Annotated in this window: 49 protein-coding genes (1 of these 49 running past the window's edge); 17 read left to right on the top strand and 32 right to left on the bottom strand. The window is 70.8% G+C overall.

Features of this window, described 5'->3' with window-relative positions; genetic code table 11:
* The 8 genes from J3486_RS38070 to J3486_RS38035 all read right to left on the bottom strand — a co-directional run.
* On the bottom strand, positions 1–582 hold the 5' portion of the coding sequence (locus J3486_RS38070; RefSeq protein ID WP_207828459.1) for a response regulator transcription factor. 33 nt of this gene lie to the left of the window's left edge; 582 of the gene's 615 nt are visible here — the first part of the coding sequence; it begins with the start codon at positions 580–582; its stop codon lies beyond the left edge, outside the window.
* Complete coding sequence (locus J3486_RS38065) at positions 579–1769, bottom strand: sensor histidine kinase (protein ID WP_307805111.1); 1191 nt, start codon at positions 1767–1769, stop codon at positions 579–581. The genes J3486_RS38070 and J3486_RS38065 overlap by 4 nt, the downstream gene beginning before the upstream one ends.
* On the bottom strand, positions 1766–2509 hold the full coding sequence (locus tag J3486_RS38060) for an ABC transporter permease (protein ID WP_207828458.1): 744 nt from the start codon (positions 2507–2509) through the stop codon (positions 1766–1768). Before J3486_RS38060 ends, J3486_RS38065 begins: the two co-directional genes overlap by 4 nt.
* Positions 2506–3414, bottom strand: coding sequence for an ABC transporter ATP-binding protein (locus tag J3486_RS38055; RefSeq protein ID WP_207828457.1), 909 nt, complete (start codon positions 3412–3414; stop codon positions 2506–2508). Before J3486_RS38055 ends, J3486_RS38060 begins: the two co-directional genes overlap by 4 nt.
* A gap of 95 nt (positions 3415–3509) precedes the next feature.
* A complete protein-coding gene (locus J3486_RS38050; RefSeq protein WP_207828455.1) occupies positions 3510–5573 on the bottom strand; it encodes a hypothetical protein in 2064 nt (687 codons plus the stop codon).
* Positions 5574–5736: 163 nt separating this feature from the next.
* The gene (locus tag J3486_RS38045) at positions 5737–6171 is read right to left on the bottom strand and encodes a DUF6113 family protein (RefSeq protein ID WP_207828453.1); all 435 of its coding nucleotides are present in this window, start codon (positions 6169–6171) and stop codon (positions 5737–5739) included.
* The gene (gene mshB / locus J3486_RS38040; RefSeq protein ID WP_207828452.1) at positions 6168–7091 is read right to left on the bottom strand and encodes an N-acetyl-1-D-myo-inositol-2-amino-2-deoxy-alpha-D-glucopyranoside deacetylase; all 924 of its coding nucleotides are present in this window, start codon (positions 7089–7091) and stop codon (positions 6168–6170) included. The genes J3486_RS38045 and mshB overlap by 4 nt, the downstream gene beginning before the upstream one ends.
* A 26-nt stretch (positions 7092–7117) precedes the next feature.
* A complete protein-coding gene (locus J3486_RS38035) occupies positions 7118–7312 on the bottom strand; it encodes a hypothetical protein (RefSeq protein WP_207828451.1) in 195 nt (64 codons plus the stop codon).
* Between the two features lie 152 nt (positions 7313–7464).
* On the opposite strand from J3486_RS38035, the gene J3486_RS38030 reads away from it, so the two are divergent.
* Positions 7465–9588, top strand: a complete 2124-nt coding sequence (locus J3486_RS38030; protein WP_207828450.1) for a prolyl oligopeptidase family serine peptidase — start codon at positions 7465–7467, stop codon at positions 9586–9588.
* 148 nt (positions 9589–9736) lie between these two features.
* On the opposite strand, the gene J3486_RS38025 is transcribed toward J3486_RS38030, so the two are convergent.
* The 14 genes from J3486_RS38025 to J3486_RS37960 form a co-directional block, all read right to left on the bottom strand.
* Positions 9737–10876 carry an ABC transporter ATP-binding protein gene (locus tag J3486_RS38025; protein ID WP_229379255.1) on the bottom strand — a complete coding sequence of 380 codons (1140 nt, stop codon included), beginning with the start codon at positions 10874–10876 and terminating at the stop codon, positions 9737–9739.
* Positions 10863–11855 carry an ABC transporter ATP-binding protein gene (locus tag J3486_RS38020; protein WP_207828449.1) on the bottom strand — a complete coding sequence of 331 codons (993 nt, stop codon included), beginning with the start codon at positions 11853–11855 and terminating at the stop codon, positions 10863–10865. The genes J3486_RS38025 and J3486_RS38020 overlap by 14 nt, the downstream gene beginning before the upstream one ends.
* Before the next feature lie 5 nt (positions 11856–11860).
* Positions 11861–12877: an ABC transporter permease gene (locus tag J3486_RS38015; protein WP_207828448.1), complete on the bottom strand. Its 1017-nt coding sequence runs from the start codon at positions 12875–12877 to the stop codon at positions 11861–11863.
* Positions 12870–13793: an ABC transporter permease gene (locus tag J3486_RS38010; protein ID WP_207828447.1), complete on the bottom strand. Its 924-nt coding sequence runs from the start codon at positions 13791–13793 to the stop codon at positions 12870–12872. Before J3486_RS38010 ends, J3486_RS38015 begins: the two co-directional genes overlap by 8 nt.
* A 79-nt stretch (positions 13794–13872) precedes the next feature.
* Positions 13873–15510: an ABC transporter substrate-binding protein gene (locus J3486_RS38005; protein WP_207828446.1), complete on the bottom strand. Its 1638-nt coding sequence runs from the start codon at positions 15508–15510 to the stop codon at positions 13873–13875.
* Between the two features lie 144 nt (positions 15511–15654).
* Positions 15655–16383 carry a transporter substrate-binding domain-containing protein gene (locus J3486_RS38000; RefSeq protein WP_207828444.1) on the bottom strand — a complete coding sequence of 243 codons (729 nt, stop codon included), beginning with the start codon at positions 16381–16383 and terminating at the stop codon, positions 15655–15657.
* A gap of 171 nt (positions 16384–16554) precedes the next feature.
* A complete protein-coding gene (locus J3486_RS37995; RefSeq protein WP_207828443.1) occupies positions 16555–16950 on the bottom strand; it encodes a VOC family protein in 396 nt (131 codons plus the stop codon).
* Between the two features lie 94 nt (positions 16951–17044).
* Entirely contained in the window at positions 17045–18193 is a 1149-nt protein-coding gene (locus J3486_RS37990) for an ABC transporter ATP-binding protein (RefSeq protein ID WP_207828441.1), read from the bottom strand.
* Complete coding sequence (locus J3486_RS37985; protein ID WP_207828440.1) at positions 18186–19244, bottom strand: ABC transporter ATP-binding protein; 1059 nt, start codon at positions 19242–19244, stop codon at positions 18186–18188. Before J3486_RS37985 ends, J3486_RS37990 begins: the two co-directional genes overlap by 8 nt.
* An 11-nt stretch (positions 19245–19255) precedes the next feature.
* Complete coding sequence (locus tag J3486_RS37980; RefSeq protein ID WP_207828439.1) at positions 19256–20203, bottom strand: ABC transporter permease; 948 nt, start codon at positions 20201–20203, stop codon at positions 19256–19258.
* A complete protein-coding gene (locus J3486_RS37975; protein ID WP_207828438.1) occupies positions 20196–21122 on the bottom strand; it encodes an ABC transporter permease in 927 nt (308 codons plus the stop codon). The genes J3486_RS37980 and J3486_RS37975 overlap by 8 nt, the downstream gene beginning before the upstream one ends.
* Before the next feature lie 163 nt (positions 21123–21285).
* Positions 21286–22911: an ABC transporter substrate-binding protein gene (locus J3486_RS37970; RefSeq protein ID WP_207828437.1), complete on the bottom strand. Its 1626-nt coding sequence runs from the start codon at positions 22909–22911 to the stop codon at positions 21286–21288.
* 592 nt (positions 22912–23503) lie between these two features.
* Positions 23504–25411, bottom strand: a complete 1908-nt coding sequence (gene typA / locus J3486_RS37965; protein ID WP_207828436.1) for a translational GTPase TypA — start codon at positions 25409–25411, stop codon at positions 23504–23506.
* Positions 25412–25807: 396 nt separating this feature from the next.
* Positions 25808–28177 carry an ABC transporter family substrate-binding protein gene (locus J3486_RS37960; RefSeq protein ID WP_207828435.1) on the bottom strand — a complete coding sequence of 790 codons (2370 nt, stop codon included), beginning with the start codon at positions 28175–28177 and terminating at the stop codon, positions 25808–25810.
* Positions 28178–28600: 423 nt separating this feature from the next.
* Here J3486_RS37960 and J3486_RS37955 point away from each other — a divergent pair, with 423 nt between their 5' ends.
* Genes J3486_RS37955 through J3486_RS37940 form a run of 4 tightly spaced genes read left to right on the top strand, consistent with a single transcriptional unit; the run spans position 28601 to position 32513 of the window.
* A complete protein-coding gene (locus J3486_RS37955; protein ID WP_207828434.1) occupies positions 28601–28885 on the top strand; it encodes a hypothetical protein in 285 nt (94 codons plus the stop codon).
* A gap of 49 nt (positions 28886–28934) precedes the next feature.
* Positions 28935–29774 carry a hypothetical protein gene (locus J3486_RS37950; protein WP_207828433.1) on the top strand — a complete coding sequence of 280 codons (840 nt, stop codon included), beginning with the start codon at positions 28935–28937 and terminating at the stop codon, positions 29772–29774.
* 16 nt (positions 29775–29790) lie between these two features.
* Complete coding sequence (locus J3486_RS37945) at positions 29791–31722, top strand: fumarate reductase/succinate dehydrogenase flavoprotein subunit (RefSeq protein WP_207828432.1); 1932 nt, start codon at positions 29791–29793, stop codon at positions 31720–31722.
* On the top strand, positions 31719–32513 hold the full coding sequence (locus tag J3486_RS37940) for a succinate dehydrogenase/fumarate reductase iron-sulfur subunit (RefSeq protein ID WP_207828431.1): 795 nt from the start codon (positions 31719–31721) through the stop codon (positions 32511–32513). Before J3486_RS37945 ends, J3486_RS37940 begins: the two co-directional genes overlap by 4 nt.
* A 31-nt stretch (positions 32514–32544) precedes the next feature.
* On the opposite strand, the gene J3486_RS37935 is transcribed toward J3486_RS37940, so the two are convergent.
* A complete protein-coding gene (locus tag J3486_RS37935) occupies positions 32545–32988 on the bottom strand; it encodes a hypothetical protein (RefSeq protein WP_207828429.1) in 444 nt (147 codons plus the stop codon).
* Here J3486_RS37935 and J3486_RS37930 point away from each other — a divergent pair.
* The 3 genes from J3486_RS37930 (at position 32987) to J3486_RS37920 (ending at position 36039) form a co-directional block, all read left to right on the top strand.
* On the top strand, positions 32987–33802 hold the full coding sequence (locus tag J3486_RS37930; protein WP_229379253.1) for a phosphotransferase: 816 nt from the start codon (positions 32987–32989) through the stop codon (positions 33800–33802). The genes J3486_RS37935 and J3486_RS37930 overlap by 2 nt on opposite strands.
* Before the next feature lie 49 nt (positions 33803–33851).
* Entirely contained in the window at positions 33852–34946 is a 1095-nt protein-coding gene (locus J3486_RS37925; protein WP_207828428.1) for a LacI family DNA-binding transcriptional regulator, read from the top strand.
* 334 nt (positions 34947–35280) lie between these two features.
* On the top strand, positions 35281–36039 hold the full coding sequence (locus tag J3486_RS37920) for a GNAT family N-acetyltransferase (protein ID WP_207828543.1): 759 nt from the start codon (positions 35281–35283) through the stop codon (positions 36037–36039).
* 12 nt (positions 36040–36051) lie between these two features.
* Here the strand turns inward: J3486_RS37920 and J3486_RS37915 are convergent, their stop codons facing one another.
* Together J3486_RS37915 and J3486_RS37910 are read right to left on the bottom strand one after the other, a co-directional pair.
* Positions 36052–36390 carry a hypothetical protein gene (locus J3486_RS37915; protein ID WP_207828427.1) on the bottom strand — a complete coding sequence of 113 codons (339 nt, stop codon included), beginning with the start codon at positions 36388–36390 and terminating at the stop codon, positions 36052–36054.
* A gap of 94 nt (positions 36391–36484) precedes the next feature.
* A complete protein-coding gene (locus J3486_RS37910) occupies positions 36485–36868 on the bottom strand; it encodes a DoxX family protein (protein ID WP_207828426.1) in 384 nt (127 codons plus the stop codon).
* 156 nt (positions 36869–37024) lie between these two features.
* Here J3486_RS37910 and J3486_RS37905 point away from each other — a divergent pair, with 156 nt between their 5' ends.
* On the top strand, positions 37025–37951 hold the full coding sequence (locus tag J3486_RS37905) for an RNA polymerase sigma-70 factor (protein ID WP_207828425.1): 927 nt from the start codon (positions 37025–37027) through the stop codon (positions 37949–37951).
* Between the two features lie 476 nt (positions 37952–38427).
* Here the strand turns inward: J3486_RS37905 and J3486_RS37900 are convergent, their stop codons facing one another.
* Positions 38428–39444: an acetylxylan esterase gene (locus J3486_RS37900; protein ID WP_207828424.1), complete on the bottom strand. Its 1017-nt coding sequence runs from the start codon at positions 39442–39444 to the stop codon at positions 38428–38430.
* A 228-nt stretch (positions 39445–39672) separates the two neighbouring features.
* Here J3486_RS37900 and J3486_RS37895 point away from each other — a divergent pair, with 228 nt between their 5' ends.
* The 7 genes from J3486_RS37895 (at position 39673) to J3486_RS37865 (ending at position 48710) form a co-directional block, all read left to right on the top strand.
* Positions 39673–40920 carry a sugar ABC transporter substrate-binding protein gene (locus tag J3486_RS37895; RefSeq protein ID WP_207828423.1) on the top strand — a complete coding sequence of 416 codons (1248 nt, stop codon included), beginning with the start codon at positions 39673–39675 and terminating at the stop codon, positions 40918–40920.
* Between the two features lie 86 nt (positions 40921–41006).
* On the top strand, positions 41007–41930 hold the full coding sequence (locus J3486_RS37890; RefSeq protein WP_207828422.1) for a carbohydrate ABC transporter permease: 924 nt from the start codon (positions 41007–41009) through the stop codon (positions 41928–41930).
* Positions 41927–42799 carry a carbohydrate ABC transporter permease gene (locus J3486_RS37885; protein WP_207828421.1) on the top strand — a complete coding sequence of 291 codons (873 nt, stop codon included), beginning with the start codon at positions 41927–41929 and terminating at the stop codon, positions 42797–42799. The genes J3486_RS37890 and J3486_RS37885 overlap by 4 nt, the downstream gene beginning before the upstream one ends.
* Positions 42800–42859: 60 nt before the next feature.
* Positions 42860–44071, top strand: a complete 1212-nt coding sequence (locus tag J3486_RS37880; protein WP_207828420.1) for a glycoside hydrolase family 1 protein — start codon at positions 42860–42862, stop codon at positions 44069–44071.
* Positions 44072–44385: 314 nt separating this feature from the next.
* Positions 44386–45783: a glucoamylase family protein gene (locus tag J3486_RS37875; RefSeq protein ID WP_207828419.1), complete on the top strand. Its 1398-nt coding sequence runs from the start codon at positions 44386–44388 to the stop codon at positions 45781–45783.
* Between the two features lie 94 nt (positions 45784–45877).
* Positions 45878–47950: a TPM domain-containing protein gene (locus J3486_RS37870; protein WP_307805110.1), complete on the top strand. Its 2073-nt coding sequence runs from the start codon at positions 45878–45880 to the stop codon at positions 47948–47950.
* Positions 47951–47996: 46 nt separating this feature from the next.
* Positions 47997–48710 carry a PspA/IM30 family protein gene (locus J3486_RS37865; RefSeq protein ID WP_207828418.1) on the top strand — a complete coding sequence of 238 codons (714 nt, stop codon included), beginning with the start codon at positions 47997–47999 and terminating at the stop codon, positions 48708–48710.
* A gap of 15 nt (positions 48711–48725) precedes the next feature.
* On the opposite strand, the gene J3486_RS37860 is transcribed toward J3486_RS37865, so the two are convergent.
* The 6 genes from J3486_RS37860 to J3486_RS37835 form a co-directional block, all read right to left on the bottom strand.
* Positions 48726–51347 carry a SpoIIE family protein phosphatase gene (locus tag J3486_RS37860; RefSeq protein ID WP_374194822.1) on the bottom strand — a complete coding sequence of 874 codons (2622 nt, stop codon included), beginning with the start codon at positions 51345–51347 and terminating at the stop codon, positions 48726–48728.
* Positions 51348–51606: 259 nt separating this feature from the next.
* A complete protein-coding gene (locus J3486_RS37855) occupies positions 51607–52023 on the bottom strand; it encodes an ATP-binding protein (protein WP_207828416.1) in 417 nt (138 codons plus the stop codon).
* Positions 52024–52269: 246 nt separating this feature from the next.
* Positions 52270–52689 carry a (deoxy)nucleoside triphosphate pyrophosphohydrolase gene (locus J3486_RS37850; protein WP_207828415.1) on the bottom strand — a complete coding sequence of 140 codons (420 nt, stop codon included), beginning with the start codon at positions 52687–52689 and terminating at the stop codon, positions 52270–52272.
* A gap of 21 nt (positions 52690–52710) precedes the next feature.
* A complete protein-coding gene (locus J3486_RS37845) occupies positions 52711–52914 on the bottom strand; it encodes an SPOR domain-containing protein (protein WP_207828541.1) in 204 nt (67 codons plus the stop codon).
* A gap of 220 nt (positions 52915–53134) precedes the next feature.
* Positions 53135–54853 (bottom strand): cytosine permease, encoded by a 1719-nt coding sequence (locus J3486_RS37840; RefSeq protein ID WP_207828414.1) that lies wholly within the window; start codon positions 54851–54853, stop codon positions 53135–53137.
* A gap of 202 nt (positions 54854–55055) precedes the next feature.
* Entirely contained in the window at positions 55056–55808 is a 753-nt protein-coding gene (locus tag J3486_RS37835; RefSeq protein WP_207828413.1) for a GntR family transcriptional regulator, read from the bottom strand.
* A 246-nt stretch (positions 55809–56054) separates the two neighbouring features.
* Between J3486_RS37835 and J3486_RS37830 the strand changes: the two genes are divergently transcribed.
* Positions 56055–57176 (top strand): threonine synthase, encoded by a 1122-nt coding sequence (locus tag J3486_RS37830; RefSeq protein ID WP_207828412.1) that lies wholly within the window; start codon positions 56055–56057, stop codon positions 57174–57176.
* Positions 57177–57671 lie beyond the last annotated feature (495 nt).

The following is a 57671-nucleotide window of genomic DNA, read 5'->3' as shown; positions in this document are numbered from 1 at the left end:
CGCTTCCGCCCGGTTGCGGACCGCCAGTTTCTGGATGGCCACCGAGAGGTAGTTGCGGACCGTCCCCTGCGACAGGTTCAGGGCGGCAGCCAGCTCCGCGTTGGTACGGCCGTCCGCCGCGGCGCGCAGGACCTCGCGTTCGCGGTCCGTCAGGGGGTTGGCGCCCTCGGCCAGGGCCGCCGCGGCGAGCGTGGGGTCGATGACGCGTTCGCCGGCGAGGACCTTGCGGACCGCTTCGGCGAGCTGGGCGGCCGGGGCGTCCTTCACCAGGAACGCGTGCGCGCCCGCCTCCATCGCGCTGCGCAGATAGCCGGGGCGACCGAACGTGGTGAGTACGACCACCTTCACCCCGGGGAACTCCGTGTGCAGTCGGGCCGCCGCTTCGATGCCCGTACAGCCCGGCATCTCGATGTCAAGGAGCGCCACGTCGACCGCGTGGGCGCGGGCCGCCGCCAGGACCTCGTCGCCGCGCGCCACCTGGGCGACGACCTCGATGTCCGGCTCCAGCCCGAGCAGCGCCGCGAGCGCCTCGCGCACCATCGACTGGTCCTCGGCCAACAACACCCTGATCGCGCTCGTCATGCGGCGGATCCTACGGAGGGCGCGGGGACCCGGGCCACCAGCCGGAATCCGGGTCCACGGCCGGCCGCGCCCGCGTCCAGCGTGCCGCCGACCGCGGTGAGGCGTTCGGCGAGCCCGGCCAGGCCGTTGCCCGGGGCGAGCCCTGACGGGCCCGCGCCGTCGTCCTCCACCGTCAGCTCGACGATCGGTCCTTCCAGGGTCTCGCGACGGGCGACGCCGATGACGCAGCGGCGCGCGCCGCTGTGCCGTACGACGTTGGTGACGGCCTCCCGCAGCGACCAGGCGAGCGCCGCCTCCTGGCTCTCGGGCAGTTCGGGCGCCTGATCGGGCACCGTCGCCGTGATGCCCGCGGCCGCCAACGCGACCTGGGCGCCGGCCAGTTCGGCCGTCAGACGGGGTCGCCGGTAGCCGGTGACGGCCTCGCGCACGTCGACCAGGGCCTGCCGGCTGACCTTCTCGATGTCGGCGATCTGGTCGGCTGCCTTCTCGGGCCGGCCGGGCAGCATCCGGCCCGCCAGTTCGCTCTTCAGGGTGATCAGGGAGAGCGAGTGACCGAGGAGGTCGTGCAGGTCGCGCGCCAGGCGCAGCCGCTCCTCGTTCGCCGCCAGCTGGGCCACCTGTGCCCGCGCCTCGCGCAACTCCCGCGTGGTGCGCACCAGTTCGCGTACGCCGATCATCGAGAAGCCGCCGAGCAGCGCCGGGATGACGAGCCAGTACTCGGGCTCGGTGTCCAGCAGCAGCCCGGTGCCGGTCATGGCGGCCGTGGTGGCGAGGATCGCGAGGCGGGTCCAGCGCAGCGGCAGGACCGCGCCGAAGGCCACGGAGACGTAGACGAACAGCACGAGCCACTCGGGCCCGAGGGTGAGGGAGAGGACGACGGCGAAGACCGGCAGCAGGGTCAGGCAGACGCGGACCAGCAGTCGGCCCAGCGGCCGGCCCGTCTGGCGGATCACGAGACCGATGTACGCGACCACGAAGACGGCGAGGCCCAGGCCGCCGAGGGCCGTGGCCACCGGGGTGTGGTGGCCCTGTGCGAGGTCCGCGACCGGGCTGCCGAGGAAGGCCAGCCACATGCCGATCCACAGGAGTTTGACGAAGAACTCCCTGCGGGTGTCCGGCGGCAGGCCGATCCTCGGGACCCGGCCCGTCCCGTCCGGCTCGGTGCTCGCGCCCACGTTCGCCCTCACGCCTTCAGAGTGTCCTTGCGGTACAGATACGCCGCGCCGCCCGCGAAGACCAGGAAGTAGACGACGATCAGCGCGACGTCCTTGGCGTGCGGGGCGTTGCCCAGCTCGATGGCCTGGCCGAGGGCGGCGTACGCGTGCGTGGGCAGCCACTTGGCGATGTTCTGCAGCCAGTCGGGGAAGGACGTGGTGGGCATCCACAGGCCACCGAGGATCGACAGGCCGAAGTAGGTGATCATCGTGATCGGGCGGACGGCGTCACCGCTCGCGATGTAGCCGATGGCGACGCCGAGCGCGGCGAAGCAGAGGCTGCCCGCCCAGATCGCGCCGGTCAGCGCGCCCCACTGCCAGGCGTCGAAGCGTACGTCCTTGAAGACCGCGGCGACGACGAAGACCACCACGATGGAGGGCAGGGACACCACGGCCGCGCTCGCGGTCTTCGCGAGGACGTAGCCGCGGCCCGGCAGCGTCGTCAGCCGCAGCTGCCGCACCCAGCCGCTCTCCCGCTCCTTGGCGATGCGCTCGCTGTTGCCCATGAGGACGGCGGTGAGCGCGCCGAAGGAGGCCATGGAGACCATCATGAACGCGGCCAGGTTCAGGCCGCCGGTGCCCTTGACGATGTCCGAGGTCTTGGACTGGCCCGCGATCAGCAGGAACAGCACCGACGGATAGATCACGGAGAAGAAGAGGAACTTCTTGTTGCGCAGGGCGCGCACGAGTTCCAGCTTGATCAGGCTGTTCATCGCGACTTGGCCTCCTCGGCCTCGGTGATGGCCACGAACGCCTGCTCAAGGCCGAGCCCGGCGACTTCGAGGTTGCGGGGGTAGACGCCGAGCCCGTACAGGGCGTGCACGGTCGCGTCGGCGTCGGTGGACTGGATGCGGACCGTCTGGCCCGAAATGTCCACGCTGGTGAGGAACGGCAGCGCTTTGACGGCCTGCTCATCGATCTCGCCGTCCAGGTCGAAGGAGACCTTCCGGGCGCCCGCCTTGGCCTTGATCTCGGCCGCGGTGCCGTCGGCGAGGAGCCGGCCGCGGTGCAGGACGAGGACGCGGTCGGCGATCGCGTCCGCCTCCTCCAGGTAGTGCGTGGCGAACAGGACGGTGCGGCCCTGGTCGGCCTGCTCGCGCATCGTCGCCCAGAACGCCTGGCGGGCGGTCACGTCCATACCGGTCGTCGGCTCGTCGAGGACGATGAGGTCGCTGTCGCCCGCGGTGGCCAGGGCGAAGCGGACGCGCTGCTCCTGGCCGCCGGAGAGCTTGTTGACCTTGCGGTCGCCGATCTGGGTGATGCCGGCCCGGCTCATGACGTCGTCGGCCTTGTACGGCTTGGGGTGCAGGGACACGGCGAGCTGCACCAGCTCGCGCACCGTCACCTCGTCCATCAGGCCGCCGCTCTGCAGCATGGCGCCGACCCGGCCGCGCACGATGGCGTCGCGCGGGCTGGTGCCGAAGACCTGGACGTCGCCGGTGTCGGCGGGGCGCAGGCCGAGGAGCAGGTCGAGGGTGGTGGACTTGCCGGCCCCGTTCGGGCCGAGCAGGGCGACGGTCTCGCCGGGGTGCAGCGCGAGGCTGAGCCCGTCGACCGCCTTCACCGTGCCGTACGTCTTCGTCACCCCGGTGAAGGTGACCGCTGCTTCTGTCGTCATGCCGCCATCGTCGCCGGTCAGCGGGGGCGCGCGGCAGTGCTTGATGTCGCGAGTCCCGCATGACGGATGTCATGCGGGACTCGTCGGGTGCGCGCTCAGCTCGTGGGGATGTCCACGGTCCGCTCGGCCGTCGTCCTGCCCATCAGCGCCTTGCCCATGGCGGAGGCGACGTCCGTCGGCTGGACCGGCGTCTTCTTGCCGTTGCCCCGGGTGATCAGGACACCGTCGAAGGTGTTGCCGTACAGCTTCTTGAGCGCCTTCAGGTCGTACGTCTCGACGAGCTTGCCGTCGACCGCCTTCATGCCGAGCACCTTCGGCAGGGAGATGGCCGGGCCGAACTCGATCGCCTTGCCGCCCGCCGTGATCTTGACGTTGGCGGACATCGCGGGCTCGGCGAACTGCTTCATCTTCCGGTCGACCTCGGCGTTCGAGATCGTCGGCTGCTGCTGCACCGTCGCCACCTGGACGGCCGCGTCCTTGCCGGTCTCCACGTGGGCGCGGTACGCCTCGGCGACCGAGTCGGCCGACCGGTCGACGTCGATGCCCTTGCCCGCCTTGCCGTAGACCGCGACGGCCTTGCCGGGGACGAACTTGATCGTGCCGTCGCCGGAGGCGGCCGCGCCGCCCGCCGCGTCCTCGAGGGCCGCGTGCAGCTTCTCCTCGTCGACGGGCATGACCGGGTCGACGACCCGCTCGTTGCCGAACAGCGAGCCGATCACCGAGACCGGGTTGTAGTCGCTGCCCGCGGCGGCGGAGACGGTGGCCGCGCTGTCCAGGGAGAGACCCGACTGCTCCGGCTTGAGCTCGACCGTCTTGCCGTCGACCTCCAGCTTCAGGGGGTCCTCGGTGCGCTTGCCGAGGGTGCTCTCCAGCTTGGCGGCCGCCTCGTCGCGGGTGCCGCCGCCGATGTCGACACCGAGGACGGTGGTGCCCTTGGGGACGTCGGAGTGGTTCATCAGCAGGCCCGCGCCGTAGGCGACACCGGCCACGCCGACGACGCCCGCACCGAGCAGGACCAGCTTGCTGCGGCCCTTCTTCTTCTTTTTGGCGGGGGCCGGGGCGCTGGGCACCGGGTCCGGCAGCTTCGGCGGGGTGTGCGGGGCCGGCGCCTGGACCTGCGGGGCGAACGGCGAACCGGGGCCCGCGCCCTGGCCCGCCGCCCCCGGCACGACCGGGATGCCGCTGGTGAGCGTGTCACCGGAGACGTTGCCCGCGGCCGGGGCGGGCTCCGGGGCCGGCTTCTGCGGCGTCAGGATCGCGGTGTCGTCGCTCATCCGGGGCGGCGTCGGGGCACCGGCGCCGGGCACCGGCGGGTTCGGCGCGCTCGGCGTGATCATCGGGCCGTCGCCGGTGGTGGGCCCCGTCGTGGGGCCCGCGGGTCCGGTGGGACCAGTGGGACCGGTGCCTGCGGGGCCGCGGCGCGGGGCGCCCGGCTCCTGGCCCGCGCCCTCGGGACCGCCGGCGGGGTTCGCCGGGTTGCCCGAGAAGAACGGGAGGTCGCCGCGGTCCTGGGCACCGCCGCGCGGGGCGCCGCCGCCGAGCGGGCCGGAGGCGACCGCGCCGGACACGTCGAAGCCACCCGACGTACCGCCGGACGCACCGCCTGCCGGCGCACCACCGACCGGCGCACCACCGGCGGGGGCACCGCCGGCGGGGGCACCACCGGCGGGACCGCCGGGGGTACCGGAGCGCTGGGGCGCGGCCGCCTTGCGCGGCGCGAACCAGTCGCTGGTCTTCTCCTCGCGCTGCGCCTTGGGCTCGGCGGGCGCGGGCGGCTGCGGGGTCTGGCCCGTCGTCTGCGCGTCGCCCGTGTAACCGGCGAGCGCCGAGGGGCGGCCCTCGGCGGCCTGCGCGGCGGGCGGCTGCGGGGCGGGGGTCTCGGCGGTCTGCTCGGGACCGCCGTCACCGCCGTCGATGTCACTCATCGGCGTACGCATCACGACCGGCGGGATCGGCCGGGAGCCCGGGATGTTGATCCGGATCCGTGTCGTCAGCGTCGTCTCGGTCTTGGGACCGTCCTGGTCGCCCGGCGGGGTCGGCCCGGCATCGCCGGACGCCGCGCCCTGCGCGGACGTTCCGTACGGAGGCGTCCCCGACGGGTACGCGGCCGCACCGCGCCCCTGGGGCCCGGAGGACGAACTGTCAGTTTCACGACTCAAAGCAGGTTCTCCCGGTTGGCTCCGCCGCCCGTCTCGACCTCACGCGGGCTGCTCGGCGGCGCGCACCACCATACTGGCCGCCGCGGGAAGTCACCGTGTGACGGATGGTGAATCCCCTGTGGGCGCCTTGTCGGTGTCCGTCAGCGCCCGCCAAAGTGTCACGTCACTTCCCAAGTCGGGCGGCGGACGCGGGCGGTTGCCGCGGCAGCCCAAGGGTGGCGCAGATCACAGCCACGGCCATCCCTCCGAGGAGGAAGAGGTAGGAGCCGAGTCCCGCGCCGAAGAGGAAATCGCCCTCGGGACGGCTCGCGGTGAGCAGCAGGACGGCGACGAGCCAGCCCGCCGCCGGGGCCACGGCGCCCGCTCTGCCGCGGGTCAGCCACGCCCCGCCGCGGAAGGCGCCGGCCGCGGCGACCAGCGCGAGCAGCAACCCGCCCGGGAACCAGCCGCCTTGCACGAGGGCGCCCGCGGCGCCGACGAGCACGCCGAGCACGAACAGGGCGAGGAGGACGGCGGCGCGGCCCGCGCTGAAGGTGAAGGGCTGGGCGAGGGCGCTGCCTTCGCCGCGGTTCTGGCCGGGAATCCTGGCGTTGCTCATCCACTCACTCCTTCGATGCCCTCGGCGCCCTCGATGCCCTCGATGCCTTCGATGCCCTCGAACAGGTCCTTCTCGTACGCCGATCCGGGCTCGCCGCGCACCAACTCGTAGTACTCGACGTCGAACAGCGGCTGCGCGAGCCCGTTGGAGAGCGCGAAGACCGTGTCCCCGGGCGCCACGTCGACCTGGGTGGCGTGCGCGCGCATCGCGGCCGCCTTCCGCTCGGCGTACGGCCCGCCCTCGATCTCGGTGGTGATCCGCTCGTCGTCGACGACACCCGGCACGTCACCGATGACCGCGACGGCGCCGAAGGGACCGGGGTCAAGGGCCCGGAACTTCTCTTCGACGACGGTGCGCGGCACCCGGTTCCAGTAGATCTTGGCGATGGTGTGCGGCTCGCCGAGGTCGCGCCGGAAGGCGGGCTCGGCGGCCAGGTCGGCGGCGCGCATCGCGACGCGGTGGGCCTGGATGTGGTCGGGGTGGCCGTAGCCGCCGTCCGGGTCGTACGTGACCAGGACCTGCGGGCGGACCTCGCGGATCACGGCGACGAGCGAGGCGGCGGCCTCGTCGAGGTCGGCGGACCAGAAGGCGCCCGCCCGCTCGTTCTGTTCGACCCCCATCATCCCGGAGTCGCGGAAGCGGCCGGGGCCGCCGAGGAAGCGGTGGTCGGTGACGCCGAGCTCCTTCATGGCGGCGGCCAACTCACCGATCCGGTGCGGTCCGAGAAGATTCTCACGATCCGGCGCGAGATGAGCCAGTTCGTCCGGAATGACCTCGCCCTCTTCGCCGAGGGTGCAGGTCACGAGCGTGACGTGTGCGCCGTCGGCGGCGTACTTGGCCATCGTGGCGCCGTTGTTGATCGACTCGTCGTCGGGGTGCGCGTGCACGAGGAGCAGGCGCCGGCCGGGCAGTTCGGTCATGCACCCCAGCCTAAGCGGCGCCCCGCTCAGAACTTGATGCCGCCGACCATGTCCGCCACGTTCGTCGTCAGCTGCTTGATCGTCGGGGCGATGGAGGAGCTCGCCAGATAGAAGCCGAGCAGCACACACACCACCGCGTGCCCGGCCTTCAGCCCCGACTTCTTGATCAGGATGAAGACGATGATCGCGAACAGCACCACGGCCGAGATCGAGAGTGCCACAGCGGTCCTCCTTCAAAGTGATCGGTCGCCGAAGGATTCATACCCACGGAGCGCTACGAATCATAACTATCCGTCGTCACGCATGAGTCGCCGCCAGGGGGCGCCGGAAGCACAAGGGGGCGCATGGTCGACTTCCGCCCTACGCTTCGGGGATGACCACCGAGAGCGAGACGCCCACCTTCCCTCGTCAGCACGCGCGCACCCAGCGCTTCACGCTCGGTGCGCCCCGCGCGTTCACCGTGTCGCCGGACGGGGAGCGCGTCGTCTTCCTGCGCTCCCCGTCCGGCACGGACCGGGCGAACGCGCTGTGGGTGCTCGACGTGACGAGCGGTCAGGAGCGCCCCGCGGCCGAGCCCGCGACGCTGCTCGGCGGCGCGTCGGAGCACCTGTCCGCACAGGAGCGCGCACGGCGCGAGCGGGCCCGCGAGGGCGGCGCCGGCATCGTCGGCTACGCGACGGACGCGGCGGTGGAACTGGCCTCCTTCGCCCTCTCGGGCCGCCTCTTCACCGCCGAGCTGCGCGCGGGCACGGCCCGTGAACTGCCCGTCCCCGGACCGGTGTTGGACCCCCGCCCGGCCCCCGACGGCCGGCACGTCGCGTACGTCGCCGAGGGCGCCCTGCGGGTCGTCGACGCCGCGGGCGAGAACGACCGGGCGCTCGCCGTGCCCGAGGCGGCCGGCGTCACCTACGGGCTCGCGGAGTTCATCGCGGCCGAGGAGATGTCCCGGCAGCGCGGCTACTGGTGGTCCCCCGACTCCGACCGGCTCCTGGTGGCCCGCGCCGACGACGCGGACGTGCACCGCTGGTGGATCGCCGACCCGGCGCACCCCGACCGCGAGCCGGCCAAGGTCGCCTACCCGGCGGCCGGCACGCCCAACGCCGAGGTGCGCCTGTTCGCGTACGCCCTCGACGGCTCCCGCACCGAGATCGCCTGGAACCGCGCCGCGTACCCGTACCTGGCACGCGTGCACTGGTCGGCGAACGGTGCCCCGCTGATCCTGGTCCAGGCCCGCGACCAGCGCAGCCAGCTCTATCTGGCCGTCGACGTGGCGGACGGCTCGACCCGGATGGTGCACGCCGACGAGGACGAGCAGTGGCTGGAGCTGCTGCCCGGCGTGCCGTGCTGGTCGCCGAGCGGACAGCTGGTGCGGATCGCGGACGAGGGCGGCGCCCGGGTCCTCGCGGTCGGCGAACGCCCGCTCACCGGACCGCAGTTGCACGTCCGCGCGGTCCTGGACGTCGGCGAGAGCGAGGTGCTGATCTCGGCGTCGGCGGGCGCCGACGCCGAGGACCCGGAGACCGGCGAGGTGCACGTGTACCGCGTCAACGAGCTCGGCGTGCAGCGCATGACCGGCGAGCCCGGCATGCACTCGGCGGTCCGCTCCGGCGACGTCACCGTCCTCGTCTCGGCGACCCTGGAAGCGCCCGGCGCGCGGGTGCGCGTGGAGCGGGACGGCCAGCACGTCGCCGAGATCGCCTCGTACGCGCAGCGGCCCGTGCTCACGCCCCGGGTGACGCTGGCCGAGGCGGACGGCATCCCCTGCGCGGTGCTGCTGCCGACCTCGTACCAGGAGGGCGACGGGCCGCTCCCCGTCCTGATGGACCCCTACGGCGGCCCGCACGGGCAGCGCGTGATGGCGGCGCACAACCCGTATCTGACCTCGCAGTGGTTCGCCGACCAGGGCTTCGCGGTGATCGTCGCCGACGGGCGCGGCACGCCGGGCGTCTCGCCGGGCCGCGAGAAGTCGATCAGCGGCGACTTCACCGTCACCCTCGACGACCAGGTGAGCGCGCTGCACGCGCTGGCGAAGCGGTTCCCGCTCGACCTGTCCAAGGTGGCGATGCGCGGCTGGAGTTACGGCGGCTATCTGTCGGCGCTCGCGGTGCTGCGCCGCCCGGACGTCTTCCACGCGGGTGTCGCGGGCGCGCCGGTGACGGACTGGCGGCTCTACGACACGCACTACACGGAGCGGTACCTGGGCGATCCGGCGGCGACCCCGGACACGTACGCGAAGAGCTCGCTGGTGACGGACGACGGGCTCGGCGAGGCGGCCGACACGCACCGTCCGATGCTGATCGTGCACGGTCTCGCGGACGACAACGTGGTGGTGGCGCACGCGCTGCGGCTGTCGTCGGCCCTGCTCGCCGCGGGCCGCCCGCACGAGGTGCTGCCGCTGTCCGGGGTGACCCACATGACGCCGCAGGAGCAGGTCGCCGAGAACCTGCTGCTGCTCCAGGTGGACTTCCTGAAGCGTTCGCTGGGCCTGGCCGGATAAGGCGACCGGGCCGGAGCGACATGGCGCGCTCCGGCCCGGTCTACGGCACCCGCACGGCCGTACGCGGAACACTCTCGCCCGTCCGTATATCGGCGCCGGGTCCGTCAAGTTGCCTGCGTGTAAAGGAGTTACCGGGAGCAAACGCCCGTCATTCCGTCGGTACGACGTGCTTCTCCTCGGCGAAGTGGCACGCCGACGGATGCGCCACGGCGCCCTCGGTGAACACCTCCGGAACGGCGAGCAGCGGCTCCTCCTCCTCGCACCGCTTCTGCGCCTTCCAGCAGCGGGTGCGGAACCGGCAGCCGGAGGGCGGGTTGGCGGGTGAGGGCACGTCACCGGCGAGGATGATGCGCTCGCGATGGTCGCGTGCCTCCGGGTCGGGGACCGGGACGGCGGACAGCAGCGCCTGTGTGTAGGGATGCGTGGGGTGGTCGTAGATCTCGGTGTCGGAACCGATCTCCACGATGCGGCCCAGGTACATGACGCCGACCCGGTCGGAGATGTGCCGCACGATGGACAGGTCGTGCGCGATGAACACATAGGACAGGTCGAACTCGTTCTGGAGCCGTTCCAGCAGGTTCACCACCTGCGCCTGCACCGACACGTCCAGCGCGGAGACCGGCTCGTCGGCCACGATGATCTCGGGGCGCAGCGCGAGACCGCGCGCGATGCCGATGCGCTGGCGCTGGCCGCCCGAGAACTGGTGCGGATAGCGGTTGATGTACTCGGGGTTGAGGCCGACGACGTCGAGGAGGTCCTGGACCTTCTTCCTGCGGTCGCCCTTCGGGGCCACCTCGGGATGGATCTCGTACGGCTCCCCGATGATGTCGCCGACCGTCATCCGCGGGTTGAGCGAGGTGTACGGGTCCTGGAACACCATCTGGATGTTGCGGCGTACGGCCTTCAGGGCGCGCCCGGACAGCTTGGTGATGTCCTCGCCCTTGTACCTGATGGCGCCCTCGGTGGGGCGCTCCAGATTGACCAGCATCTTGGCGACGGTGGACTTGCCGCAGCCGGACTCCCCCACGATGCCGAGGGTCTCGCCGTGCCCGAGGTCGAAGTCGACGCCGTCGACGGCCTTGACCGCGCCGACCTGCTTCTTGATCAGGACGCCCCGGGTGAGCGGGTAGTGCTTGGTCAGCCCCCGTACCTCGAGCAGGGGTTCGTGCCCCGACGCCGAGCCGTTCCTCGCGTACGAGGACTCCGCCTGTGACTGGTGCAGGAGGTGCTCGGCGAGCTCGCCCTCGCGCTTCAGGTCCTGCTTGCTGACATGCTCACCGTGAGGCATCGAGCGTCTCCTTCCAGAAGTGGCACGCGCTGCGGCGGGCCCCGGAGGAACCGGAGACCTCGGCGAGCGGCGGGACGTCGGTGCGGCACACGTCCTGGGCCATCGGACAGCGCGGGTTGAAGGCGCAGCCGGGCGGGATGTTCATCAGGTTCGGCGGCAGTCCCTTGATCGCGTAGAGCTCCTGGCCCTTCTGGTCGAGCCGCGGAATCGATTCGAGCAGCCCCTTGGTGTAGGGGTGCGCGGGCGCCTTGTAGATCTCGTGGACGGGGGCCTGTTCGACGATGCGGCCCGCGTACATCACGGCGATCTTGTCGGCGACGTCCGCGACCACGCCGAGGTCGTGGGTGATGAGGATGAGCCCCATGTTGAGCTCACGCTGGAGCTCGGCGAGCAGGTCCATGACCTGGGCCTGGACGGTGACGTCGAGGGCGGTGGTCGGCTCGTCGGCGATGATCAGGGCGGGCTCCAGGGCGAGCGCCATCGCGATCATGATGCGCTGGCGCATACCGCCGGAGAACTGGTGCGGGAACTGGCCGACCCGCTCCTTCGCGGCGGGGATGCGGACGCGGTCCATCAGCTCGACGGCCCGGGCCTTGGCGTCCTTGCGGGACAGACCCTTGTGGACGACGAACAGTTCACCGATCTGCTCGCCGACCGAGAGCACGGGGTTGAGGGAGGACAGCGCGTCCTGGAAGATCATCGCCATCTCGGCGCCGCGCACCTTGCGGCGCTCCTCCTCCTTGAGCTTGAGGAGGTCGCGGCCGCGGAAGAGGATCTCACCGCCGGTGATCCGCCCGGGCGGCATGTCGAGGATGCCCATGACGGCCTGCGCGGTGACGGACTTGCCCGAGCCCGACTCGCCGAGCACGGCCAGGGTCTCGCCCTCGTCGACCGTGTAGTTGACGCCGTTCACCGCCTTGGCGATGCCGTCCCGGGTGCGGAACTCGACGTTCAGGTCGCGTACTTCGAGCAACGGCATGGGCGCTACCTCAGCTTCGGGTCGAGGGCGTCGCGCACCGCGTCGCCGAGCATGATGAACGCGAGGACCGTGAGGGCGAGGGCGCCGGCCGGCCACAGCAGCGCGTGCGGGGCGTTGCGGATGTTCGCGGACGCCGCCGAGATGTCGATGCCCCAGCTCACGGCCGGCGGCTTCAGCCCGACGCCCAGGTACGACAGGGTCGCCTCCAGGGCGATGTACGTACCGAGGGCGATGGTCGCCACGACGATGACCGGCGCCACGGCGTTCGGGGTGATGTGCCGCAGCAGCATCCGCGAGTTGGAGGCACCCAGCGCCCGCGCCGCCTGGACGTAGTCGTTCTGTTTCGCGGTGATCACCGAGCCGCGCGCGATGCGGGAGATCTGCGGCCAGCCGAGCAGCACCATGAAGCCGATGACCGGCCAGACGGTGTTGCTGCTGACGACGGACAGCAGCACCAGGCCGCCGAGGACCACGGGGATCGCGAAGAAGATGTCGGTGACCCGGGACAGGAGCGAGTCCCAGAAGCCGCCGAAGAACCCGGCGAGCCCGCCGAGCACGGAGCCGAGGATCGCGACGCCGACCGTGGCGCAGACGCCGACGGTGATGGAGTTGCGGGCCCCGTACACGGTGCGGGTGTAGACGTCGCAGCCCTGCCCGTCGAAGCCGAAGGGGTGGCCCGGCTCGGAGCCCTGCTGGCGCTTGGCCAGATCGCAGGAGAGCGGGTTGCCCGAGGCGATCAGCTGCGGCCAGATCGAGATGATCACCAGGAAGAGGATCACCAGGCCCGAGATGATGAAGATCGGGTTGCGGCGCAGGTCGCGCCAGGCGTCGGACCACAGGCTGCGGGGCTTGCCGGCCGGGCCGCCGCCGACGGGGCCGCCCGGCTGGTTCTCCAGGGCCGCGCCCTCGCTGGTGGCGAGGTCCATCGCGCCGCCCATGCCGGTCGCCGCGATGGCGCCGTCCTCGGGCGCGCGCCCGCCGGCGGACCAGGAGGAAGGCTCTGGTGCGTGCGGTTCAGGCATAGCGGATCCTCGGGTCGAGTACGGCGTACAGGAGGTCGACGATCAGGTTCACCGCGAGGAAGACCAGCACGAGGATCGTCACGAAGCCGACCACGGTCTGGGTGTTCTGCCGCAGAATGCCCTGGTAGAGCTGGTAGCCGACGCCGTGGATGTTGAAGATGCGCTCGGTGACGATGGCCCCGCCCATCAGGGCTCCGACGTCGGCGCCGATGAAGGTGACGACGGGGATCAGGGAGTTGCGCAGCAGGTGCCGGGTGATGACGCGGCGCCGGGGCAGGCCCTTGGCGATGGCGGTGCGCACGTAGTCGGCCTGCTTGTTCTCGGCGATGGACGTCCGCGTCAGCCGGGTCACGTAGGCGAGGGAGACCGAGGCGAGGACCAGACCGGGCACGATCAGTTCGCTGAAGGTCGCCTCCGTGGACACGGCCGGTTCGATCCAGCCCCACTTCACGCCCAGCAGCAGTTGCAGCAGCAGACCGGTGACGAACGTGGGCACGGAGATGACGACGAGCGTCAGCAGCAGCACCACGGTGTCGACGGGCCGGCCGCGCTTGAGGCCGGTGAGGACACCGAGCGTGATGCCGACGACGACCTCGAAGAGGATCGCGACGATGGTCAGCCGGATCGTGACGGGGAACGCGGTCGCCATCAGCTCGGTGACCTTCTGGCCGTTGAACGCCGTCCCGAAGTCGCCGGTGAAGACGTTCCCCATGTACGTCAGGTATTGCTGCCACACCGGTTTGTCGAGGCCGAACTCCTTCGACAGCTGTGCCTTGGTGGCGGGGTCACAGGCCTTGTCGCCGCACAGTCCGGCGATGGGGTCGCCCATGACGTTGACCATGAGGAAGATCAGCAGCGTCGAGCCGATGAACACCGGGATCATCTGCAACAGGCGCCGGATCACATAACGTCCCATGAAGGACTCCGGTTCCGATTCCGCGGGCTGCGGGAGCGGCGGCCGGCCGGGGAGGGGCCGTGCCACCGCTCCCCTGGCGTCAGTTGACCTTGATCTCGTTGTAGACCGGGACGCTGAACGGGTTCAGCGCGACGTTGGAGACCTTGTCGGAGTAGCCGGCGCTGCCGTTCTGGTACCAGAGCGGAATGGCCGCCATGTTGTCCCGCACGACCTCCTGGGCCTGCTGGAACGTCTTGACCGCCGTGGCCTGGTCGGACTCGGCGTTGGCCTTGTCCACCAGGGAGTCGAACTCCTTGTTGGACCAGTGGCCGTCGTTGGACGAGGCGTTGGTGTAGTACAGCGGTTGCAGGAAGTTCTGGATGAGGGGGTAGTCCATCTGCCAGCCGGCGCGGAACGGGCCCGTCATCTTCTTGTTGGTGATCTTGTTGCGGAAGTCGGCGAAGGTGCCGGTGGGGCTGCCGACGCAGGCCTTGTCGTTGCCGAGGGCGTTGTTGATGGAGTTGCAGACGGCGTCCACCCACTCCTTGTGGCTGCCGGTGTCGGCGTTGTAGCCGATCTGCACCTGGCCGCCGGGGATGCCGCCGCCCTCCTGGACGAGCTTCTTGGCCTCGGTGGGGTTGTAGTCGCAGTACTGCCCGCACAGCCCTTCCTTGTAGCCGCCGTCCTTGCCGAGGACGGGCGAGGTCCAGTCGGTGGCCGGGGTGCGGGTCTTCTGGAAGATCGACTCGGTGATCTGCTTGCGGTTGATCGCCATCGACAGGCCCTTGCGCACCTTGTCGCTGTCGGCCTTGTTCCACGCCGGGTCGTAGAACGGGAAGGCGAGCGTCTGGATGATGCCGGCGGGCGTGTTGATGTAGCGGCCGTCGAGGTCGGAATCGACGTTCTGCAGCTGCGAGGCCGGGATGTCGTCGACGAGGTCGAGGTTGCCCGCCGTCAGGTCGGTGTAGGCCGTGTTGTTGTCGGTGTAGACCTTGAGGTCCACGCCCGCGTTCTGGGCCTTGTCGTCACCGGGGTACTCGTCCCACTTGCGCAGGGACATCTGGGAGCCCTTTTGGTACGACTTCACGGTGTACGGACCGTTGCCGACCGGCTTGCTGACGTAGGAGTCGTGGTCGTCGAAGAACACCTTCGGCAGCGGCGCGAAGGCCGCGTAGCCGAGCGTGTCCGGCCAGGTCGAGAACTTCTGGTTGAGCTTGACCGTGAAGGTGTTGTCGCCCGTGACCTTGAGGCCGGAGAGGGTGTCGGCGGTCTGCGCGCCCGAGTCCGGGTGGACCTTGTCGTAGCCCTCGATCTGGCCGAAGAAGTACGCGTTCTTCTGGTTGTTCTTCAGGCTCGCGCCGTAGTTCCAGGCGTCGACGAAGGACTTGGCGGTGATCTTCTCGCCGTTGGAGAAGGTCCAGCCCTTCTTCACCGTGATGGTGAAGTTCTGCGAATCGGACGTGTCGATCTTCTCGGCGAGCATGTCCTCGGCCTTGCCCGTCTTCGGGTTGTACCGCTTCAGGCCGCGGAAGATCATGTCCAGGACCTTGCCGCCCTGCACCTCGTTGGTGTTCGCCGGTTCGAGCGGATTCTGCGGGTCGCCCCAGGAGGAGCGCACGACCCCGGAGCCGTCACCACCGCCGCCGCCCCCGGAGTCGCCGCCGCCCCCGCAGGCCGTCGCCGCGAGGGCTACGGCCACCGCACCAGCGGCCCACTTGGCATGTGTGGCTCCACGCATGGAGTGCCTCCTCTGTACCGGTCACGTGACACGTACGCCCAAATATCTGCATATCGGGCGAATTCCGCACCTTGGGATCGGCCGTTCGGAGGCGGTACGGCTACGTCGGCGGGGCGGCCGGCGCCGGGTTCGGAGGCGGTAGGGCTACGCCGCTGGGGCGGCCAGCGCCGGGTCCTGTCCCGAGCGGCTCAGGGCCTGCGCGACGAACCCCGAGGCGACGAGTTCGGCGACCGTGTCGGTGAGGAAGCGCACCGTCTCCTCCCCGCGGCTGCGGGTCGTACCGACCGCCTGCCGGATGGTCATGAACGCGGGCTCGATCAGGCGCAGTCCCGGCCGGGCCGCGACGTGCTCGGTGAGGGGCTGGCGGATGCCCGCGCCGACCTCCAGCCGCTCGGCGTGGAAGACGTCCACGCCCTCGTCGCCCCGCACCACGGTGGCGTGCCGGAGCGTGCGCGTGAGGTAGAGGTCGTAGGCGGACCCCTGCTTCACCCCGATGCGCACTGCGTCGCGGTCCACGTCGGCGGGTGTGCGCAGCGCGGAGTCGACGGGTACCGCGTACACCCCTTCGATGTGCACGTACGGTGCCGTGAACGCCACCTCCGCCTCCCGCGCGGGCTCCACGGCCAGGAAGCAGAGATCGGCCCGGCCCGTCGCCATCGCCTCGTAGGACTTCCGGGCGGCGTCGAAGCACAGGAACTCCACGCCGAGCCCGAGCCGGCGCGCGATCTCCCGGGCGATCTCGACGGTCACTCCGGCCGGGGCGTCGGGGCTGCCCTGCGCGAGCACGGGGTTGCCGAGATTGATCGAGACACGCAGCGCTCCGGCGGGCGCGAGGTCGCGGGCTATGACGGCGAGGGATGCGGGGATGGTCATGCGCCGAGTCTAGAAAGACGCCGGACGCCTGCCGGGCCGGTGGGCCCGCGCCGAGGGACTCGGGGTGCCAGTGCGCGGGCCGTCAGAACGCCTGCCCGGCGCCGGGGTGCCGCCTTGCCCACCCTGCCGCCCCCGGCGGCAGACTGCCCAAGGCGGGGACGACCGGGGCGCTCACGGCTGCTTCTCGGTGTGCCGGACCAGGCAGAACGGGTGGCCTGCCGGGTCCGCGTACACGTGCCACGTGCGGCCGCCCGTCTCGGCGTCCAGGAGCGTTGCTCCCGCGGCGCGTGCGGAACGGCCGGCTTCCGCCAAGTCGCCCACCTGCACGTCGAGATGGAACTGTGCGGGGCGATGCGGGTCCGGCCAGGACGGGGGTGTGTACGGGGTGACGCGCTGGAAGCAGAGGATCTGGCCGGGGGCGACGTGCAGGGTCGACCAGTCGGCGCCGCAGGCCCAGCGGGGGTCGGGGCGGTTCACCTCGCCGCCGAGCAGGGTCGCGTAGAAGCGGGCCAGGGTGTGCGGGTCCGGGCAGTCCAGGACCGTGCACTGAAGGGTTCCGACGGGCACGGGCAACTCCCTTTCGGGGCGGGCGTGTTCAGTACGGACAAGAGCCGGTCACCGGGGCTGACCCCGGTGACCGGCTCTCATGATGCGGTGCGGATCAGGCCGCGTGCACGACGTCCTTCTCCTCCGCGAAGTGGCACGCCGACTCGTGCGCGGCCTGCGAGTCCGAGTCGCGGAAGCGCTCGGGGATCGCCAGGAGGGGGACCTCCGTCGCGCACTTGTCCTGCGCCTTCCAGCAGCGGGTGCGGAAGCGGCAGCCCGACGGCGGGTCGGCGGGCGAGGGCACGTCACCGGTGAGGATGATGCGCTCACGGCCCTCACGGGCGTCCGGGTCCGGAACCGGGACCGCGGAGAGCAGCGCCTGCGTGTAGGGGTGCGTCGGGTGGTCGTAGATCTGCGTGTCCGTGCCGATCTCGGCCATCTTGCCGAGGTACATGACACCGACCCGGTCCGAGATGTGCCGGACGATCGACAGGTCGTGCGCGATGAAGATGTAGGAGAGGTTGAACTCGTCCTGCAGCTTCTCCATCAGGTTGACGACCTGCGCCTGCACCGACACGTCGAGCGCGGAGACCGGCTCGTCGCAGATGATGATCTCGGGGTTCAGGGCCAGACCACGGGCGATGCCGATGCGCTGACGCTGACCGCCCGAGAACTGGTGCGGGTAGCGGTTGATGTACTCCGGGTTGAGACCGACGACCTCGAGGAGGTCCTGCACCTTGCGGCGCCGCTCGCCCTTCGGGGCCACCTCGGGGTGGATGTCGAAGGTCTCGCCGATGATGTCGGCGACCGTCATACGCGGGTTGAGCGAGGTGTACGGGTCCTGGAACACCATCTGGATGTTGCGGCGGACCGCCTTCAGCGCGCGCCCGGACAGCTTGGTGATGTCCTGGCCCTTGTAGAAGACCTCGCCCGCGGTGGCCGTCTCCAGGTTCATCAGGAGCTTGGCGACCGTGGACTTGCCACAGCCGGACTCGCCCACGATGCCCAGCGTCTCGCCCTGGTAGAGGTCGAAGGAGACCCCGTCCACGGCCTTGACCGCGCCGATCTGCTTCTTGAAGAGGATTCCCTGGGTGAGCGGGAAGTGCTTCTTCAGGTTGCGGACCTGGAGGATCGGCTCGCCGCGCTCGACCTGCTTGTCGAGCGCCGCGACCGCCGCGTCCTCGGTGGCCGCGGAGACGACCTCGACGTCGGTGACGTTCGGGGTGGCGTCCACAGCCTCGTCGTTCTTGTTCGTGTCAGCCATGGAGCGTCTCCTTCCAGAAGTGGCAGGCGCTGCGCCGGCCCTCCAGGCCGGTGCCGTCCTGCTCCGTCACACCGACGAGCGCGGGCACGTCCGTGCGGCAGATGTCCTGCGCCTTGGGGCAGCGCGGGTTGAACGCACAACCCGACGGCACCCGCAGCAGGTTGGGCGGCAGACCCTGGATCGCGTAGAGCTCCTGGCCCTTCTGGTCCAGGCGCGGGATCGAGTCCAGCAGGCCGCGGGTGTAGGGGTGCGCGGGGCGCTTGTAGAGCTCGTGGACGGGAGCCTGCTCCACGATCCGGCCCGCGTACATCACCGCGATCTTGTCGGCGACGTCCGCGACGACACCGAGGTCATGGGTGATCAGGATCAGGCCCATGTTGTACTCGCGCTGCAGCTCGGCGAGCAGGTCCATGACCTGCGCCTGGACCGTCACGTCGAGGGCCGTGGTCGGCTCGTCGGCGATGATCAGGTCCGGCTCCAGGGCGAGCGCCATCGCGATCATGATGCGCTGGCGCATACCGCCGGAGAACTGGTGCGGGTAGTCGTCGACGCGGGCCGCCGCGGCCGGGATCTTCACCCGGTCCATCAGCTCGATCGACTTGGCCCGCGCCTCCTTCTTGCTCAGGCCCTGGTGGACCCGGAACATCTCGCCGAGCTGGTAGCCGACGGTGAGGACCGGGTTGAGGGAGGAGAGCGCGTCCTGGAAGATCATCGCGATCTTCGCGCCGCGCAGCGCCCGCCGCTCGTCGGCCGACATCTTCAGCATGTCCTGCCCGCGGAAGCGGATCTCGCCCTGCGGGATCTTGGCCGGCGGCATGTCGAGGATGCCCATGATGGCCTGCGCCGTCACGGACTTGCCGGAGCCGGACTCGCCGAGCACGGCGAGGGTCTCGCCGGCGCTGACGCTGTAGTTGACGCCGTTGACGGCACGGACGATGCCGTCGCGGGTGTGGAACTCGACGTGCAGGTCGCGCACTTCGAGGAGCGGGCCGCCGTCGGCCCCGTCCTCACGCGGCGACGGCACGAATGCGGTCTGTTCGGTGGTGGTCACGTACGCCTCCCTCAGCGCTGCTTCGGGTCGAGGGCGTTGCGGACCGCCTCACCGAGCATGATGAACGCCAGCACGGTGATGCTGAGCATGATCGACGGGTACAGCATGATGTACTGCGCGACCCGGATCTGGTTCTGGCCGTCGGAGATGTCGTTGCCCCACGAGGCGCCGTCCAGGCCGAGGCCGAGGAAGGACAGCGTCGCCTCGGCGCCGATGTAGACACCGAGCGAGATGGTGGCGATGACGATCACCGGGGCGATCGCGTTCGGCAGCACGTGCCGGAAGAGGATCCGCGAGGTGCTGGCGCCCAGCGCCTTGGCGGCCTGCACGTAGTCCTGCGACTTGATGGTGATCACCGAACCGCGCATGACGCGCGCCGTCTGGGTCCAGCCGAGGAAGGTCAGGGCCAGGATGACGGTCGGGATCGACCGCTCGGTGAACGAGTTCAGCATGACCATCGTGCCGAGCAGGAACGGGATGCCGAAGAACATGTCCGTGATGCGGGAGAGCACCGCGTCGACCCAGCCGCCGAAGTAACCGGCGATCATGCCGATCAGACCACCGAAGATCGTCACGGCGAGCGTGGTGCCGCCGCCGACGAGCAGCGAGGCGCGGGTGCCGTAGATGGCACGGGCGTACACGCTGCGACCCTGGGCGTCGTAACCGAGCCAGTCGGCCGAGAAGATGTGGCCGTACTTCGGGTGCTGGAGGAAGTGCGCCGCCAGGTCCTTGTTCTCCGGGTCGGCGCTGGTGAACAGGCCGGGGAAGAACGCGATGATCAGCAGCAGCACGATCAGCAGCGACGAGACGATGAAGATCCAGTTGGTGCGCAGGTCGCGCCAGGCGTCCCCCCACAGGCTGCGGGGCTTCTCCTGCTTGGTGGGGGTCGGCAGCGACTGGCCGTCGGGGGCGACGGCCGTGGCCGCCTTCTCCGCGGAGGTCTTGGTCAGCTCAGGCATAACGGATCCTCGGGTCCAGAACCGCGTACAGCAGGTCGACGATCAGGCTGGTGAGGAGGTAGACGAGGACCAGGATGGTGACCAGGCCGACCAGCGTGGTGCCTTCACGACGGGAGATCGCGTCGGCGATGGTGCCGCCGACACCGTGGATGTTGAAGATGGACTCGGTGACGATCGCGCCGCCCATCAGCGCGCCCAGGTCGGTGCCGAGGAAGGTGACGACCGGGATCAGCGAGTTGCGCATCAGGTGGACACCGACGACGCGACGGCGCGGCAGGCCCTTGGCGACGGCCGTGCGCATGTAGTCGGCGCGCAGGTTCTCCGCGACCGAGGTTCGCGTCAGTCTCGCCACGTACGCGAGTGAGGCGCTGGCCAGCACGATGGCCGGTGTCAGCATCTGCCCGAGGTTGGTGTCGTCGTTCACCGACGGGGTGCCGCCCATGTTGCTGACGACCGTCTGCAGGATCAGGCCGAGCACGAAGACCGGCACCGAGATCAGCAGCAGCGTGAGCACCAGGATGATCGTGTCGGCGGCCTTGCCGGCACGCATGCCGGAGACCAGGCCGAGCACGATGCCGAGCGCGGCCTCGATGACGAACGCCAGGCCGGCCAGGCGCAGGGTCACCGGGAACGCGTCACCGAGGATGTCGGTGACCGGCCGGCCGCTGGCGATCTGGGAGCCGAAGTCGAAGTGAAGGACGATGCCCTTCATGTAGTCGAAGTACTGGACAAAGATCGGCTTGTCCAGGCCGTACTCGTGCCTCAGCGATCTCAGCACTGCCGGGTCCGCGCCCTTGTCCCCGAAGAGCCCGCGCACGGGGTCGCCGGGCAGCGCGTAGACCATCAGGAAGATCAGCAGAGTCGTCCCGATGAACACCGGGATCATCTGGAGCAGTCGTCGTGCGACATAGCGCCCCATCATGCCTCCATGTCAATCACAGCAGGGGCCCTTTTCGCCGTACGTGCACGGAACCAAGCCGTACATACAGTGAAAAGGGCCCCCCGGCCGAATATGGCCGCCGTCCTGTGCCGCCCGCACCGAGCGGGGTGCGGGCGGCAGGACGAGCGCTGTTCGTCAGCGGTTACTTCTTGACCTGAACGCCGGTCAGGATCGGGTCGCCGTCCTGGGCGTACTTGACGCCGGAGACCTTCTCCGAGTAGCCCGCGTTGACCTTGTAGTACCAGAGCGGGATGCTCGGCATGTAGTTCGGGAGCTGCTTCTCGATCTCCTGGTACAGCTTCTCCGACTCCTCGAGCGTCTTGGCGCTGTCCGCCTTGGTGATCAGCTCGTCGATCTTCTTGTTGGAGAAGCCACCCTGGTTACCGTCCGACTTGGTGCCGTACAGGTCCCGGATGAAGTTGGAGATGAAGGGGTAGTCGAGCACCCAGCCGGAGCGGTACAGGGACTTGACCTGCTTCGCGTCACGGGCGTTGGTGTCGGCCTGGAAGTCGGCCTTCGCGTCGCCCACGCACTTCACGCCGGTCGCCTTGGTGATGGAGCCACAGACGGCCTCCACCCACTCCTTGTGACCACCATCGGTGTTGTACTGGATGGAGATCTTGTTGCCCGGGACGCCGCCACCCTCCTTGATGAGGGCCTTGGCCTTCGCCGGGTCGAACTTGGTGACGTCGCCCGCGGCGTTGTCCGTGTAACCGAGCACGCCCTTGGCGACCCAGCCGGTGGCCGGCTCACGGGTGCCGTTGAGGACGGTCTTGGTGATGGTGTCGCGGTCGATCGCCATCGACAGGCCCTGGAGGACCTTCGGGTCGATGTCCTTCCACTGCTTGGTGTAGAAGGCCACGGCGATCGTCTGGATCGCGGAGTAGGACTGGTCGACCGCGCGGTCACCCAGGTCCTGCTTGTAGACCGGGAGGTCACGGGCGGCGATCTGACGCATGACGTCGAGGTTGCCGGACTTCAGGTCCTGGTACGCCGTCTCGAGCTTGGCGTAGTTCTTGAAGGTGACGCCACCGTTCTTGGCCTTGTTCGGACCCTGGTAGCCGGCGAACTTCTTGACCACGATCTGCTTCTTGTGGTCCCACTTGACGAACTTGTAGGGGCCGTTGCCGACCGGGTTCTCACCGGCCGCCTTCGGGTCCTTGTAGAAGGACTCCGGCAGCGGGTCGAAGACCTCGTAGCCGAGCTTGTAGGTGAAGTACGGGATCGCCTTCGAGAGCTTGATCGTGAAGGTGTTGTCGTCGACGACCTTCAGACCGGACATCGTGGTGGCCTTGGCCTTGCCCTTGGCCGGCGCGACGTCGTTGTAGCCCTCGATGTCCGAGAACCAGAAGCTGTTCGTCTGCTTGTTGGCGGGCTGCGCGGCCCAGTTCCAAGCCTTGACGTAGGACTCGGCGGTGACGGGGGTGCCGTCGTGGAACTTCCAGCCCGGCTTCAGCTTGACCGTGAAGGTCTGGTTGTCCGTGGTGTCGACCGACTGGGCGTTCACCATCTTGATGTTGCCCTCGGCGTCGTAGTCGACGAGACCCGAGAACAGCGACTTGATGACGATGCTGCCGTTGGACTCCATGGTGTTGGCGGGCTGCAGGGGGTTCTGCGGCTCACCCACCTCGACGGAGAACGTGCCGTTCGGGTCGACGGCGGCGTTGCTGTCCTTGCCGCTGTCGCTGTCGCTGCCACCGCACGCGGTCGCGGCGAGAGCGATGATCGCCGCGCCTGCGACCCACTTGGCGCTCTTGGCACCACGCATGGGTTCCTCCTCATGAGTCCACTTGTTCATCAGAAGGGGCACAGAGACATGACGCCGCCACCCCTGACGACGCGCATGAAGTGCCCCAGTGTGCTCGTGAGTCGGCGCTCCCCACAGCGCGTGACCCATTGACCCGAGCTCTACGCGGTCAACTATTAGCCACCGAAGCGGTCGCGACCACCGTCTAGAGGTCTCGGTTCGATCACACCTGGCGTGTACATCTCCTAAAATCCGGACAAACTGATCCGAGATAGATGACCGCGAAACGGACGTGTTACATATCTATCGACCGAAGGTCTCCGCATAGCGGACGCAAGGGTGAGATTAATGACTTGCGCTTGAACGGGACTTGATGCGTGATCGGTGACGCATCGCATCCGATGCCTGCACTCCGCGTGATCCCGCGCCCTCATCGCGCGTAGACCGCTCCTCAACCGCGTGCGGTCAGGGGGCAGATTAGCGGCAAGGTGGCCCCTGTGGCAGGCGTTCCGCTTCAGCGGTGCCAACTGGCACACGCCCGGCCGGAGTTGGCCGCACCGAACGCGCGAAGGCCGGCCCCCGCGTACGGGGGCCGGCCTCAGGAGCGCTGGGATCAGCTGTGCTTGGCGCGCGACGCGGAGCGGCCGCGCTCCTTCTGGTCCAGGACGACCTTGCGGATGCGGACGGCCTCCGGGGTCACCTCGACGCACTCGTCGTCGCGGCAGAACTCCAGGGACTGCTCCAGGGAGAGCTTGCGCGGCGGGACGATCGCCTCGAACGAGTCGGCCGACGAGGACCGCATGTTCGTGAGCTTCTTCTCCTTGGTGATGTTCACGTCCATGTCGTCGGCGCGCGAGTTCTCGCCGACGATCATGCCCTCGTACACCTCGGTGCCGGGTTCGGTGAACAGCACGCCGCGCTCCTGGAGGTTCGTCATCGCGAAGGCGGTGACGGCACCGGCGCGGTCGGCGACCAGCGAACCGTTGTTACGGGTCGTCAGCGTGCCGAACCACGGCTCGTGGCCCTCGTGGATGGAGTGCGCGATACCCGTACCGCGGGTGTTCGTCAGGAACTCCGTACGGAAGCCGATGAGGCCGCGCGACGGGACGACGAACTCCATGCGGACCCAGCCGGAGCCGTGGTTCGACATGTTGTCCATGCGGCCCTTGCGGACGCCCATGAGCTGCGTGACGGCGCCCATGTGCTCCTCGGGGACGTCGACGGTCAGGCGCTCGACGGGCTCGTGGACCTTGCCGTCGACCTCCTTGGTGACGACCTGCGGCTTGCCGATGGTCAGCTCGAAGCCCTCGCGGCGCATCTGCTCGACCAGGATGGCGAGCGCGAGCTCACCGCGGCCCTGGACCTCCCAGGCGTCGGGACGCTCGGTGTCGAGGACGCGGAGCGAGACGTTACCGATCAGCTCACGGTCCAGGCGGTCCTTGACCTGGCGGGCGGTGACCTTGCGGTCCTTGACGGCCGACTTGGCCTGGGCGCCCTTGCCGGTGCCGCCCCGGCCGACGAGCGGCGAGGTGTTGGTACCGATGGTCATGGAGATGGCCGGCTGGTCGACCGTGATCAGCGGCAGCGCGATCGGGTTCTCCGGGTCGGCCAGGGTCTCGCCGATCATGATGTCGGGGATACCGGCGACGGCGCAGATGTCACCGGGGCCGGCGACCTCGGCGGGCTTGCGGGTGAGCGCCTCGGTCATCAGCAGCTCGGTGATGCGGACGTTCGAGATCGTCCCGTCCCGCTTGATCCACGCGACGGTCTGGCCCTTGCGCAGCTCGCCCTGCTCGATGCGCAGGAGCGCGATACGGCCGAGGAAGTTGTCGGCGTCCAGGTTGGTGACGTGCGCCTGGAGGGGGGCCTCCTCGTCGTACGTCGGGGCCGGGACGTGCTCCAGGATCGTGGAGAAGAACGGCTCCAGGTTGTCGGAGTCCGCCGGAACCGTGCCGTTCTCCGGCTTGGTCAGCGACGCGATGCCGTCACGACCGCACGCGTAGACGATCGGGAACTCGATCTGCTCCTCGTCCGCGTCGAGGTCGAGGAAGAGGTCGTACGTCTCGTTGACGACCTCGTCGATGCGCGAGTCGGGGCGGTCCGTCTTGTTGATGCACAGGATGACGGGCAGGCGCTGCTGGAGCGCCTTGCGCAGCACGAAGCGGGTCTGCGGGAGCGGACCCTCGGAGGCGTCCACGAGCAGGACCACCGCGTCGACCATCGACAGACCACGCTCGACCTCGCCACCGAAGTCGGCGTGGCCCGGGGTGTCGATGATGTTGATCGTGATGACGTCGCCGCCATCCTTCGGGTGGTACTTGACCGCCGTGTTCTTGGCCAGGATCGTGATGCCCTTCTCACGCTCCAGGTCGTTCGAGTCCATCATGCGGTCGTCGAGCGACTCGGCGGCGTGCGCGGCGAACGAGCCGGCCTGCTTGAGCATGGCGTCGACGATGGTCGTCTTGCCGTGGTCGACGTGAGCGACGATGGCGACGTTACGGATGTCGTGGCGCGTGGCCATATTGCGGCGTACTCCCGGAATAGGTGACGGCTGCGCGTACACATATGTTCGCGCGCCCTGCCGGGCTGGACACGCCACGGCCTCACCCCATGGTACGTGGCTTGACGGGTGGGGGGCGCGTCAGGCCTTCAGGGGAGCGTGGGGGATGGGAAAAACCGCAGGTCAACGGGTAGAACGAACCTTGCCTGGCGGGCACCCCGGCGGGCAAGGGAGTTGAGCGGGATCTGAGCTTGGGATCTTCGTCGGGGGCCGCCGGCGCGGGCCGTCGGGGCCGCAGGCAGGGCCGGTGCGGGGCAGCGGCACGGGTACGCCCGGTGTGCTCGGTCCGATCATGAGGATCGGCACGAGCACACCGGGCGGGGTGGCCGACGTGAGCGGCCTCAGAGGTGCAGCGGTTCAGTCGTCCTTCGCCGAGGGGTTCTGGGACGGCTTCGCACCCGGCTTCAGGTAGCCGATGTCCTCGTAGTCCGGCTCCTGGAAACCGAAGGCTCCGGCGTTGGCCAGGTCCGGGCGGGCCGCGACGAGCTCCGGGCGCTGGTAGAGCGGGACGGAGCCGGCCGCCGCCCAGATGCGGGCGTCGGCCTCCTTCACCAGGGAGTGCTCCTCGTCCGCGTCGAGCTCGCCGATCGCCTGGTCGAAGAGCTGGTCGATGCGGTCGGTACCGACCCGGGTGTAGTTCTGCTCGACGGTGAGCGAACCGTCGGCGGCCGGGATCGGCTTGGCGTAGATGGGGCGGGCGTCGGTGGCGGGGTAGGCGGACGCGGGCCACGAGTAGAGCGCCAGGTCGTAGTCGCCGGAGGCGATGTGGTCCTTGAAGTAGCTCTCGTCGTCGACCTTCATGATGTCCGTGCGCACGCCGATCTTCTCCAGCATCCGCGAGATCCGGTCGGCGACCGAGCGCAGTTGCTCAGAGCCCGCGCCGGAGGGCAGCACGAAGCGGAGGGTGAGCGCCTTGCCGTCCTTGGCGAGCGGGCCCGCGGCGGCGCCGGCGGGGGCGGCGGCCGGGGCGGCCGTGCCCTTGGGGGCGTACGCGCCGGGCGCGCCGCCCTTCTTCTTCACGTACCGCTTGGCGTCGTTGCTGAGCCCCTCGGCCGCATGATCGTTTCCGTGCTTTTCGGCGTGGCCGTGCCGGGAGTGCTTGCGCTTCTCCTTGTCGGCCGTGCGCGTCTTCATGGCGTCGGCCTGGTGCAGCAGCGCGGTGTACTGGGCGGCGGCGAGGGGCCCGGGGCCGAACAGCGGGGGCGCGTCGGCGCCCGGCTTCTGGTCGTCGGCGGCGTTTGTGCCGTTCTTGTCGTCCTCGCCGACGATGTACGTACCGTCGCCGGAGTCCTCGGACTCGTTCTCGGAGTCGGCCTCGCTGCCGGCCGTCTTCGCCTTCTCCTTGGCCTTGTCCCTGGAGTTCTTCTCCAGCGGGCCGCCGGGCACCCAGCCCGCCTCGGCGAGCAGCGCCTGCGCCTGCTCGGTGTCCTGGTGGCCGAGCGCGCCGCTGCTGTCGGCGTACGCCTCCTGCCCGGCCAGCGCCAGGTGGCTGTCGACGGTGGTGACGGGCAGGCCGAGCGGCTTGAGCGCGAGCTCGGCCAGCTCGGTGCGGTCGATGGCGCGGGCCACGGCGCGGCGTACGCGCTCGTCGGCGAGGGGACCCTCGGCGCCGTTCAGCGCGAGCTGCGTGTAGGCCGGTTCGAGCGACTTGCGGACGACGAAGCCGCGCAGGCTCTGCTGTTCCTTCGCGTACTTCTTCACGGCCTTGCGGGTCTTCGCGCGGGCGTGGATCTCCGCCTCCGCTGCCTCCTCGTCGTCGCCGTGCACGATCGCCCAGGAGCGCAGCGCCCTGCCGGGGGTGAGGGCGGCGCCCGGACCGTGCGTGAGCGGGCCCGACGTGCCCGTGTCGCGGGCGGCGTACGCGATGCGGTCGGCGCCGCCGGTGTCCAGGCCGGCGAGGTCGAGCTTGCCCGCGGCCAGGGCGGCGGCCCGCTCGCCGCGCGGCACGGCGGTGAGCACCAGCTCGTCGAGCTTGGCGGGGCGGCCCCACCAGCGCGGGTTGCGCTTGAGGGAGACCGTCTTGGCGTCCCGGTCGATCGCGTCGATCGCGAACGGGCCCGCGGTGTTCTTCAGCTTGCGGCGGGCCCCGTCGTTGAAGTGGTCCGGGGTCCCCATGACGTCCTTGGGGTACAGCGGTGAGAAGAGAGCGCGCCAGTCCGCGTACGGCTTGGCGAACGTGACGCGGACCTCCAGGTCGTTCGCGCCGCGCTCGATCTTCTCGATGCGGTCGTAGCCGGCGTTGTGCGCGGTCCAGTACGCGTTGTCCTTGCCGGACAGGGCGCGCCACTGGGCGGCGAAGTCGGGGGCGCCGATCTCGCGGCCGTCACTCCAGACGGCCTGCTGGTTCAGCTTGTACAGCACGACCTGCTTGGGCTCGGTCTCGATGACCTGCGCCTTCTCCAGGTAGTCGGGGTCGGCCTGCGGGCGGCCCTGCGCGTCGAGTCGGAACATCGACGGGAGCACGGCGCCGGTGACCCGGCTCGTGGTCGCGTCGGCGTCGGCCTGGAAGACGTTGAGGGTCTGGGGCAGGGAGTCGACGGCCCAGCGCAGGGTGCCGCCGTCCTTGACCTGGTCGCGGGCGGCGGGTGCGATGTCCTGCCCGGCGGAGGGGCTGCTCGCGTCGTCGTCCGCGCCGCACCCGGCGAGCGCGGTCACGGCGAGCGCGCCGCTCACGAGAAACGCGGCTGAGCGCAGGGCTGCGCCTCGGCGCCTGGGGGTCTGGTGCATCTCGGAGCTACCTCCGGTACGGGCCGGTTGATCACTTTTGGCGGTATATGCGGTTGATCACATCTATCCGGCCTCGCGCGACGAGGTGCCCCGCGACACGTTTTCACCCCCCAGGAACCCCTCGTGCGGCCCAACCGTGGGGCCTGTCGGGGGGCGGGGCGCCCCTGAGACGCGCACCAGCGCATGCCTTCACAGGCGCGGGGCCGTGTCCGTCAGCGGCTGCGGCGCGGGGCGCGAGAAGCCCCACCGGACCCGCCCCCGCCGGACGCACCGCTCAAGGCACCCCCAGAGGGCGCAAACAGGGGGCGCACTCCCCCGCGCGCCCCCGGAATCCGCGCCGTTCCCTTCACAAACGGCAATGTGACGCGCGACACTCGCAGGCGCATGAGCATCTCCGCCGCACCAGCGGAAGCGAGGCAAGTCATGTCCCTGCACGACGACTTGGCGGCGGCCACCCGCTGCCTCGAAGACCTCACGCGCGCCGTCGGCCGACTGGAACCGCAGCTCGGAACCGGCCCCGACCTCAGGCGCGTACGGGCCGACACCGACCACCTGCGCGAGAGCCTGGCCCTGCTGCGCGAGTCCGCCGCGCAGGCCCCGCCACGCCGCCCCGACCTCGTGTCGATCCCCGACACCCCGTACGACCGCTCCCTGTGGACGGACTCGGACGACGAGGGGCTCGGCGCGCGGGACCGGCACGCCCCGTGAACCGCCGCATCCCCCGAGCACGCCCCTGACCCTTCGAGCGGAGGCTTCGTTGGCCACCGGCACGGAACCGACCAGTACCGAACCCCATACCGAGAGCGGCACCGGCGTCCGCGGCCGGACCCGTGCCGCGATCAGCGCGTCCCATCTGCGCACGGACCGCTGGTGGCTGGCCCCGGCGGCGACCGCCGCGGGCCTGTTCGCCTTCGTCGTCTACTCGACGTGGCGGGCCTTCGCGAACGCGGACTACTACGCGGCCCCGTACGTGTCCCCGTTCTACTCGCCGTGCCTCGCCGACAACTGCGCCCCGATGCGGCACGGCCCCAACTGGGAGCTCTTCGGCAGCTGGTGGGGCCTGTCCCCCGCGCTGCTCATCCTGATCTTCCCGCTGGGCTTCCGGCTGACCTGCTACTACTACCGCAAGGCCTACTACCGCGGCTTCTGGGCGTCGCCGCCGGCCTGCGCGGTGGCCGAGCCGCACAAGAAGTACAGCGGTGAGACGCGGTTCCCGCTGATCCTGCAGAACATCCACCGGTACTTCTTCTACGCGGCCGTGCTCGTCGCCTGCATCCTGACCTACGACACCGTGCTCTCGTTCCGCGACGAGAACTACGAGTGGGGTCACATGGGCCTGGGCACCCTGGTCTTCCTGCTCAACATCGTGCTGATCTGGACGTACACGATCTCCTGCCACTCCTGCCGGCACATCGTGGGCGGCCGTCTCAAGCACTTCTCGAAACGCCCCGTGCGCTACCGCCTCTGGGGCTGGGTGGGCAAACTGAATGCCCGTCACATGCTGCTCGCCTGGGCGTCGTTGGTGAGCGTGGCGCTCGCCGACTTCTATGTGTACCTGGTCGCGTCCGGCGCCTTCGACGATCCGCGCTTCTTCTAATGGTTGGGGCCTTCTGATGTCTGTAGTGGAGCGACAGCAGTGGGATGTTGTCGTGGTGGGCGCCGGTGGCGCCGGGCTCCGGGCCGCGATCGAGGCGCGCGAGCAGGGTGCTCGTACGGCCGTGATCTGCAAGTCCCTGTTCGGCAAGGCCCACACGGTGATGGCGGAGGGCGGCATCGCGGCCGCCATGGGCAACGTGAACTCCGGCGACAACTGGCAGGTCCACTTCCGCGACACGATGCGCGGCGGCAAGTTCCTCAACCAGTGGCGGATGGCGGAGCTGCACGCGAAGGAGGCCCCGGACCGGGTCTGGGAGCTGGAGACCTGGGGCGCGCTCTTCGACCGCACGCGGGACGGGCGGATCTCGCAGCGCAACTTCGGCGGGCACGAGTACCCGCGACTCGCGCACGTCGGCGACCGTACGGGCCTGGAGCTGATCCGCACGCTCCAGCAGAAGATCGTCCAGCTCCAGCAGCAGGACTACGAGGAGACCGGCGACTACGAGGCGAACCTGAAGGTCTTTCAGGAGTGCACGGTCACCCGGGTGTTGAAGGACGACGACGGGAAGGTGTCGGGGACCTTCTGCTACGAGCGGGAGAGCGGGCGCTTCTTCGTCATCGAGGCGCCCGGCGTCGTCCTCGCGACCGGCGGCATCGGCAAGTCCTTCAAGGTGACGTCGAACTCGTGGGAGTACACCGGTGACGGGCACGCGCTGGCGCTGCTGGCCGGGGCTCCGCTGCTGAACATGGAGTTCGTGCAGTTCCACCCGACGGGGATGGTCTGGCCGCCGTCGGTGAAGGGCATCCTCGTCACGGAGTCGGTGCGCGGCGACGGCGGGGTGCTCAAGAACTCCGAGGGCAAGCGGTTCATGTTCGACTACATCCCGGACGTGTTCAAGGAGAAGTACGCCGAGTCGGAGGCCGAGGGCGACCGCTGGTACGAGGACCCCGACCACAACCGGCGCCCTCCTGAACTGCTGCCGCGCGACGAGGTGGCGCGGGCCATCAACGCCGAGGTGAAGGCGGGTCGCGGCTCCCCGCACGGCGGCGTCTTCCTCGACGTGTCGTCCCGGATGCCGGCCGAGGTCATCCGGCGCCGGCTGCCGTCCATGTACCACCAGTTCAAGGAGCTGGCGGACGTCGACATCACGGCCGAGGCGATGGAGGTCGGGCCGACCTGCCACTACGTGATGGGCGGCATCGCCGTCGACTCGGACTCGGCGGCGGCGCGCGGGGTGCCGGGGCTGTTCGCGGCCGGGGAGGTCGCGGGCGGCATGCACGGCTCGAACCGACTCGGCGGCAACTCGCTCTCCGACCTGCTGGTGTTCGGGCGGCGCGCCGGGCTGCACGCGGCCGCGTACGCGCAGGGCCTCACGGCCCGCCCCGAGGTACCCGGGCCGCAGATCGACACGGCGGCCGCGGAGGCGCTGCGCCCGTTCTCGGCCGAGGGCCAGGAGGACGGGGCGGTCCCCGAGAACCCGTACACGCTCCACCAGGAGCTCCAGCAGACGATGAACGACCTGGTCGGCATCATCCGCCGCGAGCACGAGATGGAGGAGGCGCTGCGCAAACTCGCCGATCTGCGGGTGCGGGCGCGGCGGGCCGGGGTCGAGGGGCACCGGCAGTTCAACCCCGGCTGGCACCTCTCCCTCGACCTGCGCAACATGCTGCTGGTCAGCGAGTGCATCGCGCGGGCCGCCCTGGAGCGCACCGAGTCGCGCGGCGGCCACACCCGGGAGGACTTCGCGGCGATGGACCGCACCTGGCGCCGGATGAACCTGCTGTGCCAACTCCGGGACCCCACCGGGGGGTTGGCGGCCACCGATCCGGTGCGCGGCCAGATCAGCCTCGTACGCGAGGAGACCGAACCCATCCGCCCGGACCTGCTCGCCCTCTTCGAGAAGGAGGAGCTGGTCAAGTACCTTGCCGAAGAGGAGCTGTTCGAGTGAGCGCGACGTCGAGCGCGAATGCGAGCGCGTATGACGCGCACTTCAGGGTGTGGCGGGGGGATGTCGACGGCGGCGGCCTGGAGGACTTCGAGGTCGAGGTGAACGAGGGCGAGGTCGTCCTCGACATCATCCACCGGCTGCAGGCGACCCAGGCCCCGGACCTGGCGGTCCGGTGGAACTGCAAGGCGGGCAAGTGCGGTTCGTGCTCCGCCGAGGTCAACGGTCGGCCGCGGCTGATGTGCATGACGCGGATGTCGGTCTTCGACCGCGCCGACACGATCACGGTGACGCCGCTGCGCGCGTTCCCTGTCGTGCGGGATCTCGTCACGGACGTCGGCTTCAACTACACGAAGGCGCGCGAGGTCCCGGCGTTCGTGCCGCCCGAGGGGGTCGGGCCCGGCGAGTACCGGATGATGCAGGAGGACGTGGACCGCTCGCAGGAGTTCCGCAAGTGCATCGAGTGCTTCCTGTGCCAGGACACCTGCCATGTGGTGCGCGACCACGAGGAGAACAAGACGGCGTTCGCGGGCCCGCGCTTCCTGATGCGCGTCGCCGAACTGGACATGCATCCGCTCGACGCCGCCGCGGACTCGGGCCTCGACCGCAAGGCCACCGCCCAGGAGGAGCACGGACTCGGCTACTGCAACATCACCAAGTGCTGCACGGAGGTCTGCCCCGAGGGCATCAAGATCACGGACAATGCGCTGATTCCCTTGAAGGAAAGGGCCGTCGACCGCAAGTACGACCCGCTGGTGTGGCTGGGGAACAGGATCAGGCGGCGGCCCTCCTGACCGGCAGGGCCGCCGCCGGGTCCCGGCCGCCTCAGGTCCGGGGGTGCGGGGCGCCCTCGGCGAAGAGGCTCTCCGCGTCGGTCGCGCTCACCGCCAGATCCAGCCACTGGTGCAGCACGTCGAGGTCGGTGCAGGACAGGATGCGCTCGCGCCGGGCGTCGGCGAGCGGAATCCCTCGCCGCTCCAGCACCCGGACGACGGCCTCGGCCAGCCCCACGGCTTCACCTTCGACCTGCCCCTCGGCTTTCCCCTCGGCTTTCCCCTCGGCCTTCCCCTCGGCCTTCCCCTCAAGGTAAGCCTCCTCGCGGAAGCTGCCCCGGCCCGGGAAGTACGTGATGACGCTCATCGTCTCTCTCCATGTCGATCCGGCAGGGGTGTCCCCGAGGCCGATGTCCAGCAGTTCGATGTAGTACTGGGCGGTCTTGTCGTCGGTCGCCCTCAGCGCGGGCCAGTGCTCGTGGGACGCTGTGACCATGACGGGAAGCTATGCGCGCGGCGAGCGGCCGGGCAGCGCCATGGGCCACGTTCACTCGATCGATGAACTCGCCGACGCCCGAGACCAGTTGGCGACTGCCGACCACCTCCCGCTCCTGGGCTCAGGCCGCACCGCCGACGTCTACGCCCTCGACGATGCCTGGGTGCTGCGCCGCTGCCGCGAGGGGTGGGACACCCGCGGTGAGGCCACGTTCATGACGTACGTGCGTGAGCACGGTTTCCCAGCGCCGCGCGTGCGCCCCGACGCCGGGCTCGCCCCCGGCGACCTGGTCATGGAGCGGCTGCACGGCCCGACGCAGGCCGAGGCGGCGGCGCGCGGCGATCTCTCCCCGGCGGACGCGGGGCACGAACTGGCCGCGCTGCTGCGGCAGTTGCACGCGATACCGCCGCGCCCCCACGGTCACGTACTCCATCTCGACCTGCACCCCGAGAACGTCATCCGCACCGCGCACGGCCCGGTCGTCATCGACTGGTCCAACGCCGAGGAAGGGGCGCCCGCCCTGGACTGGGCGATGTCGGCGCTGATCCTGGCGGAGGTCGCCGTGGACCCGGGGCGGGCGGAGGCGCCGGCGGTACGGGTCGCGCTCACCGCACTGCTGACCGACCCGCCGCCCGGACTGGCCCCCGCCCTCGACGAGGCCCTCGCCCGGCGCACCGCCAATCCGACGCTCGGCGCCGGGGAGAAGCGGCGGCTCGGCGGGGCCGTGGAGCTGGTGCGGGCCTCGCACCAGGGCGTGTGCGACCGGGGCACGGGGGCAGCCCTTGCCCCCTCCGCCCCTCCCGACCTAGGGTGAATGCGCTTTCATTCCTGCCGTCCACTTCACGCACTCGGGGGTCCACCCAGTGAGCACAGCCCCCACGGTGTACGACGTCGCCGAGCGTTCGGGCGTCTCCATCGCCACCGTCTCGCGGGTCTACCGCAACCCCGACTCGGTCCGCGCGCAGACCCGTGAGCGGGTACTGGCCAGCGCCCGCGAGCTCGGGTACGTACCCAGTGGGAACGCGCGAGGGCTCGCCAGCCGCTCCACCGGCGTGCTCGGGCTGTGCTTCCCGGACTACTCCGACCCGGACGCCGAGTCCGAGGCGGAGACCGGCGCGGGGGACGAGGCCGACGACGACGCGGCGATGCTCTACTCCGACCAGATCATCCGCGGCATGGAGCGCGCCGCGCGCCGCCACGGGTACGCGCTGCTGATCGCCGCGTCCCTGAAGGGCGGGCCGGAGAGCCTGGTGGCGAAGGTCGCGGGACGGGTCGACGGGTTCGCCGTGCTCGCCCGCACCGTGCCGACCGAGGACCTGGACGTGATCTCGCGGCGTCAGCCGGTCGTGATGCTGGCGGGGCCGCGCGAATCGGACGACCTCGACCACCTGGACCACATCGAGGCGGCCAACACCGACGGCCAGCGCGAACTGACCCGGCACCTGATCGAGGACCACGGCCTGCGCCGCCTCGCCTACATCGGCGCCCAGGAGTCCCCCGACGTGGACGCCCGTTTCCGCGGCTACGCCGAGGCGTGCCGCGCGGCCGGTGTCCCGGTCTCCGGCGAGCCGGATCTGCGGGTCGCGATCATGACGCAGGCCGAGGGCGCCCGCGCCGCCGACACCCTCCTGGACCGGCCGGGCGAACGCCCCGAGGCGCTGCTGTTCGCCAACGACCAGATGGCGGTCGGCGCCCTGCACACCCTGGAGCGCCGGGGTGTGCGCGTCCCCGAGGACATCGCCGTCACCGGCTTCGACGGCATCGCGCTGAGCCGTCTGGTGCGCCCCGCGCTCACCACCGTCCGCCAGCCGATGCGGCGGATGGGCGAGGAGGCGGTGGAACTGCTGGTGCGCCGGCTCACCGGGCAGCAGGACAAGCAGCCCGTGTCGATGATGCTGCCGGTGACGGTGGCACGCCGGGAGAGCTGCGGCTGCGCGCGGGGCGCCTCCCGCGCTTAGAGCCTGTGTCTGAGAACCCCCCTCAGGGCCTGTGTCTGAGCCCCCCCTCAGAGCCTGTGTCTGAAAACCCCCTTGGAGCCTGTGCCTGAAAACCCCCGCCGTCCGCCCGGAGGGCGGGCGCAGCGGCGTCCGGTGCGTGCGATCGGCGTGCGGGCCGGGCGTCGGGGCGCGGACGAGGGGTGCGGACGGGGGCAGACGAGCGGCGCAGACGGAGGCAGCCGAGGGGGGCCGACGAGGGGCGCAGACAAAGGCTGTCGACCGGATGCGCCCGCCCGCTGCTCTCCCGCACGATGGCGCCATGCGCCAGCGCCCCTCCCCCAGCCTCCTGACCGCCATGGAGCGCAACCTCGCCGAGCACGCCTGCCATCTGCACCGGGGCCTGCCCGGGGCGCGGGTCGTGGACTCCGGTGATCTGCTCGTCGCCGACAGCGGTCTGCCCGACGACACGTTCAACATCGTGGCCGCGGCCCGTTTCGGAGCCGACGACGCCGATCGGCGCATCGCCGAGACGGTGCGGGAGGTGCGCGGCACGGAGCGCCCGTTCTCCTGGTGGGCGGGGCCGGCCTCCGCCCCGGCGGACCTTGCCGAGCGACTCACCGCGGCCGGGCTCACCGCCTCCGAGCGGGAGAGCGCCATGTGGGCCCGGCTCGACGACGAGCTGCCCGCGCCGGACGCGCCGGGCCTCGACATCCGCCCGGTGACGACCGTGTCCGAACTCGCCGACTACGCGGCCGTCCTGGCCGCCAACTGGGACCCGCCCGCCGCCACGGTCGTCCGCTTCTACGCCGATGCCGCCCCGCAGGCGTTGGCCCCGGGCTGCCCGGCCCGCTTCCTGGTCGGACACGTGGCGGGCCGCCCGGTCTGCTCGGCCGAGGTCTTCGACCACGCGGGCGTCGCCGGCATCTACAACATCAGCACCCTCGCCGGTGAGCGCCGCCGCGGCTACGGCGGTGCGATGACCCTGGCGGCCCTGCGCACGGCCCGCTCCCTGGGCCGCACCGTCGCGGTCCTCCAGGCGTCGCAGGAGGGCGAACCGGTGTACCGGCGGCTGGGGTTCGAGGCGTGCGGCCACTTCACGGAGTACGCGATCTGAGCGCCTCCCGGGCTACGTCCACGCGACGGCGACGACGACCGCGGCCGCCGTGAGGGTTCCCACGGTGAAGAAGGGCCACGCCTGCTTGTTGCGCATGCCGAGCAGCGCGGCCACCGCGATGAGGACGTCGAGGCCCAGCTTCACGCCCATCTTCGCGTGGTCCACCGGCAGATCGAGGGAGAGCCTGGTCCAAATGAGCCCGGCACCGGTGACCAGCTGCACCACGGTGCTGGTCGCCATGTAGCCACTGGTCACCAGGTCCTTTCCGCGCAGCTGGTAGAAGAGCCCGCCCATGATCGCGGCGAAGCCGAAGAGGTGGAAGACGAGGAAGGTGTGTCTGAGGATCTCCATGGCGATGATCTTCCTTTGAGGCGGGGCGAGTTGGAGGGCGGACGGGGGATCCGGGGGATCCGGGGGATCCGGGGGATCTGGGGGATCCGGGCGATCAGCCGGTGAAGGACTCCGGGCCGAAGCGTCCCCAGGCGAGCAGGGCGGCCAGGACGAGGTACGTCACGTCGCCGGCGATCGTGAACCGCTCGCCGCGGCGCAGCCGCATGGTGATCGCGCAGCCGAACAGCGCGACGAGTCCGGCGGCGGCCCATGCGGCCAGCGCCGGCGCGACGCCCACGGCCGCGGGCAGGATCAGGCCGACGGCGGCCAGCAGTTCGACGGCGCCGATGGCCTTGAGGGTGCCGGGCCGGAACTCCAGGACCCACTGCGCGGAGGCCCCCACCTCGGCCAGCTTCTCCTGCGGCACGACCATCTTGGCGCTGCCCACCAGACAGACGGCGGCCAGCACAACGGCGGTGATCCACAACGCGACGTTCATGGTCAACTCCCTGGTCGAGGCTTCCGCCCCCGAGACGAGACGGCGCCGCGGCCTGTGACATCCCCGGGGCCGACTGCGCGGAGACGTGGGTCACACGGTGCGGGAGATGCCATGATCAAGAGCGCCGGACGGCGAGGGGGACAAGGGGGAGTCGGCATGGGCAAGAGCGAGGACTTCGAGGAGCTGCGACCGCTGCTGTTCTCGATCGCGTACCGGATCCTGGGCAGCGTGAGCGAGGCGGAGGACGCGGTGCAGGAGAGCTGGCTCCGCTACGACGCCTCGCCGACCCGGCCGGACTCGGTCAAGTCGTTCCTGTCGACGACCGTCACCCGTATCTCCATCGACGTCCTGCGCTCCGCCCGGGTGCGGCGCGAGCAGTACGCCGGGACGTGGCTGCCCGAGCCGCTGCTCGACGACCCGTACGGGGACCCGGCCCGAGCGGCGGAGCTGTCCGACTCGGTGTCGATGGCGGCGCTGCTGCTCCTGGAGCGCCTCAGCCCGCTGGAGCGGTCGGTGTTCGTGCTGCGGGACGTCTTCGCCTTCGGCTTCGACGAGATCGCGGAGGCGGTCGGACGCTCGCAGGCGGCGTGCCGGCAGCTGCTGGTGCGGGCGCGCCGGCACATGCACGACGGGCGTCCTCGCTTCGAGGCGGACCGTGCGGAGCGCGACGAGCTGGCCCGCCGGTTCTTCGACGCGCTGTCGCAGGGCGACGTGGGCGGGCTGCAGAATCTGCTCGCCGCCGATGTGCAGCTCGTCGGGGACGGCGGCGGGAAGGCTCCGCAGCTCGCCCGGATCGTGGCCGGGGCCGCGAACGTGGCCCGGCTGCTCGCCGCCGTCCACCCGCTGAAGGCACGGGTCGGCGTCACGTGCGAGCCCCGTGAGGTCAACGGGCAGCCGGGCGCGCTGTTCCGGGACCGCGACGGGAGGGTTCTTCAGGTCCTGGCCCTCGGCGTCGACGCCGACGGCCGGATCGCCGCCATCCACTCCGTGCTCAACCCGGACAAGCTCGGCCACCTCGGCCCGGTGGCCGACGCCTGGTCCCTCGACACCCAACTCCGCGCACTGCGCGCCCACTCCCGGTAACAGTGCCCCGCCCGGGGCACGGACTGCACCAATGTGCGCCGCGACCCACCAGCGACCGCGCCCCGCCGCCACGCCCCAGGCTGCGCCCGCACCCCGCTCGGGGCACGGGGCTGTACCGATGTGCGGCGAGACCCACCTGCGACCGCGCCCCGCCGCCACGCCCCAGGCTGCGCTAGCGCCCCGCCAGGGCGCGGGGAACTGCGCGACCAGCCCCCACCGGGCCCGCACCCGGCAACAGAGCACCGGGACCGAGCTGGAGGCCGCCGAGGAGCGCTCACCCCGCGCCGGGGGCCGCCTTGCCCACCCTGCCGCCCATGGCGGCAGATTGCCCAAGGCGGCGGTAGCCGGCCGGGGCGGGAAAGCCCCTGACGGCAGACTGCCCAAGCCCCGGGCAGCCGCCCAAGGCAGCCGGGGCGAGCAGCGACGACCCAAGGCGAGGGCGCAGAACACCCCGGCACACTCAACCTCCCGCTACCTCACTTGAGCACCCGCCCGAAGAACTCCCCCTTGGCCGAAGCGAGTTCACCCCGCATCGCCTCCAACCCGGCAAACTCGAAGTGCCCGGCCTCCAGCACCATCAACTCCGCATCCCCACCGAGCGAGTTGAACACGGCGAACTGCCCCGGCGGCGGCACCGAAGGATCGAAGAGGGCGGCAGCGACCAGCACCGGCACCCCGATCCGCTCGGCCGCCGTAGCCGCGTCGAAGTACCGCAGCACATCGACCACTTCGGGATGCGTCTCCCGGTACCGCCGGACGGACGCCCCGCTCCCGATGCAGTCCAGGGTGAGCCGCAACGGATGGTTCCCGAACGTCGGCACCGTCAGCTCACCCGCCGCGAACCGGTCGTCCCACGGCAGCGCCAGCGCCCCAAGACCGCCCCCGAAGCTCTCCCCGAGGTACCCGAGCCCCTGCCCGCCGGCGACCGACTCCCCCAGCTCGGGGACCAGTTCGAGCAGCGCGCTCGCCGCGCACCACAGATCGGCGACGCACTCCCCGATCACATACGTCTCGCGCGCGGCGATCCCGTGCAGCACATGCTCGGCGGAGACCGACGGCACCCCGTCGACCAGCCCCCGCTCCACCATCCCCCGCACGCACGGCAGGATCGCCGCCGACCGGGGCAACGGCAGCGGCACGTCCGGGCCCGCCGCGTCGCGGCCGCCGTAACCGTGCCCGATGACGAAACCGTGCTCGACCGCCCCGGCCCCCGCCTCTGCCCCTGCCCCCTCCGCGGGCAGCACCAGCCACCCTCCGAGGCGTACGCCGCCCACGGACGCGTACGTCACCTCGAAGATCCGCACCCCGTCCCGTTCCTCGACGAGCCGCCCGATCTCGGGCCGGGTCTCGACCGCCCGCGCCCGCTCGTACCTCCCGCGCCAGAACGCGTCGAAGTCGTCCGGGGCGTCCCCCGGACCGGGGACGGCGAGCAGGTCGTCGAGGGTGTAGCCGTACGTCGGATCGAACGGGAAATCGTGTGCGAAGGCTGTCATGGCCGCGACCCTAGGTCAGAGATCACAGCCGGTACAGGCCAATTCTTCCGAGGTGGCCGGGCTGGAAACGGAATGTCTCTTTTACTCTCGCCATACGTGCGTCGCCTCTCCCGTTACGGGAGTGTGACCAAGACCCCTCTTGCCACATCCGAGGCACCTGCCACAGAGTGATGTATGCGCTTACAGACAGCGCATACATTCCACGGTCCGCTCAAGGAGGAGCCGTCCATGAACCGCCGCGCCACCACCGCCGCGATCGCCGTAAGCCTGGCGTCCGCACTGACCCTGACCGCCTGCGGCGGCTCCGGCGGCGACTCGGTCGCGGCCGACGCGAAGCAGACGCTGACCGTCTGGGCCATGGGCACCGAGGGCGAGAAGCTCGCCGACGTCGCCAAGGTCTACGAGAAGGCCAACCCGAACATCACCGTGAAGGTGACCCCGATCGGCTGGGACGTCGCCCACCAGAAGCTCGTCGCCGCCGCGGCCGCCAACAAGCTGCCCGACGTGATGCAGATGGGCGGCAGCTACATCACCGAGTTCGCCGACATGGGCGCCCTGGAGCCGGTCGACACCAAGACCTTCCAGGAGAAGGACTACTTCCCGGCGGGCTGGAAGCAGGGCCAGTACGACGGCAAGACGTACGGCGTGCCGTGGTACGTCGACACCCGCGTGCTCTTCTACCGCACCGACCTCGCCAAGAAGGCCGGTATCGACAAGGCCCCGGCCACCATGGCCGAGATGCAGCAGGCCGCGGAGAAGTACCAGAAGAACGCCGGCACCAAGTGGGGCTTCTACTCCCAGCCCGGCGGCCTCGACACCGTGCAGAGCTTCTACCAGTTCCTGTACTCGGCCGGCGGCCAGATCGTCACCGAGGACGGCAAGACCGTCGCGAACAGCCCGGCCGCGGTCAGGGCGCTGGAGAACTACGCCGGCTACTTCAAGAAGGGCCTGAGCGTGAAGTCCTCGCGCCCCGGCTACGACGTGACCAAGGACTTCAACAACGGCTCCGTGCCGATGTTCTTCGGCGGCCCCTGGCTGATGGGCCTCATCGACGACAACTACCCGGACCTGAAGGGCAAGTGGGCCGTCACGAACGTGCCCACCGACAAGACCTCCGGCTCCATGGCGGGCGGCTCCGCCCTGACGATCTCCGCGGACAGCGAGCACAAGGAAGCCGCCAAGAAGTTCGTCACGTCGCTCACCGACGCCAAGGGCCAGGCCGACTGGTACCAGCGCACCAAGGACCTCCCGGCGAACGTGAACGCCTGGAAGTCGGGCGAGCTGGCCACCGACCCGAACATGAAGGTCTGGAAGACCCAGATGGAGTCGGCGCAGGTGTCCCCGGCCCAGCCCAAGTGGACCGAGATCACCTCGAAGATCGACACCGCGATCGAGAAGGTCGTGCAGGGCAAGGCCTCCGCGAAGAGCGCCCTCGACGAGGCCGCGCAGCAGATCGAGGGCCTGGTGCAGAAGTAACCGCCCCTCAGTAGCAATCCCCCACACCACCGGCGTGCGGAGCACCGCGCACGTACCCCGCACGCCGGCAGTCCGAAGGGCGGACCATGTCCACCACGACATCCACCCCCGCGCCGCGCAAGAAGCGCTCGATGGGGAAGCAGAACCTGGCCGGCTGGCTGTTCTCCACCCCGTTCCTGGCGTTGTTCGGCGTCTTCATGCTCTTCCCGATCGTCGCGACGCTCGTCATGAGCTTCACCGACTTCGGACAGCGCAACGTCCGCAAGCCGCTGGAGGCGAACTTCGTCGGCCTGGAGAACTACACCAAGCTCTTCAGCGACGACCAGTTCCTCAAGGCGCTGTTCAACACCGCGTACTTCGTCGTCGTCGGCGTGCCGCTGACGATCGTCCTCGGGCTGCTCACCGCCGTCCTGCTCAACAACGGCATCGACCGCGCCCGTACGTTCTTCCGCGTCGGCTTCTACGCCCCCGTGGTCACGACGATCGTGGCCGTGGCGATCGTGTGGCGGTTCGTGCTCGACCCCTCGGACGGTCTGATCGCCGGGCTCGGAGACGAACTCGGCTTCACCGCACCGGACTTCCTCGGCTCCGAGACCTGGGCCATGCCGTCCCTCATCCTGATGGCGGTGTGGCGCAACATGGGCACCGTGATGGTCCTGATGATCGCCGGTCTGCAGGCCATCCCGACCGAGGTCCGCGAGGCGGCCCGGCTCGACGGGGCGAACGCCTGGCAGGAGCTGCGCCGGATCACGGTCCCGCTGCTGCGCCCGACGCTCCTGTACGCCACGGTGATCACCACCATCGGCTACCTCAACGTCTTCGAGGAGCCCTTCGTGATGACCCAGGGCGGTCCCTCCGACGCCACGCTGACCGTGTCGCTGGACATGTACAAGCAGGGCTTCAGCTTCTTCAACATGGGCTACGCGAGCGCCATGGCGTACGTCCTGTTCGTCGTGATCATGGGCATCACGGTGCTGCAGCTGCGACTGATGAAGGACAACACGAAATGAGCGCCGCACCCACCACCGTCCCGGCCCCGCCCCGGCGCCGCGAGGGCCGCTTCAGCAAGCCCGTCCTGTACGTGGTCGCCTCCCTCGGTCTGCTGGTCATGGCCGCGCCCTTCCTGTGGATGGCGCTGAGCGCCTTCAAGACGAAGAAGGACCTGACCGCCAGCCCGCCGGTCTGGATCCCGTCGGAGTGGACGCTGAAGAACTTCAGCGATCTGCTCGACCAGCTCGACATGCCGCGCTACTTCATGAACTCGGTGATCGTCGCGGTCCTCGTGACCGTCAGCAATCTCCTGTTCTGCTCGATGCTCGGCTACGCCCTGGCCAAGCTGAACTTCTCCGGCCGCTCGAAGGTCTTCGGGATCGTCCTGGCCGCCCTGATGGTCCCGGCGAACCTGATGGTGCTGCCGCTGTTCGTCCTCATCAACCAGCTGAACCTGCTCGACACCTACGCGGGTCTGGTGCTGCCCTTCGCGGCCGGCGCGTTCGGCGTCTTCCTGATGCGGCAGTTCATGCAGTCGATCCCGGACGAGCTGCTCGAAGCGGCCCGGATGGACGGCGCCGGCGAGTGGTACATCTTCTGGCGGATCGTCCTTCCGCTGGTCAAGCCCGCTCTCGCGACGCTGACGATCTTCACGTTCCTCGGGTCGTGGAACAACTTCATCTGGCCGCTGATCGCGACCAACGACCCCGACAAGTACACGCTCCCGGTGGCCCTCGCGACCTTCGCCAACGACCCCAACCGCACGGTCGGCGGCGCCAACGGAATGCTGATGGCGGGCTCGCTGCTCGTCGTCCTGCCCGTCCTGGTCGTCTTCGCGGTCCTGCAGCGCCACTTCACCCAGGGCATCGCCACCGCCGGAATGAAGTAGCCCGCACCGCGCCCCTCACGGCCCCTCCCCCACGCACGTAGAAAGACAGGCATCACCACCATGACGCTCACCCCTGCCCGCACGGCCGCCACGCCCTTCCCCGACGGCTTCCTGTGGGGCGCCTCGACCGCCGCCCACCAGATCGAGGGCAACAACGTCAACAGCGACTGGTGGCGCAAGGAGCACGACCCGGCCGCGAAGATCCAGGAGCCCAGCCTGGACGCCTGCGACAGCTACCACCGCTGGGAGCAGGACATGGACCTGCTCGCCGAACTCGGCTTCACCGACTACCGGTTCAGCGTCGAGTGGGCCCGCATCGAGCCCGCCCGCGGCTACTTCTCGCGCGCCGAGATCGCCCACTACCGCCGCATGGTGGAGGGCGCCATCGCCCGCGGCCTGCGGCCGAACGTCACACTGCACCACTTCACGATCCCGCAGTGGTTCGAGGACCTGGGCGGCTTCACCGCCGAGGGTGCCGTCGAGCTGTTCGCGCGGTACGTCGAGGAGTGCGCGCCGATCATCGCCGAGGGCGTGCGGCACGTCTGCACCATCAACGAGCCGAACATGATCGCCGTGATGGCCGGTCTCGCCAAGCGCGGCGACCAGGGCTTCCCGCCCGCCGGGCTGCCCTTCCCCGACGAGGAGACGACGCACGCGGTCATCGCCGCGCACCACGCCGCGGTGCGGGCCGTGCGCTCGATCAACCCGGACATCCAGGTCGGCTGGACGATCGCCAACCAGGTCTACCAGGCCGAGCCGGGCGCCGAGGACGTCACGGCCGCCTACCGCCACCCGCGCGAGGACATCTTCATCGAGGCGGCGCGCGGCGACGACTGGATCGGCGTGCAGTCCTACACGCGCACCAAGATCGGCGCGGACGGGCCGATCCCGGCCCCGGCGGACGCCGAGCGCACCCTGACGCAGTGGGAGTACTACCCCGCCGCCGTCGGCCACGCGATCCGGCACACCGCCGAGCTGGTCGGCCCCGGCCTGCCGATCGTCGTCACCGAGAACGGCATCGCCACCGGTGACGAGCAGCGCCGCCTCGACTACTACGCGGGCGCCCTCGACGCCGTCGCCGCCTGCATCGAGGACGGCATCGACGTCCGCGGCTACCTCGCCTGGAGCGCCCTCGACAACTACGAGTGGGGCACCTACAAGGCGACGTTCGGGCTGATCGGCTGGGACCGCGAGACCTTCGCGCGCACCCCCAAGCCGGCCGCGCACTGGCTCGGCGGCCTGGGCCACGAGCGCGTGCTGCCGCGCGTCTGACGCCCCTCTGACCGGTGGGCGGCGGCTCGACCCGTACGTCGCCGCCGCCCACCCCCCGACCCGTCGCACAGCGGCACACCCCCTGGGCCACTCGTGTGACGTGCGGGACCGCGGACCTGACCCCGCCGTCCCGGTCCCGGGGATCTGCGCACCCTGACCCCGCAGATCCGCCACAGGGGCGGGCCGGCGCCTCCGACAGGCGCCGACCCGCTCCTTCCCACCCCCACGAGCACCACGAACTTCCTTTCCACACCCGCCCGTTCGGACGTTCCGCTGCTGCCGGACGCTCCGGACCCTCCGCGAGAAGGACCTTCATGGATCGCCGTACGTTCCTCATGGCCGCCGGCGCCGGCGGCGCCGCCCTCACGCTGGGCGCCGCGCCGTCCGCGACCGCCGCCGACACCGCCCTGCTGCGCACCTGGTTCCGTGCGACGTACCGCTCGATCGAGGCGATGACCACCGGCTTCGGCCTGACCGCCGACAAGATCGACGTCAGCGGTTCCGGCACGCCGGTGCCGTCGGTGCAGACCTCGCCGACCAACATCGGCTGCGGTCTGTGGGCGACGGCCGCCGCGGGCGGGCTCGGGGTGATCACCCGGGGCGAGATGGAGCGGCGGCTGACGCGGACGGTCGCGGCCGTGGAGCGGCTTGAGCGGGCGCACGGATTCTGGTTCAACTGGTACGACGCGCACGACGGTGCGGTCCTGACGACGTGGCCCGCGACCGGGGACCCGGTCCGGCCGTTCCTGTCGTCGGTCGACAACGCCTGGCTGGTGACCGGTCTGCGGATCGCCGCCGACGCGGCCCCCGCACTGCGGCCGCGCGTCGCGGAGCTGCTGGCCGACGCCGACTGGTCGTACTACTACACGCCGTACGACCCGGCCGACCCGGTGGCGGGCCCCGGCCAGCTGCGCGGCGGCTTCTGGCCCGACAAGCCGGGCAAGGGCGAGCCGACGGGGCACCACTACGGCGCCCTCAACACCGAACCCCGGATGGCGAGTTACCTGGGTATCGCCGACGGAAGCCTCCCGGCGGACCACTACTGGCACCTGCTGCGCACGCTGCTGCCCGGCAGCGGCCAGGAGCAGGAGCCGGCGGGCTCGTACGTGGCCATGGACGGCATCCGCGTCTGGCAGGGCCACTACACCTACCGCGGGCGGGATTACGTGCCCACGTGGGGCGGCTCGATGTTCGAGGCGCTGATGGTGCCGCTGTTCGTGCCGGAGCCGGAGTGGTCGCCGCGTTCGTGGGGCCTGACGCACAGCCGTTATGTGCGCGGGCAGATCGAGCACGGCCTGGACGAGAAGGAGTACGGCTACTGGGGCTTCTCCCCGGCGAACATCCCCGAGGGCGGCTACCGCGAGTACGGCGTCGACGCGCTCGGCATGCAGGAGGACGGCTACCACTCGCTCGGTGTCGTCACCCCGCACGCCTCCTTCCTCGCGCTGCCGTACGCCCGCCGGGAGGCGCTGACGAATCTGCGGGCGCTGGCCGCGGACTTCGGCGCGTACGACGAGACGTACGGCTTCCGTGACTCGGTGAACGTGACGACCGGGCGGGTCAGCGACTTCGTGCTCGCGCTCGACCAGGGCATGATCGCCGCCGCGCTGGCCCAGCAGCTGCGGCCCGGGCTGCTGCAGCGGCCCTTCCGCACGGGCGGCTTCGCCGCGCGCGTGCGGCCGCTCCTGGAGAAGGAGCGGTTCTCTCTCTGAGCCGACGGCTCGGACACCGACCGGTGCCGCGACCGCGGGTGCTGTGGGGGCGCCCCGGTCGCGGCACCTCTTTTACGGACATACCCTCCCAGATGTGACGCCCGCCGGTACCCCGCCGCCCATAGCCGTGCGGTCGGCCGCAGCCGCGCTGCTCGCGCTGGTCTGGCTGCTGCTGCCCGCCGCCCCCGCCCGCGCCGACGACCCGGTCACCCTCTCCCGCACCGGCCAGATCACCGACAAGGTGGACGCCCTCGGGGACCGCGAGGACGTCACCGCCGAGGCCCTGAGCGACCTCGACGACACGCGCGGCATCCAGCTCTTCGTGACGTACGTGCGGGACTTCTCCGGCCGCTCCGCCCAGGACTGGGCCGACGCCACGGCCGACAGGAACGGCCTGGGCCTGAACGACGTACTCCTCGCCGTCGCCACGCACGACCGGCAGTACGCCTTCTCGGTCGACCAGGACTCCCGGCTCACCGACGCCCAGATCCAGGACATCGCGGCCACCGCGGTGGAACCGGCGCTGCGCAAGAACGACTGGCCCGGGGCCGCGATCGGCGCCGCCGACGGCATCTCGGCGGCCGTCGCGGGCCGCCCCGTGCCCACGCCCACGATCACTCCGGGCGCCGCCGACCCGGGCGCGAGCGACAGCGGCGGCGCCGGTGACCTGGTGCTGCCCGTCATCGCGGTCGGCGGTGCGGGCGCCCTGGCCGCGTACGCGTACACCCGCCGCAAGCGGCGCGGGGGCGGCGCCGCGTCCGGCGGCGGCGCGCAGGGCTGGGGCAAGCCGCCCGCGACCCCGCTGCCCGAGCTCGACCGACAGGCCAGGGTGCTGCTCGTCGAGACGGACGACGCGGTGCGCACCAGCACCGAGGAGCTGGGCTTCGCCACCGCCCAGTTCGGGGAGGAGGCGGTCAAGCCGTTCTCGGAGGCGCTCGCGTACGCGCAGACGGAGCTGACGGCCGCGTTCGAGCTGCGCCAGCGGCTCGACGACGCCTTCCCCGAGGACGATCCGACCAGGCGGCGGATGCTCGACGAGATCGTCAGCCGCTGCACCGGGGCGCAGCACCGCCTCGACCAGGAGTCCGAGGGCTTCGACCGGCTGCGGTCCCTGGAGCGGCAGGCGCCCGAGGCGCTGGCGGGCGCCGAGCGGGCCTTCCGGGAGCTGGCGGCACGGACCAGCGGCGCCCAGGAGACGCTGACCTCGCTCGGCGCCCGGTACGCGCCGTCGGCGGTGCAGTCCGTCGCGGGCCACGTCGAGCAGGCCAAGGACCGGCTCGTGTTCGCCACGACCCACCTCAACCAGGCCCGCCAGTACGTCGACGCCGGTGACAACGGCAAGGCGGCCGTCCATCTGCGGGCCGCCGAGGGCGCCGTCGACCAGGCCGGCACGTTCGTCACCGCCGTCGAACGCCTTGCGGGCGAACTGGCCGCGGCGCAGGGCGAGCTGCCCACCGCGATCACCGAGTCCGAGACGGATCTCGCGGACGCGCGGGGCCTGCTCGAAGGCACATCGGAGGGCGTCTCGACGGCTGATCTGCGCGGACGGCTGGCGCGCACCGAGGCGGTCCTGAACGACGTACGCAAGGAGATGGCCGCGGGCCCGTACGACCCGATCGACGCGCTGCGCCGGGTCGAGGAGGCCGACACCGCGCTCGACCAGGCGCTCGCGACGGCCAGGGAACGCGAGGAGGGCACCGCGCGGGCCCGCTCGCTGCTCGGGCAGGCGCTGCTCGCGGCGCGCTCCGGCACCGGCGCGGCCGCCGACTACATCACGACGCACCGGGGCGCCGTCGGCAGCGAGGCCCGCACCCGGCTCGCGGAGGCCCAGCGGCATCTGGCGAACGCGGAGGGCGGCGCGGAATCCGACGCGGCGGCCGCGCTGACCGAGGCGCAGCAGGCCGACGCGCTGGCCCGGCAGGCGCAGTCGCTCGCCGAGCGGGACGTGCGCTCGTACGGCAATCCGTACGGGGGCGGCGGCGGGCGCGGCGGCAGCGGCATGGGCGGCGCGGTGCTCGGCGGGATCATCCTCGGCGAGGTGTTGCGCGGGGCCGGTCGCGGCATGGGCGGCGGGGGCCGGGGCGGTGGCGGTTTCGGCGGGGGCGGGCCAGGCAGCTTCGGCGGAGGGGGGACGCGCGGCCGCAGAGGCGGCGGCGGACGGTTCTGATCCCCCGCTCTTTCGTCGACTCCCTTACGTACACGAGGACTTGACCATGACGAAGCAGACCATCTTCAGCCGTGTCGCGACCCTGGCGAAGGCGAACATCAACGCGCTGCTCGACAGCGCCGAGGATCCGCAGAAGATGCTCGACCAGCTGATCCGCGACTACACGAACAACATCCGGGAGGCCGAGGAGGCCGTGGCCACCACCATCGGCAATCTGCGGATGCTGGAGCAGGACCACAAGGAGGACGTGGACGCGGCCGCCGAGTGGGGCACGAAGGCGCTCGCGGCCAGCAAGAAGGCCGACGAGCTGCGGGCGGGCGGGTCGGCGGCGGAAGCGGACACGTTCGACCAGCTGGCCAAGGTCGCCCTCGGACGGCAGCTGCGGTCCGAGAAGGAGGCCAAGGACGCCGAGCCGACGATCGCCGCGCAGAGCGAGGTGGTCGACAAGCTGAAGTCAGGGCTCGACCAGATGAAGGCGAAACTGGCCGATCTCCAGGCCAAGCGGGACCAGTTGGTGGCGCGCGCGAAGACGGCGCAGGCGCAGAACCAGATGCTGGACGCCGCGAAGAACATCAATGTGCTCGACCCGACCAGCGAGCTGAGCCGCTTCGAGGAGAAGGTGCGGCGCGAGGAGGCCAAGGCGCTCGGCAAGCAGGAGCTCGCCGACTCCTCGCTCGACGCCCAGTTCGAGCAGCTGGACTCGCTCGGCGACGCGGCCGAGATCGAGGCCCGGCTCGCCGCGCTGAAGGGCGGCTCGTGAGCGGTCCGGCCGGCCTCAGAACAGGCTGAGCAGCGCCTCCGTCGGGTCCACGAGGCCCGACTCGCCGTCCGGCAGCGGGAGTTCGAACCAGACGGTCTTGCCGCGCGGGGTGCGCCGCGAGCCCCAGGCCGCGCTCAGCAGCCCGACGAGCTGGAGGCCGCGGCCGCCCTCGTCGGTGTCCCGGGCGCGGCGTCTGCGGGGCTGCACCAGGCCCGCGTCCCACACCTCGCACACCAGCGTGCGGTCGAGCAGCAGGCGCAGCCGGATGTCGCCCTCGCCGTAGCGCAGCGCGTTGGTGACCAGCTCGCTGACGAGCAGCTCCGTGGTGTCGACGAGGACTTCGAGGTCCCAGCCGATCAGCTGGGCGCGGGCCAGCTCCCGGGCCCGGCCCACCGACTTCGGCTCGCGCGGCAGCGACCAGTCGCCGACGTTCTGCGCCGGGAGACCCTGGACGCGGGCCATCAGCAGGGCGATGTCGTCCTCGCCGTGGTGCGTGTCGAGGGTGTTGAGGACGTGGTCGCAGACGTCCTCCAGGGCGGGTGAGGCGTCGTCGAGGGCGGCGCGGAAAGCGGACAGGCCCTCGTCGAGCGGATGGTCGCGGGACTCGACCAGACCGTCCGTGTAGAGGGCGAGCAGGGCGCCCTCCGGCAGTTCGACCTCCACCTCCTCGAACGGCTCGCCGCCGACGCCGAGCGGCATGCCCGGCGGCACGTCGAGCATCAGCGCGCCCTCGCCGGGCTCGACGAGGACGGGCGGCAGATGGCCCGCGTTGGCGAACGTGCAGCGCCGGGTGACGGCGTCGTAGACCGCGTAGATACAGGTGGCGAGGTAGACCTCGGCGAGGTCCTCGCCGCCGGTGGAGTGCGTGTGGCGGGCGGCGCGGGTGGCCTGCTGGACGCCGCCGGGGGCGCCGAGCCCGCGGGCGATCTCGTCCAGCGCGCTGAGCACCTCCGCCGGTTCGAGGTCGAGCAGCGCCAAGGTGCGTACCGCGGTGCGCAGTTCACCCATGGCGACGGCGGCGCGCAGGCCGCGGCCCATCACGTCGCCGACGACCAGCGCCGTGCGGTGCCCCGGCAGTTCGATGACGTCGAACCAGTCTCCGCCGACCTCGGTCGCCGCGTTGCCCGGCAGGTAGCGGCAGGCGATGTCGAGGCCCGAGGCCTCCGGGTTGTCCGGCGGGAGCAGGGAGCGCTGAAGGATCAGCGCCCGCTCGTGCTCGCGGCGGTACAGGCGGGCGTTGTCGATGCAGACCGCGGCGCGCGCGGCCAGCTCCATGGCGAGGGACCGGTCCCGGTCGTTGAACGGCTCGCTGCCCTTGGTCCGGGAGAACTGCACGAGTCCCACGACGGTGTCGTGCGCGACCATCGGTACGGCGAGCGTGGACTGGACGAGGCCGCCCGGTTCGGCCGGCACCGTCTGCGACCGTGCGGTGCGCAGGGCGTCCGCGCACGCGGAGTTGAAGGGGAAGCGGTGCACCGCCCCCACGTTCACCGGCTCCGCGCCGCCGAGGTCGAGGAAGGGCACGTCCGCGACGGCGCTCGCGGCGGCGACCCGGCGCAGCTCGGCGCTGCCGTCGGCCAGGCTGTGCCTGCTGAGCGCCGTCTCGTCGCCCGCGAGCAGCCCCTGGTACAGGTCGACGGAGGCCAGGTCGCAGAAGCCGGGCACGACCACGTCGAGGAGTTCGCGGGCCGTCGTCTCCAGGTCGAGGGAGTTGCCGATGCGGGCGCCCGCCTCGTTCAGGAGCGCCAGATTACGGCGGGCGTGCGCGGCCTCGCGGGCGGCGGCGTGCCGGCGGGTGACGTCGGTGGCGAGCCCGGCGATGCCGATGGGCCGGCCCGAACCGCTGTGCACCCGGTAGAGGTTGATGGACCAGTGGCGGCGCTCGGCCGAGTCGGGGGCGGGGCCGACGAGCTGCATGTCGGTGACGGCGTCCCCGGACTCCAGGACCCGGCGCAGCGCGCCCTGCACCCGGTCGGCCTCGTGGCGCGGCAGATAGTCGTGGACGGTGCGGCCGCGGTGGTCGCCGCCGAAGACCGAGGTGAACGTGCGATTGGCCCGCTGGACCTTGAGTTCCGTGTCGAACAGCAGGAAACCGAAAGGAGATTGGCCGAAAATCGCCTGCGAGGCGGCGAGGTCCGTCTCGATGCGCCGCAGCGTCTGGACGTCCACGACGATGCAGACCGCGGCACGCTCACCGGTCTCGGTGGTCGACGGCATCACATAGACCTCGGCCGTGCCGTCCTGCGCCCCGCCCTCACCGGGCGCGGTGCGGAACGGGACGGACCCGGTCCACTCCCGCCCGTCCAGGATCTCCGCCATCTTGCGCCGCCCGCGGCTCTGCAGCTCGGGCGGGACGAACGCCTCGACGGGGTCCTTGCCGACGGCCTCCTCCGCGGAGATGCCGAAGATCTGCGCGGCGCGCAGGCTCCACTGGTCGATCAGTCCGTCGGGGCCGAGGGAGAAGGAGGCGACCTTGATGTAGTCGTAGATCGAGCCGGGCGGACTCGTCTGCCAGAGGTCGGCACTCGGCCCGATCTCGCCTTGCGCCGCCGTCCGCGGCCCGTGGCCCGCGTCCGACGTCGACGCCGCGTCCGGGCCGCCCTCGGGCGCCCCGGCCTTCGCTGGTATCTCGCTCACGCGAACCGTCCCCTCCAGCTCACCGCGTCCGGCACCGGTCACCGGGGCGGCTGCCCGCAGTATCCAGCACTACGGAGCCGCACGACACGGTGTTCACGATCACACCACGGTCCCGACCCTTTTTGGCCCGTCGGGACCGACTGTTTCCGTACCCAGAGTGCGGGTGCGCCCACACACCGCTCTGCCCGGTCGAGTTCCACATTCCCGTCCCTTAACCAGGTGCCACTCACTTAACCGGGGCGCGGTCGCCCGCGCGCGTTCAGCCGGGAAGTGCGAGCTCGAACCAGACGGTCTTGCCGCCGCCCGGCGCACTCCCGGGCTTCGTGCCCCAGCGCCGCGAGGCGCCCGCGACCAGCTGCAGCCCACGGCCGCCCTCGTCGTCGGGGGCGGCCGAGCGGGCCAGGGGCGGGTCGGGGAGCGGGTCGGAGACCTCCACCAGGAGGGCCTCGCGCGGGGCCGGCACCCGGACCAGCCGGACCCCGATGGGCCCGGACGCGTACCGCAGGGAGTTGGTGACCAGTTCGCTGACCAGCAGCACGGTGACGTCGCCGAGCTCTTCGAGCTGCCAGGCGGCCAGCTGGGCGCGGACGGCGGCGCGGGCCCTGCGCACGGCCATGGGGTCGGCGGGGAAGGCCCACTCGGCGCGATCGCCTTCGGTGTGGAGCACGCCGATCACTTCCCTGGCCCGCGGAGAGGTATGCCCGTTTTCGTGGGGTTAATCGGCATATACCCGGGCATGGCACCGCACTATCGCGAGCGCGGGTGTGTGGTGGCACGGACGGCGTAGAGGGAGCGCCACCGGTGCGCGGGAATCGGCGCGCTCCGGGGTCGCGCGCCGGATGCTCCGGAGCGTGCGCGCCAGGCGTCGCGGGGCCGGGGCACCTCCCGGCGGCAGCCGGAGGAGGGACTTTCGATCCACGCCCTAGGTTTGGTCCGCCGCGACTTCCTTCACCGCGGGCACGTCCTGGTCGAGCCAGTCCACCGACCACAGCTCGTCCGGGGCCAGCCAGCGCAGTTCGTCGTGGTCCTCCAGGGGGCGCGGGTCTCCGGAGCGCAGCGCGCAGCGCCAGACGCGCAGGACGTAGCCCGGCTTCAGGGGCCATTCGCCGGGCACCCGCGCGAGCGGTTCGGCGGTGACGCCGAGCTCCTCGCGCAGTTCGCGGACGAGGGCGTGCTCCGGGGTCTCGCCCGGCTCGACCTTGCCGCCGGGCAGTTCCCAGCGACCGGCGAGCTGCGGGGGCGCGCTGCGGCGCGCGGCGAGGAGACGGCCGTCGGCGCCGTACAGGGCTGCGGCGACGACCACGACGACCGGGTCGCTCTGATCTCTCCGAGGGTCTGTCATGGGGCGGAGCCTACGGCTCCGTCAGCGCACCGTGCCGTTCCTCGTGGAGCCGGTGTTCTCCCCCAGGCGCTCGACCCAGTAGAGCTGCTTGTGGCCGTGGGTGTCGAGGCTGTCCGCGATGCGCTGGGCCTCCGCCCTGGTCGCGTACCGGCCCACGCGATAGCGGTTGCCGTTGTCGTCCTGACGTATGACGAGCCACGGAAGCGTCGTCGTGCCGTCGTTCATCGTGCCCCGCCCGTCCCTGATCGGCCCGACTCCGGCTCGCATCGCGTCCCGCCCCCTAAGCGTCCCGAGGAAACCGCAATCCGCATATGCCCGAGCCTACGCCTGACCTTCACGGAGCGGATACGTGTTGGCACAAAGAGATACGCAACCAGCCACTCGACGGACATGCCGAGGGGGCGCATTCGCATAAATGCGCCCCCTGTTTCCCAGCGGTACCGGGTCAGCTCGCCCGCAGCGTCGGTATCGGCATCAGGACGGGCTCTCCGGTGGGCTTCTTGGTGCAGACGTCACCGCACTCCGCGTCCAGCGAGCAGCACAGCGAGCAGATCGGCCCGGACTGGACCGGGCAGTCGGCGACGTCCGGGAGCTCGTACGCCGTCTCGCAGACGGTGCAGGTGTGGGTGGCGGTGATGTCGACGCCCTCGGCGAACTCGACGTCGGGTCCGTTCACCGGGTTCGGCCGGGCCAGGTAGTACTTGCCCTTCGTGGCCCAGGCGATGAGCGGGCACAGGATCAGCGCGAGGCCGGCGGCGATGAAGGTGGAGAAGGCCTCCGCGTACTCCCCGAAGAGCCCGAAGAACGCCATGATCGAGACGACGGAGGCGACCACCATCGAGCCGAAGCCCGCCGGGTTCACCGCGTACAGGTAGGCCCGCTTGAACTCGATGTACTTGGGGCTCCAGCCCACCCGTTTGTTGATGACGAGGTCGGCGGCGACGGCCGCGATCCAGGCGATGCCCACGTTCGAGTAGAAGCCGAGCAGCTTGTTCAGCGCGGCGAACATGTTCATCTCCATCAGCGTCAGCGCGATGGCGAGGTTGAGGAAGATGTACCAGACGCGGCCCGGGTGCTTGTGGGTCACACGGGAGAAGAAGTTCGACCAGCTCAGCGAGCCGCTGTAGGCGTTGGTGACGTTGATCTTGATCTGCGAGACGACGACGAAGAGCGCGGCGGCCGGCAGCGCGACCGAGCCGAGCCACGGCTTGAGCGCCTCGACCTGCGGGGCGATGGGCTCGAGCGCGTGTGTCTTGCCGACCGCTTCCAGGGCGACGAAGGCGAGCAGCGCGCCGCCGAGCTGCTTGGCGGCGCCGATGATCACCCAGCCGGGACCGGCCGCGAGAACGGCCAGATTCCACCGCTTGCGGTTCTCCTCGGTCTTGGCCGGCATGAAGCGCAGGTAGTCGGCCTGCTCCCCGATCTGGGCGATGAGGGAGAGCGCGACGCCCGTACCGAGTCCGAAGCCGAGCCAGGAGAAGCCGCTGCCCGCGCCCTCGGTGCCGCCGAAGTGGGTGAAGTCGCCGAAGGAACCGGGCGAGTGGAAGGCGAGGATCACGAAGGGCAGCACGAGACCGATCAGCCAGATCGGCTGCGTCCACGCCTGCACCTTGGCGAGCGCGCCCATCCCCCGGAAGACGATGGGGATCACGATGAGCGTGGTCAGCAAGTACCCGACGGGCAGCGGCAGTCCGGCCACCTCGTGCATGGCCTGCGCCATGATCGAGCCTTCGAGGGCGAAGAAGATGAAGGTGAACGAGGCGTAGATCAGCGACGTGAGCGTCGAGCCGAAGTAGCCGAAGCCGGCGCCGCGCGTGATCAGATCCATGTCCAGGCCGTACTTGGCACAGGCCCGGGCGATCGGGATGCCGGTCAGGAAGATGATCGTGGCCGCGCACAGGATCGAGGCGAGCCCGCTGGTGAATCCGTAGGTGAAGACGATGGACGCGCCGATCGCGAAGTCGGCGAGATAGGCGATGCCCCCGAGCGCGGTGGAGGCGACCATCGTGGGCGACCAGCGCCGGTAGGAGTGCGGGGCGTAGCGCAGCGAGAAGTCCTCGCGGGACTCGTCGGCCGCCAGCTTGGCGTAACTGCGCTTGGGGGCCTGCCCGTTGGGCGGTTCCGGCACCGCCGGATCGGCGGTGGTCAGGGCGGTCTCGGTCATCGTCGGCTTCCCGTTCGTCCGTCAGGCAGTCAGCGGTATACCGGTACTGCCGGTACGGAACAGGAAGGTAGGAGCCGTGCATGACAATCTGTCGCAGCGCGGGATTGCCTGACGGTTACGGGAGCCCCGCGCGGGTTAACTCGGCATCACGCGGGCCGGACGAACCGCTCCGCGTATCGGTCACCCGCCGGGCGTCCGGCGCTCACTTGACCGGCAGGTGGTATGCGATCCGGTACCGGTCCGCGGGGACCACGATGTCGGCCGTCTCGATCGGCCGGCCCGAGGCGAAGAAGGTGCGGTGGATGACGATGACGACGTGTCCGGGCACGCCGCCGAGCGCGCTCAACTCCTCGGCGAGGCCGGGGCGGGCGGCGACCTCCTCCGTCACGTTGTCCACGATCACGTCGATCGCCGCCATGCGCTCGACGACGCCGCAGCCGCCGAGCGGGCCCTCCTCGGGGAGCATCACGGGGGTGCGTCCGGTGACGGCGAGCGGCTCCCAGGAGGTGGCGAGCATCATCGTCTCGCCCGCGTCCCGGTACACGTACTTGGTGCGCATCACGCGGTCGCCCGCGCGGATCGCGAGCCGCTCGGCGATGCCGGTGTCCGCCTCGGCCTGCTCGCTGCGCGACTCCCAGGTGCCGCGCGCCGCGGGGTCGGCCTGCTCCTGCCGGAACGGGGTGGAGCCGCCGCCCGTCCGGTACGCGGAGCGGGCGACGCGGCGCGGCACCGGCCGCTCGCGCACATAGGTGCCCGAGCCGGAGCGGCCCTCGACCAGCCCCTCCGCCATCAGCACCTTGCGGGCCTCCAGGGCGACCGTGTCCGAAACCCCGTACTCCTCGCGGATCTTGGCCTGTGAGGGGAGCCGGGTGTGCGGCGGAAGCGAGCCATTGACGATCTTCTGGCGGAGATCACCCGCGACGCGCAGATACGCCGGCTGCTCACCGAATGACACTGGCTGTTCCCCTCGTTCCCCGTGAAGTCGCCACGTGAAGCCTCATCGCATTGACAGACAGCAACAGCGTGGCAACCGTCGGTTGAGGCGTGCAAGCAAAGGCCAAGGAATCACTCGAAGTGATGACTTACAGGGCCGCAGGGCTTTACGCAGGGACTTTCTCCAGGTAGTGAGCCATTCACACATCGGCACCCGAATCGGCCGTGCGTACGGTTCGGGGCCGGGCCGCGTGCCTACGCTCTCCCCATGACCACGCTGCTGCCCGACTGTTACTGCCCCCTGGACGGCTCCCGCGTCCCCGCCGGGTCCCTGAGCTGGTGCTGCCCGGCCTGCGGCGGCCCGCTCGACCTCGACTACTCTCCCACCCCGGCCTCCCTCAAGTCGCTTTCAGGGCGCGCGAGTTCGATGTGGCGGTACGCGGAGTGCCTGCCGCTCCCCGTCCCGGAGTGCACGCTCGGTGAGGGCCGCACCCCGCTCGTCCCGCTGACCGGCGGCGTCTCGGCGAAGCTGGACTTCCTGATGCCGACGCTCTCCTTCAAGGACCGCGGCGCCGTCATGCTGGCCGCGCTCGCCTCGCGGCTGGGCCCCGACCGCGTGATCGCGGACAGCAGCGGCAACGCGGGCACGGCGGTCGCCGCGTACTGCGCCCGCGCGGGGCTCCCGTGCACGGTCTACGTCCCCGAGGGCACGTCCCCGAAGAAGCTGGAGCAGATCACCGCGCACGGCGCGCGCCTCGAAGTGGTCGACGGCGACCGGGAGGCGACGGCGCGGGCGGCGCGGGCCGTCGCCGACGAGGACGGCGTCTTCTACGCCAGCCACGTCCACAACCCGTACTTCCTGCACGGCACCAAGACGTACGTCCACGAGCTCTGGGAGGACCTCGGCGGCCGGCTCCCCGAGGTGCTCGTCGTGCCCGTCGGCAACGGCACGCTGCTGCTCGGCGCCGCGCTCGCCGTCGCGGAGTTGCACACCGCCGGCCTCATCGATCGGCGGCCCGCGCTGCACGCGGTGCAGTCCGCGGCGGTGGCCCCGCTGGCGCGGGCCTGGCAGGCCGGGGCGGACGATCTGGTCGGCGTGACGCCCATGGCCCCCACCTTCGCCGAGGGCATCGCGATCCCGAACCCGCCGCGGGCCCGGCAGATCCTGCGGGCGGTGCGGGCCTCGGGCGGCGCGTTCCACACGGTCACGGAGGACCAGATCCGGCACGCCCAACTCGATCTGGCCTCGCGGGGTCTGTACGTCGAGTCGACGGGGGTGGCCTGCTGGGCGGCGACCCGCGAGGACGGCCCGCTGGGCGCCGTCCTGAACGGCCGGAGCGCGGTGGTCCCCCTGTGCGGAGCGGGCCTGAAAACGGGCCTGGCCACATAACCCGCGAGCCTCCGCCGCCTTGGGCAGTCCGCCGCGAGCCTCCGCCGCCTTGGGCAGTCCGCCGCGAGCCCCGCCGCCTTGGGCAGTCCGCCGCGAGCCCCCACCGCCTTGGGCAGTCCGCCGCGAGCCCCCACCGCCTTGGGCAGTCCGCCGCGAGCCCCCACCGCCTTGGGCAATCCGCCGCGAGCCCCACCGCCTTGGGCAATCCGCCGCGAGCCCCCACCGCCTTGGGCAATCTGCCGCCATGGGCGGCAGGGTGGGCAAGGCGGCCCCCGGCGCGGGGCAAGCGCTCCCAGCGGCGCCCACCCAGGCGCGGGCCCGGCGGGCGTATCGCGGGGTCCGGACCGGGTACACACCGGCGCGTATGCCGCGCCCCACGGCCGGCACCCCGCACCCTCGAACCCGTGACCACCCCACACCGCACGCCCCGCACAGCCCTCATCGGCACCGCCCTCACCCTCGCCCTCACCACGACCGCCTTCAAGCCCGCCCTCC

Origin of the sequence: Streptomyces sp. VRA16 Mangrove soil (assembly GCF_017377775.1) — a bacterium.
Classification (GTDB): Bacteria; Actinomycetota; Actinomycetes; order Streptomycetales; family Streptomycetaceae; genus Streptomyces.
This window is presented reverse-complemented; position numbering and strand designations above follow the sequence as displayed.

Coding starts and splice junctions, on each gene's coding strand:
- J3486_RS38015 (WP_207828448.1), bottom strand. CDS start 12,877: ATGCCTGAACCGCACGCACCAGAGCCTTCCTCCTGGTCCGCCGGCGGG.
- J3486_RS37980 (WP_207828439.1), bottom strand. CDS start 20,203: ATGCCTGAGCTGACCAAGACCTCCGCGGAGAAGGCGGCCACGGCCGTC.
- J3486_RS37930 (WP_229379253.1), top strand. CDS start 32,987: ATGACGGGAAGCTATGCGCGCGGCGAGCGGCCGGGCAGCGCCATGGGC.
- J3486_RS38025 (WP_229379255.1), bottom strand. CDS start 10,876: ATGCCTCACGGTGAGCATGTCAGCAAGCAGGACCTGAAGCGCGAGGGC.
- J3486_RS37970 (WP_207828437.1), bottom strand. CDS start 22,911: ATGCGTGGTGCCAAGAGCGCCAAGTGGGTCGCAGGCGCGGCGATCATC.
- J3486_RS37990 (WP_207828441.1), bottom strand. CDS start 18,193: ATGGCTGACACGAACAAGAACGACGAGGCTGTGGACGCCACCCCGAAC.
- J3486_RS38005 (WP_207828446.1), bottom strand. CDS start 15,510: ATGCGTGGAGCCACACATGCCAAGTGGGCCGCTGGTGCGGTGGCCGTA.
- J3486_RS37845 (WP_207828541.1), bottom strand. CDS start 52,914: ATGAACGACGGCACGACGACGCTTCCGTGGCTCGTCATACGTCAGGAC.
- J3486_RS38030 (WP_207828450.1), top strand. CDS start 7,465: ATGACCACCGAGAGCGAGACGCCCACCTTCCCTCGTCAGCACGCGCGC.
- typA (WP_207828436.1), bottom strand. CDS start 25,411: ATGGCCACGCGCCACGACATCCGTAACGTCGCCATCGTCGCTCACGTC.
- J3486_RS37885 (WP_207828421.1), top strand. CDS start 41,927: ATGAGCGCCGCACCCACCACCGTCCCGGCCCCGCCCCGGCGCCGCGAG.
- J3486_RS37900 (WP_207828424.1), bottom strand. CDS start 39,444: ATGACAGCCTTCGCACACGATTTCCCGTTCGATCCGACGTACGGCTAC.
- J3486_RS37875 (WP_207828419.1), top strand. CDS start 44,386: ATGGATCGCCGTACGTTCCTCATGGCCGCCGGCGCCGGCGGCGCCGCC.
- J3486_RS37935 (WP_207828429.1), bottom strand. CDS start 32,988: ATGGTCACAGCGTCCCACGAGCACTGGCCCGCGCTGAGGGCGACCGAC.
- J3486_RS37955 (WP_207828434.1), top strand. CDS start 28,601: ATGTCCCTGCACGACGACTTGGCGGCGGCCACCCGCTGCCTCGAAGAC.
- mshB (WP_207828452.1), bottom strand. CDS start 7,091: ATGACCGAACTGCCCGGCCGGCGCCTGCTCCTCGTGCACGCGCACCCC.
- J3486_RS38055 (WP_207828457.1), bottom strand. CDS start 3,414: ATGACGACAGAAGCAGCGGTCACCTTCACCGGGGTGACGAAGACGTAC.
- J3486_RS37910 (WP_207828426.1), bottom strand. CDS start 36,868: ATGAACGTCGCGTTGTGGATCACCGCCGTTGTGCTGGCCGCCGTCTGT.
- J3486_RS38000 (WP_207828444.1), bottom strand. CDS start 16,383: ATGACCATCCCCGCATCCCTCGCCGTCATAGCCCGCGACCTCGCGCCC.
- J3486_RS37975 (WP_207828438.1), bottom strand. CDS start 21,122: ATGGGGCGCTATGTCGCACGACGACTGCTCCAGATGATCCCGGTGTTC.
- J3486_RS37960 (WP_207828435.1), bottom strand. CDS start 28,177: ATGCACCAGACCCCCAGGCGCCGAGGCGCAGCCCTGCGCTCAGCCGCG.
- J3486_RS37895 (WP_207828423.1), top strand. CDS start 39,673: ATGAACCGCCGCGCCACCACCGCCGCGATCGCCGTAAGCCTGGCGTCC.
- J3486_RS37905 (WP_207828425.1), top strand. CDS start 37,025: ATGGGCAAGAGCGAGGACTTCGAGGAGCTGCGACCGCTGCTGTTCTCG.
- J3486_RS37830 (WP_207828412.1), top strand. CDS start 56,055: ATGACCACGCTGCTGCCCGACTGTTACTGCCCCCTGGACGGCTCCCGC.
- J3486_RS37890 (WP_207828422.1), top strand. CDS start 41,007: ATGTCCACCACGACATCCACCCCCGCGCCGCGCAAGAAGCGCTCGATG.
- J3486_RS37840 (WP_207828414.1), bottom strand. CDS start 54,853: ATGACCGAGACCGCCCTGACCACCGCCGATCCGGCGGTGCCGGAACCG.
- J3486_RS38010 (WP_207828447.1), bottom strand. CDS start 13,793: ATGGGACGTTATGTGATCCGGCGCCTGTTGCAGATGATCCCGGTGTTC.
- J3486_RS37920 (WP_207828543.1), top strand. CDS start 35,281: ATGGAGCGCAACCTCGCCGAGCACGCCTGCCATCTGCACCGGGGCCTG.
- J3486_RS37865 (WP_207828418.1), top strand. CDS start 47,997: ATGACGAAGCAGACCATCTTCAGCCGTGTCGCGACCCTGGCGAAGGCG.
- J3486_RS37880 (WP_207828420.1), top strand. CDS start 42,860: ATGACGCTCACCCCTGCCCGCACGGCCGCCACGCCCTTCCCCGACGGC.
- J3486_RS38060 (WP_207828458.1), bottom strand. CDS start 2,509: ATGAACAGCCTGATCAAGCTGGAACTCGTGCGCGCCCTGCGCAACAAG.
- J3486_RS37915 (WP_207828427.1), bottom strand. CDS start 36,390: ATGGAGATCCTCAGACACACCTTCCTCGTCTTCCACCTCTTCGGCTTC.
- J3486_RS38045 (WP_207828453.1), bottom strand. CDS start 6,171: ATGAGCAACGCCAGGATTCCCGGCCAGAACCGCGGCGAAGGCAGCGCC.
- J3486_RS37945 (WP_207828432.1), top strand. CDS start 29,791: ATGTCTGTAGTGGAGCGACAGCAGTGGGATGTTGTCGTGGTGGGCGCC.
- J3486_RS38020 (WP_207828449.1), bottom strand. CDS start 11,855: ATGCCGTTGCTCGAAGTACGCGACCTGAACGTCGAGTTCCGCACCCGG.
- J3486_RS37850 (WP_207828415.1), bottom strand. CDS start 52,689: ATGACAGACCCTCGGAGAGATCAGAGCGACCCGGTCGTCGTGGTCGTC.